Origin of the sequence: Ideonella oryzae, from assembly GCF_024055665.1 — a bacterium.
GTDB lineage: Bacteria > Pseudomonadota > Gammaproteobacteria > Burkholderiales > Burkholderiaceae_C > Ideonella > Ideonella oryzae.
This window is the reverse complement of the sequence record NZ_JAMXMC010000003.1, coordinates 56475-98713: the sequence shown is the minus strand read 5'-3', so window position 1 is coordinate 98713 and position 42239 is coordinate 56475. Positions and strand designations below refer to the sequence as shown.

The 42239-nt window shown below is 67.5% G+C and carries 36 protein-coding genes and 1 tRNA gene (1 of these 37 only partly in view); 16 read left to right on the top strand and 21 right to left on the bottom strand.

Annotated features, from left to right (window positions below):
* The 5 genes from M0L44_RS05495 to M0L44_RS05475 all read left to right on the top strand — a co-directional run.
* The coding region (locus M0L44_RS05495) for an Ig-like domain-containing protein (RefSeq protein ID WP_252768660.1) at positions 1-1907 on the top strand (1907 nt) is incomplete at its 5' end.
* Positions 1908-2239: 332 nt separating this feature from the next.
* Entirely contained in the window at positions 2240-4975 is a 2736-nt protein-coding gene (locus M0L44_RS05490) for a sulfotransferase (protein ID WP_252768659.1), read from the top strand.
* On the top strand, positions 4972-6222 hold the full coding sequence (locus M0L44_RS05485) for a TolC family protein (RefSeq protein ID WP_252768658.1): 1251 nt from the start codon (positions 4972-4974) through the stop codon (positions 6220-6222). Before M0L44_RS05490 ends, M0L44_RS05485 begins: the two co-directional genes overlap by 4 nt.
* The gene (locus tag M0L44_RS05480; RefSeq protein ID WP_252768657.1) at positions 6219-8381 is read left to right on the top strand and encodes an ATP-binding cassette domain-containing protein; all 2163 of its coding nucleotides are present in this window, start codon (positions 6219-6221) and stop codon (positions 8379-8381) included. The genes M0L44_RS05485 and M0L44_RS05480 overlap by 4 nt, the downstream gene beginning before the upstream one ends.
* A complete protein-coding gene (locus tag M0L44_RS05475; protein ID WP_252768656.1) occupies positions 8371-9585 on the top strand; it encodes a beta-barrel domain-containing protein in 1215 nt (404 codons plus the stop codon). The genes M0L44_RS05480 and M0L44_RS05475 overlap by 11 nt, the downstream gene beginning before the upstream one ends.
* 20 nt (positions 9586-9605) lie before the next feature.
* Here the strand turns inward: M0L44_RS05475 and M0L44_RS05470 are convergent, their stop codons facing one another.
* From M0L44_RS05470 to M0L44_RS05460, 3 genes are read right to left on the bottom strand one after another with little or no spacing between them, the layout of a single operon-like run.
* Positions 9606-10499 carry a DMT family transporter gene (locus M0L44_RS05470; RefSeq protein ID WP_252768655.1) on the bottom strand — a complete coding sequence of 298 codons (894 nt, stop codon included), beginning with the start codon at positions 10497-10499 and terminating at the stop codon, positions 9606-9608.
* Positions 10496-11029, bottom strand: coding sequence for a methylated-DNA--[protein]-cysteine S-methyltransferase (locus M0L44_RS05465; protein WP_252768654.1), 534 nt, complete (start codon positions 11027-11029; stop codon positions 10496-10498). Before M0L44_RS05465 ends, M0L44_RS05470 begins: the two co-directional genes overlap by 4 nt.
* Positions 11007-12545 (bottom strand): Ada metal-binding domain-containing protein, encoded by a 1539-nt coding sequence (locus tag M0L44_RS05460; protein WP_252768653.1) that lies wholly within the window; start codon positions 12543-12545, stop codon positions 11007-11009. Before M0L44_RS05460 ends, M0L44_RS05465 begins: the two co-directional genes overlap by 23 nt.
* 168 nt (positions 12546-12713) lie before the next feature.
* Here M0L44_RS05460 and M0L44_RS05455 point away from each other — a divergent pair, with 168 nt between their 5' ends.
* Together M0L44_RS05455 and M0L44_RS05450 are read left to right on the top strand one after the other, a co-directional pair.
* The gene (locus tag M0L44_RS05455; RefSeq protein WP_252768652.1) at positions 12714-14102 is read left to right on the top strand and encodes a phosphomannomutase/phosphoglucomutase; all 1389 of its coding nucleotides are present in this window, start codon (positions 12714-12716) and stop codon (positions 14100-14102) included.
* 25 nt (positions 14103-14127) lie between these two features.
* Positions 14128-15447: a 3-deoxy-D-manno-octulosonic acid transferase gene (locus tag M0L44_RS05450; RefSeq protein ID WP_252768651.1), complete on the top strand. Its 1320-nt coding sequence runs from the start codon at positions 14128-14130 to the stop codon at positions 15445-15447.
* A gap of 5 nt (positions 15448-15452) precedes the next feature.
* On the opposite strand, the gene M0L44_RS05445 is transcribed toward M0L44_RS05450, so the two are convergent.
* The 4 genes from M0L44_RS05445 to M0L44_RS05430 are packed head-to-tail and all read right to left on the bottom strand — an operon-like array spanning position 15453 to position 18562.
* The gene (locus tag M0L44_RS05445) at positions 15453-16805 is read right to left on the bottom strand and encodes a TolC family outer membrane protein (protein WP_252768650.1); all 1353 of its coding nucleotides are present in this window, start codon (positions 16803-16805) and stop codon (positions 15453-15455) included.
* Between the two features lie 56 nt (positions 16806-16861).
* Positions 16862-17191, bottom strand: coding sequence for a rhodanese-like domain-containing protein (locus M0L44_RS05440; RefSeq protein ID WP_252768649.1), 330 nt, complete (start codon positions 17189-17191; stop codon positions 16862-16864).
* Positions 17191-17844, bottom strand: a complete 654-nt coding sequence (locus M0L44_RS05435) for a protein-L-isoaspartate O-methyltransferase family protein (RefSeq protein WP_252768648.1) — start codon at positions 17842-17844, stop codon at positions 17191-17193. Before M0L44_RS05435 ends, M0L44_RS05440 begins: the two co-directional genes overlap by 1 nt.
* A gap of 52 nt (positions 17845-17896) precedes the next feature.
* Positions 17897-18562 (bottom strand): TetR/AcrR family transcriptional regulator, encoded by a 666-nt coding sequence (locus tag M0L44_RS05430; protein WP_252768647.1) that lies wholly within the window; start codon positions 18560-18562, stop codon positions 17897-17899.
* A 188-nt stretch (positions 18563-18750) separates the two neighbouring features.
* Here M0L44_RS05430 and M0L44_RS05425 point away from each other — a divergent pair, with 188 nt between their 5' ends.
* The 7 genes from M0L44_RS05425 (at position 18751) to M0L44_RS05395 (ending at position 25305) form a co-directional block, all read left to right on the top strand.
* Positions 18751-19572: an undecaprenyl-diphosphate phosphatase gene (locus M0L44_RS05425; RefSeq protein WP_252768646.1), complete on the top strand. Its 822-nt coding sequence runs from the start codon at positions 18751-18753 to the stop codon at positions 19570-19572.
* A gap of 58 nt (positions 19573-19630) precedes the next feature.
* Positions 19631-20386, top strand: coding sequence for a tRNA (guanosine(46)-N7)-methyltransferase TrmB (gene trmB / locus M0L44_RS05420; RefSeq protein ID WP_252768645.1), 756 nt, complete (start codon positions 19631-19633; stop codon positions 20384-20386).
* A gap of 16 nt (positions 20387-20402) precedes the next feature.
* Positions 20403-20476: transfer RNA gene (locus M0L44_RS05415), tRNA-Gly, on the top strand.
* Positions 20477-20617: 141 nt separating this feature from the next.
* On the top strand, positions 20618-21883 hold the full coding sequence (locus tag M0L44_RS05410) for a hypothetical protein (protein WP_252768644.1): 1266 nt from the start codon (positions 20618-20620) through the stop codon (positions 21881-21883).
* 202 nt (positions 21884-22085) lie between these two features.
* On the top strand, positions 22086-23516 hold the full coding sequence (locus tag M0L44_RS05405) for an alpha/beta hydrolase family protein (protein ID WP_252768643.1): 1431 nt from the start codon (positions 22086-22088) through the stop codon (positions 23514-23516).
* Between the two features lie 25 nt (positions 23517-23541).
* Positions 23542-24297, top strand: a complete 756-nt coding sequence (locus M0L44_RS05400; protein WP_252768642.1) for an OmpW/AlkL family protein — start codon at positions 23542-23544, stop codon at positions 24295-24297.
* Between the two features lie 102 nt (positions 24298-24399).
* Positions 24400-25305 carry a GGDEF domain-containing protein gene (locus M0L44_RS05395; protein WP_252768641.1) on the top strand — a complete coding sequence of 302 codons (906 nt, stop codon included), beginning with the start codon at positions 24400-24402 and terminating at the stop codon, positions 25303-25305.
* A gap of 8 nt (positions 25306-25313) precedes the next feature.
* Here M0L44_RS05395 and M0L44_RS05390 read toward each other — a convergent pair whose 3' ends face one another.
* The 7 genes from M0L44_RS05390 to gabT all read right to left on the bottom strand — a co-directional run bounded on the left by M0L44_RS05390 (position 25314) and on the right by gabT (position 33593).
* Complete coding sequence (locus M0L44_RS05390; protein WP_252768640.1) at positions 25314-26792, bottom strand: NAD-dependent succinate-semialdehyde dehydrogenase; 1479 nt, start codon at positions 26790-26792, stop codon at positions 25314-25316.
* A 76-nt stretch (positions 26793-26868) separates the two neighbouring features.
* Positions 26869-27822 (bottom strand): agmatinase, encoded by a 954-nt coding sequence (gene speB / locus M0L44_RS05385; protein ID WP_252768639.1) that lies wholly within the window; start codon positions 27820-27822, stop codon positions 26869-26871.
* Positions 27823-27829: 7 nt separating this feature from the next.
* Positions 27830-28660: an ABC transporter permease gene (locus M0L44_RS05380; protein ID WP_252768638.1), complete on the bottom strand. Its 831-nt coding sequence runs from the start codon at positions 28658-28660 to the stop codon at positions 27830-27832.
* Between the two features lie 4 nt (positions 28661-28664).
* Positions 28665-29927: an ABC transporter permease gene (locus tag M0L44_RS05375; protein ID WP_252768637.1), complete on the bottom strand. Its 1263-nt coding sequence runs from the start codon at positions 29925-29927 to the stop codon at positions 28665-28667.
* A 23-nt stretch (positions 29928-29950) separates the two neighbouring features.
* Positions 29951-30982, bottom strand: coding sequence for an ABC transporter substrate-binding protein (locus M0L44_RS05370; protein WP_252768636.1), 1032 nt, complete (start codon positions 30980-30982; stop codon positions 29951-29953).
* Between the two features lie 94 nt (positions 30983-31076).
* Positions 31077-32159, bottom strand: coding sequence for an ABC transporter ATP-binding protein (locus M0L44_RS05365; protein WP_252768635.1), 1083 nt, complete (start codon positions 32157-32159; stop codon positions 31077-31079).
* A gap of 123 nt (positions 32160-32282) precedes the next feature.
* Positions 32283-33593 carry a 4-aminobutyrate--2-oxoglutarate transaminase gene (gene gabT / locus M0L44_RS05360; RefSeq protein WP_252768634.1) on the bottom strand — a complete coding sequence of 437 codons (1311 nt, stop codon included), beginning with the start codon at positions 33591-33593 and terminating at the stop codon, positions 32283-32285.
* Positions 33594-33742: 149 nt separating this feature from the next.
* Between gabT and M0L44_RS05355 the strand changes: the two genes are divergently transcribed.
* Together M0L44_RS05355 and M0L44_RS05350 are read left to right on the top strand one after the other, a co-directional pair.
* Positions 33743-35146: an aminotransferase-like domain-containing protein gene (locus tag M0L44_RS05355; RefSeq protein ID WP_435526392.1), complete on the top strand. Its 1404-nt coding sequence runs from the start codon at positions 33743-33745 to the stop codon at positions 35144-35146.
* Positions 35147-35297: 151 nt separating this feature from the next.
* Positions 35298-35546, top strand: a complete 249-nt coding sequence (locus M0L44_RS05350; protein ID WP_252768632.1) for a hypothetical protein — start codon at positions 35298-35300, stop codon at positions 35544-35546.
* Here M0L44_RS05350 and M0L44_RS05345 read toward each other — a convergent pair.
* The 7 genes from M0L44_RS05345 to M0L44_RS05315 all read right to left on the bottom strand — a co-directional run.
* Positions 35530-36021: a nucleoside 2-deoxyribosyltransferase gene (locus M0L44_RS05345; RefSeq protein WP_252768631.1), complete on the bottom strand. Its 492-nt coding sequence runs from the start codon at positions 36019-36021 to the stop codon at positions 35530-35532. The genes M0L44_RS05350 and M0L44_RS05345 overlap by 17 nt on opposite strands.
* Before the next feature lie 34 nt (positions 36022-36055).
* Positions 36056-37183, bottom strand: a complete 1128-nt coding sequence (locus tag M0L44_RS05340) for an AgmX/PglI C-terminal domain-containing protein (protein WP_252768630.1) — start codon at positions 37181-37183, stop codon at positions 36056-36058.
* Positions 37180-37683 (bottom strand): ExbD/TolR family protein, encoded by a 504-nt coding sequence (locus M0L44_RS05335; protein ID WP_252768629.1) that lies wholly within the window; start codon positions 37681-37683, stop codon positions 37180-37182. Before M0L44_RS05335 ends, M0L44_RS05340 begins: the two co-directional genes overlap by 4 nt.
* A gap of 1 nt (position 37684) precedes the next feature.
* Positions 37685-38197 carry an ExbD/TolR family protein gene (locus M0L44_RS05330; protein WP_252768628.1) on the bottom strand — a complete coding sequence of 171 codons (513 nt, stop codon included), beginning with the start codon at positions 38195-38197 and terminating at the stop codon, positions 37685-37687.
* A 25-nt stretch (positions 38198-38222) separates the two neighbouring features.
* Positions 38223-38873, bottom strand: coding sequence for a MotA/TolQ/ExbB proton channel family protein (locus M0L44_RS05325; protein WP_022979401.1), 651 nt, complete (start codon positions 38871-38873; stop codon positions 38223-38225).
* Between the two features lie 61 nt (positions 38874-38934).
* The gene (locus M0L44_RS05320) at positions 38935-39243 is read right to left on the bottom strand and encodes a hypothetical protein (protein WP_252768627.1); all 309 of its coding nucleotides are present in this window, start codon (positions 39241-39243) and stop codon (positions 38935-38937) included.
* Positions 39240-42239 carry the 3' portion of a tetratricopeptide repeat protein gene (locus M0L44_RS05315; protein ID WP_252768626.1) on the bottom strand. 195 nt of this gene lie beyond the right edge of the window, so the window shows 3000 of its 3195 coding nt (coding positions 196-3195); its start codon lies off the right edge, out of view — the gene reads right to left on this strand; the stop codon is at positions 39240-39242. Before M0L44_RS05315 ends, M0L44_RS05320 begins: the two co-directional genes overlap by 4 nt.

Genomic DNA, 42239 nt, shown 5'->3' with positions numbered 1-42239 from the left:
GCTTCACGCCGGTCGAAGGCAGCAACACCGTGTACGTGCGCCAGACGGATGCGGCGGGCAATGTCTCGGCGGTCAGCACCGCCTACACCTTCACGCTGGACACTGCCGCGCCCACGCAGGCGGTCAGTGGTTTGGACATCAGCGCCGACACCGGCGCGAGTGCGACCGATTTCATCACCAAGACGGCCAGCCAGACCATCACGGGCACGCTGAGTGGTGCGCTGGCCTCGGGCGAGGTCCTGTACGGCTCGGTGGACAACGGTGCCCACTGGACCGACATCACCAGCAAGGTCAGTGGCACCGCCATCAGCTGGGACGGCGCCGCTCTCTCGGGCAGCAGCACCATCCTGTTCAAGATATCTGACGCGGCCGGCAACGACAGCGCCACCAGCGGCAACCAGGCCTATGTGCTGGACACGGCCGCCCCGGTCCAGACGGTGAGCGGCGTGGACATCAGCGCAGACACCGGCGCCAGTGCCACTGACTTCATCACCAAGACGGCCAGCCAGACCATCACAGGCACGCTGAGTGGCGCCTTGGCTGTGGGCGACATTCTGTACGGCTCGGTGGACAATGGCGCCCACTGGACCGACATCACCAGCAAGCTCAGTGGCACCGCCATCCACTGGGATGGCGCCACCCTCTCGGGTAGCAGCGCCATCCTGTTCAAGATCACCGACGCGGCAGGCAACGACAGCGCCACCACCGGCAGCCAGGCCTACACGCTGGATACCACCGCGCCTTCAGTCCCTTCTGCGCCAGACCTGGTGAGCGCCAGTGACAGCGGCATTTCGACGACCGACAACCTCACCAACGACACCACCCCGACCTTGGGTGGCACGGCCGAAGCGAACAGCACCGTTCACGTTTTTGATGGTGCGACGGAACTGGGTGCCGTGACGGCGGATGGTTCGGGAAACTGGAGCTTTACGACCGGGACCCTGGCAGGGGGCACGCACAGCTTCACGGCCACGGCCACCGACGCCGCCGGCAACGACAGCGCAGCGTCTTCAGCGCTGTCGGTGAGCATCGACACGACCGCGCCGACGCTCTCGTCCTCTTCCCCAGCCGACAACGCCACAGGCGTCAGCGCATCGGGCAACATCACGCTCAACTTCAGCGAAGCCGTCGATCAGGGCACGGGCAACTTCGTGCTGCACGACATCACTGCCAACAGCGACACGACCATTAGTGTCGGCTCCAGCGAGGTGACGGGCTGGGGGACATCGACACTCACCATCAACCCGACAAGCGACCTGACTGGAGGTCATTCGTATGCCGTGCATGTCGACAACACGGCCGTCACGGATGCTGCGGGCAATGCTTACGCCGGAATCAACGACAACACCACGGTCAATTTCGACGTCGCCAGTAGCGTCAATACGTCCATCGTCGTGTTCGATTTGTACTCGGGCGTCTCGTCGAGTCACTCGAATCGCACCTTTCAAGCTGGCGTGTCTTACACCATCTACATCCGGGTCGACAGTAATTCGGCCACTCTATTGACCGATGGCAGTGCAAATAATGAGCATGGCGAGACAGGGACCTGGGGGAACTGGCGCGGCGGGCAAAACCTGGGATCTGACGACAAGATCGTTTTGGTCGGCAGCGGTTCTCCTGTCTTGTATGCCGTCGGCAGAAGTGTTAATCATTTCAGCCTAACCTCTGGACCCTCCGGTTACATGCTCAACTGGAAGAATGCGAATAGTGCAGCCGCAAGCCTGCGTATTTCTACAAATATTGTAATGTTGCATCGAGAGACTCACGGGGGGCACTTCGCCAACGTCACAAATCTTTGGTCACAACCTAATCACCCAGCATCCCATATCAACAATGGTGCAGCGTTGTCCGCGGTATACCTGACGAAAATGCCAACTAACGTCCTGCATACTCAAGGCCTTGCCTGAGCTGGCAGCTGGGCGGGATGGAAGCCCCCGAACGCAAGCTCGGCATGCACGGGATCTTTACTGCCCCACGATGCCGCAGCGCGGAAGGGCCCAGCGAACCCAGGAGTGGGCGGGCTGCGCCAGAAGCCGGAGACGCCTGCGACCGACGTTCTCCGGGGCCCGTGTGGCGATCCCGCACAAGCCCCTCCTGTGGATCGAATTGATACCCCGACCAAGCGAAGCCATTTGCCCCCGGTGGATGCAAGAAGCGGTTGGCGCAGTCTCGTTCCGGAGCCAGTCAGCCACGACGCTTCACGGTTGACGGCATCCCTCCCATTCAACGCTTCGCATTCGTGAGCTATCTGAGCATCCTGCGCCAGCTTGCAGATCAGCAACAGTTCGAGCTGCTGCGTGGCAACGCCGAGGCTTTCCTGGCCGAAACGGGTGAAGTCAATGCGTTGCCCTTGCTGGCCCTGGCTTGCGCCCAACGGAATGATCGAGCCGCCGCCGAAGCGGCGCTGCGGCGACTCAATCAGGTGCAAGCGAGCCTGGGCGATGCGCTCGATCTGGACGCGCGGGTGGACCTCGCGGCCGCACACATCCTCACCGGTCGCTTGCCACTGGCCATTTCCGCCCTCGAAGCCGCCGTTGCTGAACGGCCTGGGCATGACCTGGCGCTGGCGCGGCTCGCCTTCTGCCGGATGCAGACCGGGGACCTGGACGAGGCGCGCGCGCTATACCGACGCTCGGTTGAGCTCGCCCCCCATCGCCTGCCGGCGTGGAGTGCGCTGGCGCGCCTCGATCTCGAAGCCGGTAACGTCGCTGCCGCCGAGGCCGCGCTCGCGGTCGCGCGGGTCCGCCTGGCGGAACAGGACGGGACGCTGTCGCCCACGGCCTGCTTGATTTTCCGTGCCCAGCTCGATGGCCTGCAGCTGGAGGTCTGGGGGGCCAGCGGGCGCTTGGCCGCCGCCGAGGCGTGGCTGGAAGCGCAGCGCGCCGCGCTCGTCGAGGACGAGTGGGTCGGCTACCTCATCGGCTACGCCAACGTGCTGGCTGGCCACGACCGCCACGCCGAGGCCGAGACCGCGCTGCGCGAGGCTTTGCAGCACACCCCGGAGAACTTTCCCCTCATGGGCCAGCTGGCCGAACTGGCGCTGGTTCAGGGCCGCAGCCTACAGGCCATCCAGATTCTCCGCAGCGCGTTGGCACTGGCCAGACGCAAGGATGAACCCGTCCCCCGCCAGATCTGGTTGTGGGTAAGACTAACCGATGCCTGCCTGCGCGGCCTTACCGGCGAGGCGCGCGCTGCCGCCGAAGAAGCCGTGGCGCTGGCCGAGCAGCTGGGGATCGGGGAAGGCCTTTCGGACGCACAGGTCCGCGCCCTGCGTTGGCAGGCCAAAAGCGCACTGGCTCAGGTGGAGTGTGACGAGCGGCATTTCGACCGGGCAGAAACGCTGTTCAACGAAATCCTCGCCGACAACCCTTGGTTCCTGCCCGCCTTGCAGGGCCTGGGCCAGCAGCAGATGCAGCGCGGCCGCCTCGATGAGGCGGTGGCCTTGTTCGAGCGCGTCCAGCAGATCGACCCGGCCAAGGGCATCTCCTCCCTGATCAACGCCCGCCAGATCCCGGACGACAGCGAGACGCTGGAGCGCCTGGAAAGATTGGCCCGCCAACCCAGCCTGGAAGGCTCGGCCCGCTCCGGCCTGTTGTTCCAGCTGGCCGCAGCCTGGGAAAAGAAGAAGGATGACGCGCGAGCTTTCGGCCTGGCGCAAGAGGCCAACGAGGCCAGTCGCAAGCATCTGCGCTATGACCCGAGGGCGCATCGCCAGCGCTGCGCCCGCATCCGCCACGCATTCACCAAGGCCTTGTTCGAGCACCGCCAGGACTGTGGCTACCGTGGCCAGGACGAATCGCTGCCGGTGTTCGTGCTGGGCATGCCGCGCTCAGGCACCACGCTGGTGGAGCAGATCCTTGCTGGCCACAGCCAGATTTCCGGCGCCGGTGAGCTCGGGGTGATTCCCAGCCGCATCCAGGGGCTGAACCGCTGGGAGCGCCGCGTGGGCTCGGGACGGGAATATCCGGACTGCGTGGATGACCTCAATCCCCATGCGACCCGGGGCATTGCCGAAGGTGTGCTCAAGGAGCTCAAGGAGCTGGCCGCCGAGGCCAAGCCACAGGCGCGATTCGTCATCGACAAGCTACCGCACAATTTCGAGAACATCGGCTTCATCAAATTTCTCTTTCCCCAGGCGAGGATCATCTCGGTGCGCCGGGACCCGCGCGATATTGCGATCAGCAATTACTTCATCGACTATGCGGCCAAGCACGGGGGCATGGGTTTCGCCTACGACCTCGGCTGGATCGGCGAGCAACTGGCTGACCACAATCTGCTGATGCGCCATTGGCATCAGACGTTCCCCGGCGAGATTCTCGAAATCAACTACGAAGATGTCGTTGAGGATACCGAGGGCATGGCGCGGCGGATGCTCGACTACATCGGTGTGCCCTGGGAGCCGCAGGTGCTGGCTTTCGATGCGCTGGACCGGCCGGTGAAGACGGCCAGCGTGTGGCAGGTGCGTCAACCCATCTACAAGACCAGCAAGGCGAAGTGGGAGCGCTACCAAGCGCAGCTTGCGCCTTTGATTGCCGGCACCAACGCAAGAGTCACATGGGAACCCATTGAGATGCCGCGCTTTCCGACGCCGGGCATGTTCACCGATGGGGTGGCGCTGTATCGGGCGGAACAACTCGATGCCGCTGAATACGAATTCAAGAAGGTGCTGCACCATTTCCCCGAGCATGCCGCCGCCCATTTCATGGTGGGACTGATCTACGTGCACAAGGGGCATGTGCAGGAAGGTATCGCTCACATGGAGCGGGGACTGGAGAAGTGCCCGTGGAACCGGAACTGGCGCCAGGATCTGATCCAGGCCTGCGAAATGGCGGGAGACACCGGGAAAGCAGAAGGGCTCAGGATCCCCAAACGGTGGGCCGCGCACGCAGACGAAGCTGGAGGCCCCGCCGAGGAAGCGCACGTGGCCTTGGAATGGCCAGTCACCACGACCGGGCAGAATGGAATCGCCGGATGAAAAAGAACCACGCCCGTTTGTTCGGCTTGCTGCTGGTGTTTGCGGCCGGACCGGGCCTCGCCGCCACCACAGGCCTGGAGGCCGCGCTGCGTGCCGCCTTGAGCCAGCACCCGGCCTTGGCTGGGAAACGCGGGGAGGTCGCGGCCAAGGGCTACGCGGTCGACACGGCAAAGGCTCAGCGCTATCCCACGCTGAGCGGGCAGGCGACCAATCGGGATGACACCACCAATGCCAACACCAATCCAGTCACCCTGCGCGGGCGCTTGCCTGTGTGGGCCTTCGGGCGCATTGACAGTGGCATTGCCTACGCCAATGCGGACTTGACGGCGGATCAGGCCGACCTGTTCCGGATCCAGCGACAGCTGCTGGATCAGACCTCCGTGGCCTATGTTCAGGTGCAAGGGACCCACCAGCGGCTCGTGATCGCCCAGGAGAACGTCGCCAGCCTGACAAAGCTGTACGAGCAGATTCAGCGCCGCGAGCGGGGGGAGCTGGCCTCTGTGGCCGATGTCCGTTTGGCCCTGGCACGCCTGACCCAGGCCAGGGCCTTGCAGCAGCGATACGAAGGTGAGCTCGCGGTGGCCAAGACCGAGTTGCGGGCCTTGACCCAGACCGTTGTCGAGGCCGACGAGCCGGTGCCGGAGGCCCTCACCCGGTTGCCCGATGCCGCTACGCTGGAGGCCTTGGCGTGGGAGCAAAGTGCCGACCTGCGCCTCAAGCAGCGTCAGGTCGAGCTGGCCCAGGCCGATGTGGAGCGTGAGCGGACCGCGGCCATGCCCACCGTCTATGTGCAGGCGGATCGTTATTTCAATCAGCCTTACTATGGTCAAAACGTCCGGATGAGCGTGGTGCTGGAGGGAAGTCTGGAAGGGATGGGTTTTGCCGCCGCCGGGCGCAGCAAGGCGGCCGTCTCCCGCCAGCGGGCCGCCGAAGAGGACCTGAACGCCACGCGCGTTGATCTGGAGCGCACGGTGCAGAGTCTGGAGACGAACCGACGCGTCCAGAAAGTTCTGCTCGAAAGCCAGGGGGTTTCGGTCAGCGAGCTCGCTGGGATTCTCGCCTCCTATCAACGCCAATATGAGGCAGGAAGCAAGAGTTGGCTGGATCTTCTCAACATGCAACGAGAACTGTCCGACGAGCGTTTTCAGCAGGCCCAGGCTCAAACCGACTGGTTGGTCTATTCCCTGAAACTGGCTGCGCTGACTGGTCAGCTGGATGCCCTGGTCTTCTCGGAGAATGACCGATGATTCCCCACCAGCTTGTCCACCGACTCCTGCAACAGCTGGGTGTCGTTTGCGCTCCCGAGGTGCTTGAGGAGGCCAGCACAAAGGCAACGGAACACCTGCCATCGGCAGTGCAGCCGGTCGAAGCGCTGCGCCAGACGCTCATGCTTGCCCAGGTGAAGGGTGTCCAGCCCATCCAGCTCGCTTGGCGGCGCTTCGATCCGCGCCGCTTGCCGGCCCTGGTCCGCCACGCAGGTGAATGGTTCGTGGCTGAGCGGAGCGACGCCGGGGGGATCACGCTCAGTGACCCTGCGGATATGAGCCGGCGCATCGCGGAATCAGAGCTGCAGGACGCGCTGGTGTTGTGGCTGCGTCCGCCCGCCCAGCGTTCGAAGTCCCTGAGTCCGGGGTTGGTCGGCAACCGGGCCGCGAAGCTGGTGTGGCGCGAGCTGTTCCGTGAACCCGGGTGGGTGCCCAAGGTGCTCGTGGCCACCCTCCTCATCAACTTGATCGCCGTTGCCACGTCGCTTTTTGCGATGCAGGTCTACGACCGGGTCGTGCCGACCCTGGCCTACGCCACGCTGACCACCCTGGTGACGGGGATGGTGCTGGTGGTGGCCCTGGACTGGGTATTGAAGACCTTGCGCGCGCGCATCCTCGACAGCGTTTCCGTCGCCGTGGACAAGCGGGTCTCGCAACAGGTTTTCGACCATCTGTTGCATCTGCGGCTGGACCTCCAACCGAGAAGTCTCGGGACCCTGGCGGCCCAGGTGGGCGGACTGGAATCGGTGCGCCAGTTCTTCTCCTCGGGGGTGGTCTTCAGCCTGGTGGACTTGCCCTTCGCGTTGCTCTTCATCGTCTTCATTGCCGCCATCGGCGGCAAGGTCGGGTGGGTGTATGCGGCCTTGTTTCCCGTCGCGCTGCTGTTGGGGCTGGTGTCCCAATATCGCCTGCGCGACTTGCTGCACAAGCAACTCCTGCGCAGCAACGAGCGTCAGGGGGTGCTGGTGGATGCGATCCGCGGCGCCGAGTCGATCCGCGCCGGCAACGCGACTTGGCGCTTCTCCCAGGAATGGCAGGAGATCACCGCGAGCATCGACGCCTACAACATCCAGCAGAAGGCGATCAGCAACTTCACCACGGTCACCGCAGGCAGTCTTGCCACCTTGGCCTATGTGTCGGCGGTGGTTGTGGGGGTGTGGCAGATCGAAGCGGGGCTGCTCACGATGGGCGGGCTCATTGCCTGCGGCATCCTCGGGGGGCGCGTCATCTCTCCGGTGGCCCAGGGGGTGCAATACCTGACCCAGTGGCAGAACGTCAGTCAGTCCCTTGCGATGGTCAATCGGGTCATGAGCCTGGAACTGGAGCGTCGTGCCGGGCAGCAACTGCTCCTCCCGGAGTCGCCCCCCGAGGCCATCGAACTGGAGAAGGTGCGCTTTGCCTATCCCGAATCGCCGGTCCAGCAGGTCAACATCGACAAACTCACGTTCCGAAGCGGCGAACGCGTGCTGCTGGTCGGGCCGGTCGGTGGTGGCAAGTCGACGCTGCTCAAGGTGATGGCCGGCCTGTATCCGCCTAACGAGGGGCGGGTGCGGCTGGGCGATGCCGACCTGTGGGAGATCGACCCCCAGGTGGTGGCCAGCCAGATGGGCTATTTGCCTCAGAGCGTGCACCTCTTCAAGGGCACGCTGCGCAGCAACCTGGCGCTCTCGGGAACAGCCAGCGATTCGCGTCTGCTGAAGGTGACCCGCGAGCTTGGGGTCGATGCGATCGCATCGAGCAGCCCCCTTGGCATGGATCTGCCGATCAGCGAAGGCGGGGAAGGGCTGTCGGGCGGACAGCGGCAACTGGTGGCGCTGGCCCGTGTGGTCATCAACCAGCCACGCATCTGGCTGCTGGATGAACCCACGGCGTCGCTCGACGCCGAGAGCGAAGTGCGCGTCTGGCAGGCGCTGCAAGCGCATGTTCAGTCCGAGGACATACTGATCGTGTCCACCCATCGGCCCATGCAGGCGATGAAGTTGGCCAGTCGGGTGATCGTGATGCAGCACGGTGAGGTGGTGAAGGACGGTCGGCCGGAGATCGTGCTGCCGCAGCTGATGGCGAGGGTGGGGGGGCGTCCCCTGGCGATGCCCGGCGTGGCCACCCCTGGCGTGATGGGAGGATTGCGCGATGTGGTTTGAGCGCCATGAGCACGATGATGCCGGGGCCAGCGCCCGCATCGAACGTCTGGAAAACTTTCACCGCCGCAAGCTCGGTTGGGTGCTGGGTCCACTGGCGATTGGTTTCGCGGCGTTCGTGATCTGGGCGATGAGCTTTCGCATCGACGAGGTGGCCCGCGCCCACGGCGAAGTGATTGCCAGCAGCCGGGTCCAGGTCATCCAGGCCGTGGATGGAGGCGTGCTTTCCGAACTCAGGGTCAAAGAGGGCGACCGTGTCAAAGCCGGCGAGATCCTGGCACGCCTGGACCTCACCCGCGTCAGCACCACGGTGGGTGAAACAGAGGCCCGGTTGTTCGCACTTCGGGCCAAGTCGGCCAGGCTTCGAGCCGAGGTGACTGCAGCGGCGACACCGGATTTTCCGCGTGTCCCGAGCATGTCCCTGCAGGATCAGGTCGAGGTGGAGCGGGCTCTGTTTCGGCAACGCAAGGAAGGCTTGAAGGAAGAGTTGCGCACGCTGCAGGTCGCTCTCGATCTGGCGCGCAAGAAATTGGAGCTGGTGGAGCAGTTGAAGGCATCGGGCGACACCAGTGGCTCGGAGGTATTGAGCGCCAAGAACGCGGTGAATGATGCCGAGGCGCGGCTGATCAGCCGCCGCAACAAGTTCTATGAGGACGCTCGGGTCGAACTGACCCGCGCCGAGGACGAGATCTCCCAGAACGAGCAGGTGCTGGAGCGACATGAGCAGGAGCGCAAGGATGCTGTCTTCCGCTCGAAGGTGAACGGCATCGTCAAGAACATCCGGGTGACCACAGTGGGTGGGGTGCTGCGCCAGGGCGAGGAGATCATGCAGATCGTGCCGGTGGATGACGAGCTCATCGTCGAAGTCAAGGTGAGCCCTGCCGACATCGCCAGGGTGCGCCCGGGGCTGGAGGCGAACATCCGCTTCGACCCTTTTGACTACACGGTTTTCGGCACTGTGGCGGCCAAAGTGACCTATGTGAGCGCGGATACCCTCAAAGAGCAGACCAACCGCGGAGAGGACATCTACTACCGGGCCCATCTTGCGCCGGGGCGCACCCCCGTCACCACGAACACCGGCAAGACCCTGGACATCCTGCCCGGCATGACCGCCCAGGTAGACATCCGAACTGGCGACCGAACTCTGATGGACTATTTGCTCAAACCCTTGCGCAAGACCTTGATGGATTCCTTCAGAGAGCGCTGAGGTTCGGTGGCTTCTTGTTTTCAGGCCGACTGTCGGCGTGGCCAGGGCCAGAGGCCGGTTACCAGCGCCGTGCCAGCCAGGATGACACCGCAGGCGCTGACCATGGTCAGGCTGATCGACTCGCCCAGAAACAGCGCGCCCCATAGCACAGCGAAAGCCGGAATCAGGAAGGTCACCGTCATGGCGTTGGACGCGCCGACGCGGCTGATCAGCCGGAAGTACAGCACATAGGCCAAGCCAGTGCACAGCACCGCCAGCAGACTTGCCGCCACCCAGGCCAGCCCGGACGGTGGGACCTGGGGCCAATGGGTGACCATCAGTGGAACAAGCAGCATTCCGGCGCCCGCCTGGCTGCCGGCGGCCAAAGCCATGGAGGGCACGCCGACCAGATGGCGCCGCGTGAAATTGGCCGAGAAGCCATACATCAGCGTGGCACACAGACAGGCTGCCACCGCCAGGGCGGGGCTCACACCGTGTTCGCCGGGATGAAAGCTGGCACGGTCCCAGGCCAGCCACAGCACGCCGGCAAACCCCAGGGCCAGGCCCAATCCCTTGCGTCCACCGGGACGCTCCCCCATCCAACCCCAGGCGATCAGGGCGCCCCAGAGCGGGGTGGTGGCGTTGAAGATGGCCGACAGGCCCCCGGTGATGGCCAGTGCGGCCACACCGAAGCAGATAAAGGGCAGGGCGGAGTTGGTGATGCCCACCAGCAGGATGGGCCGCCAGTGCTGTCGCAGGGCGGCAACCTCTCCGCGCCAGACGAGCAGCGGGAGCAGACAGGCCACCGCACCCACCACGCGCAGCCCCGCCAGGGCCAGCGGGCCGAAGGCGGCTGCGCCCAGGCGGATGAACAGGAAAGAGGCGCCCCAGATGGCGGCGAGCAGGGCCAGTTCGGCCAGGTCCTTGGGTTTCATGGGGTGGACGCAAAAAGGTCGGCGGCCAGGGCTGCGCCTTCGTTCCGCAGCAGGGTGCGCTTGCGCGTGAGCCCGCCAGCGTAGCCTGTCAGCGATCCGTCGGAGCCCAGGACCCGGTGGCAAGGGATGAAGAGGCTCAGCGGGTTGCGGCCCACGGCCGCCCCCACGGCACGCACGGCCTGGGGGCGTTGAAGGCGCAAGGCGAGCGCGCCATAACTGCAGGTCTGCCCAGGCAGCAACTCCCGCAGGACAGCCCAGACGGCTTGCTGGAAGGCGGTGCCGGCAGGGTCCAGCGGTGTCGCAAAGCGAGTTTGGCGGGGCGCTTGCCAGTAGGCCTGCAACTCATCACGCGCCTGGGCCAGGGTGGGGTGGTCTGCCCATTCGGGGGCGTCCAGCGGGCCCGGGTGGTGCTTCTGGTCCTCGAACCAGGCGCCGCCCAGGCCTTGCGCACTGGCGGCCAGGCGCAGGGCTCCCAGCGGGGTGTCGACGAGGGTCTGGGCGACCCATTCACGGTGCAGCGAGAGGCTCATGGTCGGGGTGTCCGGAAGGAAGTTCGCTGGGGGCTGGGGACGCCAGGCCGTGCCACAGTTGCAGCACGGCGTAGGCCCGCCAGGGGCGCCAGGCGTCGGCCAGCGCCTGGGCCCGCCGGGGCATGCGCGTGCCCAGGGCACGCAGCACGGCCGCATCGCTGGCCGGAAAGGCATCAGGCCAGGCCAGCACCCGCAGTGCCACCAGCTGGCAGGTCCAGTCGCCGATGCCTGGCAAGGCGCGCAGGGCGGCGAGCGTGTCGTCCACCGAGGCGCCGGGAGAGAGGTCCAGCTTGCCGTCCAGCACCGCAGCGGCCAGGGCCTGCAGGGCATCGATGCGACTGCGGATGATGCCCAACTGCCCCAGGGTGTCCACCGAAGTGTTCCTCAAGGCTTGCGGCGTAGGGAACAGATGGGTCAGTCCCGGCACCGGCGTGGCGCAGGGGTCGCCCAGCCGGGCCACGAGCCGGGCTGCCAGCGTGCAGCCGGCCGCTACCGTGACCTGCTGACCGAGGATGATGCGCACCGTGGTTTCGAAGCCATCCATGCAACCGGGCACGCGCAGGCCCGGGCGCGCCCGCGGCATGCCGCGCAAGGCCTCGTGGATGTCCTGGGGCTGCGCGTCCAGGTCTAGCAGGTGGCGCACCCGTCGCATCACCTGTGGCAGTGCCGGCACCAGCCCGGGAGAGGCCGTGAGTTCCACCCCTTCGCGTCGGGCGTCGAAGCGCAGGCCCAGCCAGCCCTGACATGGGCCCTGGCGACCGGGCAGCGACAGGGTGCGCCACCAGGCGCCATCGTGCAGGGCTTCCACCCCCAGCAGAGGGCGTCCGCCCAGAAAGTCCAGCATCGCCTGGGTGTCATAGGGCGGTCGCCAGCCCAGGTGCAGTCGCACGCCCTCGGGGGCCAGGGTCTCCTGCCCGGGCTGCTGCTTGCGCAGCGATGTGGGCGTGAGCCGGTAGCGCTCCTGGAACAGCGCGTTGAAGCGGCGCAGGCTGCCGAAGCCGGCGGTCTCGGCCACCTGGGTGATGGGTAAGGCGGTGTCGGTGAGCAGGCGCTTGGCCAGCAGCAGCCGGCGCGTGGTGATCCATTGGATCGGGCTGACGCCGTGCTCGGCCTGGAAGATGCGGCGAAGGTGCCGTTCGGTCACACCCAGTCGCACGGCCACGGCCGGCAATGCAATGTCCTCCGAGGTTTCCAGCAGGCGCTCCAGCAGCACCGCGGCGCTCCGGGCCAGACTGCGGGACGAGTCCACCAGGGCCAGGCCGGGGGCCAGTTCAGGCCGACAGCGCAGGCACGGCCGGAAGCCCGCCGCTTCGGCCTGGGCCGCCTCCGGGAAGAAGCGACAGTTTTGCTGGCGCGGCAGGCGCACGCGGCAGACAGGCCGGCAGTAGATGCCAGTGGAGGTGACCCCCACGAAGAGGCGCCCATCAAAGCGCGAGTCGTGCGTCTGCAGTGCCAGATAGGCTGCGCCGTCGTCCAGCGGTGGCGTGGGTGGGTTGGCGGCGTCCGAGGCGGGCATGGGGTCATGATACGGAGTCCCGGTGGCCCGTCTCGCCGTTTTCGGACACATGCCTGAGACCTGCAACCCATCTTCACACAGCGATCGGGCGGTGCGCATCGGCGTCTCTACAATGGGCTCGCAGTTGTCGGTGTTTCCCCCTCTTCAACAGACATCCGAAAAGCCCCCATGAAAGTTGATGCATCCATCTTCAAGGCCTATGACATCCGCGGCATCGTCGGCAAGACCCTCGACGAGACCCTGGCCGAGCACCTCGGCAAGGCCTTTGGCACCGAGGCCCTGAAGGCCGGTCAGAAGGCCGTGGTGGTGGGACGCGATGGCCGCCTCTCCGGCCCGGGGCTGGTGGATGCGCTCAAGCGGGGCCTGGCCTCGACCGGCCTGGATGTGGTGGACCTCGGCGCGGTGACGACCCCGATGGTCTATTACGTGGCGGCCACGCGCGGCCGGCATGGCTGCAACAGTGGCATCCAGGTGACCGGCAGCCACAACCCCAAGGACTACAACGGCTTCAAGATGGTGCTGGCGGGCCGGGCCATCTATGGCGAGGAGATCCAGGGCCTGAAGCGCCGCATGGAGACCGAGGACTACACCCAGGGCCGGGGTCGCATCGGCGCGATGGACATCCTGCCCGAGTACACCCACCGCATCGTCAATGACTGCAAGCTCGCGCGCCCGATGAAGATCGTGGTCGACTCGGGCAACGGCATCCCCGGGGCCAGTGCGCCAGGCATTCTGAAGGCGCTGGGCTGCGAGGTCATCGACCTGTACTCCAAGGTCGATGGCGACTTTCCCAACCACCACCCCGATCCATCCAAGCCGGCCAACCTGGCCGACCTGATCAAGGTGGTGCATGCCACTGACGCTGAACTGGGCCTGGCCTTCGATGGCGACGGCGACCGCCTGGGCGTGGTGACCAAGGATGGCCAGATCATCTACCCGGACCGGCAACTGATCCTCTTCGCGCGCGACATCCTGACCCGGGTGAAGGGCGGCACCATCATCTACGACGTCAAGTGCACCCAGCGCCTGGCCCCCGAGATCAAGGCCGCCGGTGGCGTGCCGTTGATGTGGAAAACCGGCCACTCGCTGGTCAAGGCCAAGCTCAAGGAAACCGGCGCCCCGATCGCGGGCGAGATGAGCGGCCACATCTTCTTCTCGGAGCGCTGGTACGGCTTCGATGACGCGATGTACACGGCCGGGCGGCTGCTGGAGATTCTCTCGCGCACGGATGACCCCAGTGCAGTGCTGAACGCCTTGCCCACCAGCTTCAACACCCCCGAGCTGAACGTGCCCTGCGCCGAAGGCGAGCCGGCCCAGGTCATTGCCAAGCTGCTGGAGACCGCGAAGTTCCCGGGCGCCGAGGTCATCACCACCGACGGCCTGCGCGCCGAGTATCCGGACGGCTTCGGTCTGGTGCGGGCGTCCAACACCACGCCGGTGCTGGTGATGCGCTTCGAGGGGCACACGCCGGAGGCCATGCACCGCATCGAGCATGACTTCATGGCCGCCCTGCGCGCCGTCAAGCCTGACGCCGAGATCGGCGCTTCGGCCCACTGAGCGCTTGAACCGGACACAGTCGGTCTTGCCCGATACCGGAGCCTCCCTGTCTGTCATCCTGGCGCGGCAGGCCTATTCCTGGGCCTTGCGGCTGGGCACGCCGGCCTACCTGGCCAAGCTCTGGCAGCGGGGCGCGCGCGAGCCTCTGTACCGCCAGGCCATCGGCGAGCGCTTCGGCTTGCATCTGCCGCCCATGGCGCCGGGCGCGCTGTGGCTGCACGCGGTGTCACTGGGTGAGACCCGTGCGGCTGCCGCGCTGGTGGCCGCCCTGCGTGCACAGCGGCCTGGCTTGCGCCTGTTGCTCACCCATGGCACGGCCACGGGACGCGAGGCGGGGCAGGCGCTGCTGCGCGAGGGGGACCAGCAGCTGTGGCTGCCCTTCGACACACCAGGGGCGGTGCACCGTTTTCTGCGCCATGCCCAGCCCGCCCTGGGCGTGCTGATGGAAACGGAGATCTGGCCCAACCTGCTGCACGCCGCGGCGGCCCGGCGCCTGCCCATGGTGCTGGCCAATGCGCGTTTGAGTGACAAGAGCGCGCGCCGCGGCCAGCGCCTGTCCCTGCTGATGCGACCTGCAGCCGATGCTTTGAATCTGGTGCTGGCTCAGACCGAGGCCGATGCGCAACGTCTGCGCGCAGCCGGCGCGGCCGACGTGCGCGTGTGCGGCAATCTGAAGTACGACCTGCAGCCCGATGGGGATCAGCTGGCCCAGGGCCGCGCATGGCGGGCGGCCTTGTCGGGTTCGGTGGTGGCCGCGGTGAACACCCGCGAAGGCGAGGAGGAGGCCCTGCTGGCCCGCTGGGCGACCTGGCCCAGTCCTCGTCCGCAACTGCTGCTGGTGCCGCGCCATCCGCAGCGCTTTGACGCTGTGGCGGACCTGGTGCGCCAGCAGGGGTTCAGCGTGTCACGGCGTTCGCAATGGGGCGGAGCGTCTCCTGCCGAGGCGGCGGGTGGGGCGGATGTCTGGCTGGGCGACAGCCTGGGCGAGATGGCGCTGTACTACGGTCTGTCCGACCTGGCCCTGCTAGGCGGCAGCTTTGCCCCGCTGGGCGGTCACAACCTCATCGAATCGGCGGCCTGCGGCTGTCCGATCATCCTCGGGCCCTCGACCTTCAACTTTGCGCAGGCCGCGGAGGGCGCGCTGGCTGCAGGCGCCGCCTGGCGGGCGACCGGCTGGGACGACGCGCTGGACCAGGCGGGGCAACTGCTCGCGGCACCGCAGCGGCTGCAAGAGGCCGCCGAGCATGCCACGGCATTTGCCTCTGCTCACCGCGGGGCGGCCACGCGCATGGCATCGGCCATCCTCAGCCTGTTGCCGGCGGCGGCCACGCCGCCGCGTGGCTGAAGGCCTCAGCGGGCCAGCAGGCCGTTGACGCGCTGGATGTCGGATTCGTTCAGCTGACCCGTGACTTGGCGCAGCTTCAGGTCGCCCATGATCACGTCGTAGCGGGCTTTGGAGAGCTGCTGTTCGGTGTTGAACAACTGGGTCTGGGCGGTCAGCACGTCCAGGTTGACCCGCACGCCCACCTTGTAGCCCAGCTGGGTGGCCTCCAGAGACAGCTTGTTGGAGGCTTCGGCGGCCTCGTAGGCCTTGACCTGCGCCAAGCCGCTCTGCACGCCCAGGAATGCCGAGCGGGTGCTCTGGGCAATGCTGCGACGGGCACCTTCAAGGTCGTTGGTGGCCTTGTCTTCGAGCTTCAGCGTTTCCTGGATGCGGTTCTGGGTGGCAAAGCCGCTGAACAGGGGCAGCGACAGGGTCACACCGATGGCCTTGTTCGTGTTGCTGCCCGACAGGTGTGCGCTGGGATCGGTGTCGATGTCGACGTGGCCCTTGGTGTAGCTCCCGGTGAGGGCCACCGTGGGCAGGTGGCCGGCACGCGCCTTCTCGGTCTCCAGCTTGGCGATGTCCAGCGCCAGGCGGGCCTGGGCGATGCTCGGGCTGCGATCCTCTGCCGTTCCCAGCCAGGTATTCAGGTCGGCCGGCAGCAGGGGCGGCAGCGCCACTGGCTGGGCCAGCGTCCAGGGCTTGATGCCGGTGCGGCCCACCAACTGCTCGAGCGCCAGCTGTTTGACGTGCAGGTCGTTGTCCGCCGCCAGCTCCTGGGCCACCACCAGGTCGTAGCTGGCCTGGGCTTCGCGGGTGTCGGTGATGGTGGCCGTGCCAACCTCGAAGTTGCGCTTGGCGGAGGCCAATTGCTCCGAGATGGCCTTCTTGTTGGCCTGCACCGTAGCCAGCGTGTCAGCGGCCGCCAGCACGTCGAAATAGGTCTGGGACAGGCGCACGATCAGGTCCTGCTCGGCCGCCTGCAACTGCGACTTGGCCACTTCGACGGTCTTGTCCGCCTGGTCGATGGTCAGACTGTTGGGACGGTTGAACAGGCTTTGCTGTGCCGACACCGTGACCGGGGTCGTGGTGCTGCTGGTGCGGGTGGTGCTCGGGCTGTACGGGGTCTCGTCGATGTTGCGGTTGGCCGACGCGGTCAGTCCGACGCTGGGGCGCTGCAGCGCGTAGGTCTGTGCAGCTTGGTACTCCGCTGCTTCGGACTGGGCGCGGGCGGCCAGATAGGTGGCATCGTAGGACCGTGCCGCCTCGTAGAGCTCCTGCAGGCTCTGGGCGCGAGCGGTTCCTCCGAGGCAGAGTGCAGCCAGCGCCAGAGGGGCGAGGCGGGCACTCGGACGGAACAGGGAGCGCGGAGTCGGCATGGTGTTTTCCTCTGGGTCGAAAAAGGGGGGGCGCCCGCAGCGGATGGCGGCAGGCTTCAGTAGCGTGGCATCGCCGGGTCGACCTGGCGGGCCCAGGCGTCGGTGCCACCCTCCAGGTTGTACACAGCTGAATGGCCTTGATGCATCAGGAATGCGACGACCTGCGCGCTGCGCATCCCGTGATGGCAAAAACAGACGACAGGCTGCTGAGTCGCCAGTTCGGTGCAACGGGCGGGCACCTCACCCATGGGCATGGCCACCGTCCTGACGCCTTCCAGCGCCAGAGGGGCCAGCGCCACCTCCCACGGCTCACGCACGTCCAGCAGCACCACGCCCGCATGGGCCTGGGTGAAGGGGATCAGTTCCTGGACGTGCAGCCGGTTCATCAGAAGTGGAAGCGGGTGGGTTCGGCAAAGCCGTCGAGCCGCTGGGCCACGGTGTCGAACAGCTCGACCTTGGACAGGGCCTTGTCGGATTGGCGGGTGTAGAGCACGGCGCGCATGACCGGCTCGGCGCCTTCGATGGTGATCAGCCGCCCGCCGACCTTGAGCTGGTCGAGCAAGCTTTGCGGCACCTGGGCCACGGAGCCCGAGAGCACGATCACGTCAAAGGGGCCTTCGGCGGCCAGTCCGTCGCGGCCATCGGCTTCACGCACGGAGACGTTGGACAGGCCGGCACGACGCAGGTTCTCGCTGGCCATCCGGGCCAGTTCAGGGCGGTTTTCCAGCGTGATGACGCGTTGGGCGCGATGGCCCAGCAGGGCGGCCATGAAGCCCGATCCGGCGCCGACCTCCAGCACGGTTTCGTGGCGCTGCACCTTGGCTTCCTGCAGCAGGCGGGCCTCGACCCGCGGGGCCAGCATGCACTGGCCACCGGGCAGCGGGACCTCGGTGTCCACGAAGGCCAGAGCGCGGTAGGCGGCGGGGACAAAGTCCTCGCGCTTGACCGCGGCCAGGAGCGAGAGCACGGCAGGATCCAGCACATCCCAGGGGCGGATCTGCTGTTCGATCATGTTGAAGCGGGCTTGTTCGATGTTCATCACGGCGTCCTCGAAAAGGTCCGGCGGCGTCTGGGCCGGTCAACCTTTCATTCTAGGTGGCTTTATTGCCTGCAACATGTCCGCCGCCGGGCGGCAAGAGTCCCTGGAAGCCGCTGAGCAGCAACTGCATGTGCGCCCGCATGAAGACCTCGGGCTGTATGTCCTTGAAGCCGCAGGCACCCAGCGAATGCTTGTGCACGCACATCATCACGAAAGGCATGGCGATGGAGTGCACGGCCATCTCAACGTCCATGGGGCGGAACTCCCCGCGTTCCACGCCCTGCAGCAGCAGCCGTGCCATCACCCCCATCCCCGGTTCGAGCACTTCCTGGGCATAGAACTCGGCCAGCTCGGGAAAGTTGCACATCTCGGTCAGCAGGAGCTTGAACACGCCGGATGCAGGGCTGTTGTAGACACGGATCCACCAATCCACCAGGGGGCCCAGCAGGGCTTCCGTGGCGGTGCCCTGGTGCTCGTCCAGCAGGCGCGCTCCCTCGGCCACCTCCACCGCCAGCGTCGACTGCACCACGGCCTTGAGCAGCTCTTCCTTGCTGGGGTAGTAGAGATAGAGGGTGCCCTTGGACACGCCCGCCCGTTGCGCCACTTCCTCGGAGCGGGTGGCGGCAAAGCCCTTCTCGACGAACAGGGCGAGCGCCGCCTCCAGCAATTCCTGGGGGCGGGCATCCTTGCGGCGCTGGCGTGAACTGTGAACCGTCATCAGATTAATGACCCATTGGTCATTAATCCTAGCAGCCGGCGTGGCGAACTCAATACCCATTGGGGTATTTTGACGGAAAGCCCGCAGTCAGGGAAGGGGGCGCGTTCGGGTGTTCCGGTTGCCGGGCTGGTGAAAACCCGCGGGTATGATCCCGCCCTCGCATTGCCTCACGTCAAGGAGCACCCGTCTTGGACTTCCTGCTGCTCAAGGCCGCCATCATGGGGGTGGTTGAAGGTCTCACCGAATTCCTGCCCATCTCGTCCACCGGCCATCTGATCTTGGCGGGATCGCTGCTGGGCTTCACGGATGCAAAGGCCAAGGTCTTCGAGATCGCGATTCAGTCGGGGGCCATCCTGGCGGTGGTGCTGGTGTACTGGCAGCGTCTGCGCGACGCCGTGACCGGTCTGGCCACACAGGCCTCGGCACGGCGTTTTGTGCTCAATGTGCTGGTCGGCTTTCTGCCGGCCGCGGTGTTGGGCCTGCTGGTCTACAAGATCATCAAGGGCTATCTGTTCAATGCGCCGGTGGTGGCGGCCTCGTTCATCGTTGGCGGTCTGATCATCCTGTGGGCCGAGCGGCGTGCTTCGCCTCAGGTTCGCATCCAGTCGGTCGACGAAATGACCTGGGTCGATGCCTTGAAGGTCGGACTGGTGCAGTGCCTGGGCATGATCCCGGGCACCAGCCGCTCGGGTTCGACCATCATCGGCGGCATGCTGCTGGGGCTGTCGCGGCAGGCGGCGACCGATTTCAGCTTCTTCCTGGCCATTCCCACTCTGATCGGCGCGGGGGGCTACAGCCTTTGGAAGGAGCGGGCGCTGCTGAGCATGGCCGACATGCCGCTCTTTGGGGTGGGCTTCTTCGTGTCCTTCCTCAGTGCCTGGGTCTGCGTACGCTGGCTGCTGCGCTACGTGGCCAGCCACACCTTCATCCCCTTCGCCTGGTACCGGATCGCCTTCGGTCTGCTGGTGTTGGTCACGGCCTGGACGGGCTGGGTGGTGTGGGCAGACTGAGCCCCGTTGGCCGGTGGTGCTTCAGGCAAAATGCCGCGCCTTGCCTTTTGCCGCCACCATGATCGACGACACCGTTCTTCCCGACGAGCCGCCCGCGGGCGATGAACTGCCTGCCCAAACGGGCGACGCCGCAGAGGCCCCCCATCGCCGCATCCGCAGCTTTGTGCTGCGCGCGGGGCGCATGGGCACGGGGCAGCAGCGGGCGCTTGAGGAGTTGGGGCCGAGATACCTGGTGCCCTATGTGGCCGAGCCACTTGACGCCGCTGCCCTGTTCGGTCGCGACGCCCCCCTGATCGTCGAGATCGGCTTCGGCATGGGCCACGCCACCGCGCAGATCGCCGCCGCGCGCCGCGACACCGACTTCCTGGGCATCGAGGTCCACACGCCGGGTGTGGGCGCCTTGCTCAAGCGCATCGGTGAAGAGGGACTGGGCAATCTGCGCATCATCCAGCACGACGCCGTCGAGGTGCTGGAGCACATGATCGCCCCCGACTCTCTGGCCGGGGTGCATGTGTTTTTTCCGGATCCTTGGCACAAGAAGAAGCACAACAAGCGCCGGCTGATTCAGCCCGCCTTCGTCGCGCTGCTCGCTTCACGCCTGAAACCGGGCGGCATTCTTCACTGTGCCACCGACTGGCAGCCCTACGCCGAGCAGATGCTGGAGGTGCTGGAGGGGGAGCCTCGGCTGCACAACACTGCGCCGGGGTATGCGCCTCGTCCGGACTATCGGCCACTTACCAAGTTCGAGAACCGCGGCATCCGTCTGGGCCACGGCGTGTGGGATCTGGTCTTCGAACGTCAAACAATCGCGTAAACTACGCGCTTGCGCTGCGGGTGTAGTTCAATGGTAGAACGGCAGCTTCCCAAGCTTCATACGAGGGTTCGATTCCCTTCACCCGCTCCAACTGACACACGACTGGCCCCATCCGGGGCCAGTTGTACATTCAGCGCCGTCTGAGGTTGATCGCCATCCATCCTTGGGGGTGGCCAGGTGGCACAGGTCCTGCGAGCATGCAGGGGGCTAGTCGACTTTCCGGATCCCGCCATGAGCTCTTTCGAACGCATTGCCGTCGGTGTTGTTGCGCTGGCCGCGCTGGGCCTGCCCTGGAAGGCTGAGGCTGCTGTTCAGGTGACCCAGACCGACATCGTCAGCACGGCCACCCGGCTGGTGTCCTACCGCCACCAGCGGCACATGTTCGTCACCTCCGACGGTCGCACCCACGCGCTGATGAACCTGGGCACCGCAGCGGGCACGAGCGGGTCGCTCTACCTGCATTCGACCGATGATGGTGCGCAATGGGCTCGCCAATTGGTGCTGCCCAATACCGATGCCAACAGCGTGTCCGATGGCGTGCTGACGGGCGACTCCCTGACCGTGGTCTACCAATGCAGCGACGGGATCGCGCGCACGTCCACGCTCAACTACAGCGCCGCGACCCGCACCTGGTCACTGGCGAGCACCAGCAAGCTGCCGCGTGCCTCGACCACCATCGCCGCGGTCAACCCCAGCTTTGCCGTGGATGCGAACGGCAACACCTGGCTGGCCTATGTGCAGGAGGACAGCAGCAGCGGCTACGTGATGATCGCGCTGTATGTGAAGCCTGCGGGCAGCAGCACCTGGTCCCGCAGCAGCCAGTCTTATGGCTACAGCAACGGCGTCACCTTTGGCAGCGACAAGCGCAGCGCCCGTCTGGTGAGCCTGCCTGGCGGCGTCGGCCTGATGTACTCCGTCGGCCCCAACATCTACTGGGCCGAGCGGCCTCTGACGGGCACGCTGACGTCCACCTGGAATTCGTCCGTGCTAATGCTGTCTGGCACGGCCGACAACGATCCGATGTCCAGCCACTTCAGCACCGTGGTGGACGGGCAGGGCAATGTCTATGCGGCCTACACCGATGCCAATGTGCTCTACCTGCGCATCCGCAACGCAAGCTCCCGTCAGTGGACGGCCCAGACGCGCATCACGGGCAACAGCACCACCTATCCCTCGGCCAATCCGACCTATGCCCAACTGGCCTGGCTGGGCGGGGCCAAGGTGGCGCTCATCAGCAATTTCGGCGCCGGGATCAACGTCTACCAAAGTGCCAACAGTGGCTCGACGTGGACTTGCACCACGCGCGCGGTCCATACCGGGATGTCTGGCTATTTCAACGACGCGCGGGTGGAGATGCCCGCTTTCCCGGGCGCAGGCACCGTCCAGGCGCTCCAGCAATACCAGGCCTTTCAGCCGCCAGGCGATGGCACGGTGCCGCCGCAGTATGCGGTGTCGTTCCGGTTCGCGCCGTCCACCACCGCAGGTGGATGTCAGTGAACTCGTGAGCCGCTCGCGCGGCAGCCACAGTCCCTTCATCTGGATCAAGACCGGGCTCGTTGAGCCCGGTCTTTTTGTATCCATTCCCCTCCGACGCGGGTTAGTCCCAAGACGGAAAAGGGATCTCCCCAGCTTAAAGTTTCTTATCCAGAAGCGAACGACCGTTCACTTTTGAAACGCGATGAAATTGAAGGAGTCCTGGATGCGTTTCCTGCGCCCATTGTCTTTGCTGCCGCTGACTGCGGCACTTGTGTTGGCCGGTTGTGGTGGTGGCAGCGAGGATGCCCCGCCGGCTCGGGGGACCATCATGTCGGCGCTGGCGGATGCCCAGCTCAACCCCGACCAGACCTGGCCGATCCCCGCGGCCCAGATCGATGCTGGAACGTCCGCGTCTGGCGTGCAGGCCCTGACCGGCGCCGCCGCTTGCGATGTTCACCTCGCGCATGTGCTGTACATGACGCGTGACCCCAAGGGTGAGGCTGTGACCGCTTCCACCGCGGTGTTCGTGCCCTCCGGCACCAATGCTGCCTGCACGGGCTCTCGGCCCGTGGTGCTGTACGCCCATGGCACCACGACCGAGAAGGCCTTCAACATGGTCGATATCGCGAACAATGAAGAGGGTAGCCTGGTAGCCGCCATGTTCGCGGCGCAGGGCTACATCGTCGTCGCGCCGAATTACCTGGGCTACGACCTGTCCAGCCTGAGCTACCACCCTTACCTGAATGCCGAAGCGGAAGCCGTGGACATGGTGGACGGCCTGCGCGCGGCCAACAGCTACCTGAAGGCATCCGGTCTGGGGACGCCTTCGGCCAAGCTGTTCGTGACCGGTTACTCGGAAGGGGGTCATGTCGCCATGGCCACCCAGAAGGTGCTCGAGCGTGATTACGCCAGCGAGTTCACTGTGACGGCCGCGGCCCCGATGTCCGGCCCCTACAACCTGAGCCGCTTCGTCACGCAGATCCTGGCTAGCCCGGACTACTGCACCAGCCTGGGTTCCTCGGACCCCAACTGCGCGGTGAACGCCGGCGCCACGCTGTTCACCCCGCTGCTGTTGACCAGCTGGCAGAAGTCGTATGGCGATGTCTATGGCACGCCTGCGGATGCCTATCAGCCGGCTTATGCGGGCTTCATGGAAACGCTGCTGCCCAGCAGCAGTTCGGTGACCGATCTGATCATGGCGGGCAAGCTTCCCAATGACAGCACCTTCCGCAAGCTGTACGGCACGGGCGGCATGATCAACGACAGCTTCCGCACCGCTGCGCTGGCCAATCCGAACGCCGGCATGCTGGGCGCTGCGGCCACCAACAGCCTGCTGAACTGGACGCCCAAGGCCCCGATGGCCATGTGCTACAGCGCTGCGGATCCGACCGTGTTTGCCTACAACACGACCGATGCCCAGACCTACTTTGGCGGCAAGGGCGTGGCTGTGCCGGCGCTGGACCTGCGGGGCAACCCGGCTTCCATCGCCGGTACCCTGGGGACTGCGGCGGCCACCTTGGCCGGCGGCTTCCAGGCCACCTATCCGGCGGCATCCAGCGCGGTCGGCACACCGGGCACGGAGCAGGACCATGCCGACGCCGCACCGTTCTGCGCGGCCTTCGTCCGCGGCTACTTCGCGAACTTCGCCCAGTGATCGGCCTTCAGCAAGGATGTTTTTCATGAAGCACATCGATAAGAAAACCTCCCAAGCCCTGCGTCTGTTGGCGGTGGCCGCCACCCTGGGTCTGGCGGGCCTGACCGTCCATGCCGAAGAGGAATCCCCGCTCAAGGGCTGGAGCGTCTACATGGGCGGCGCTTACATCCACGTGAATGTGGCGCCCAACCACTTCTCCAATGCAGGCACGCCCCTCGACCAGGCTCAGGCCGCACATGGCACCACGGCCGGCCTGGCTGTCGATGACAAGGCCACCGTCGGTTTCGGCATCGTCTACCGCTTCAATCCGAAGTGGAGCGCCGAGTTGGCCCTGGGCATTCCGCCCGAGCACAGCGTGACCGGCACGGACGCCATCCAGTCCTTCGGTCAGGTGGCCCTGGTCAAGCAGGCACCGCCCACGGCCTTCCTGAACTACCACTTCGATGAAGTGCTGCCGGGCTTCTCACCCTTCGTGGGGCTGGGGGTGAACTACACCAAGTTCATCCGCACCCGCAGCACCCAAGCTGGCGACGCGGCAGCGGGTGGTCCCACCAAGATCAAGCTCTCGCCCTCCTGGGGTCTGGGGGGCCACGTGGGTGGCACCTACCAGATCGACGATCACTGGTCGGTGGTGGGCACGGTGGCCTATGTGGACGTGAAGAGCACGGTGACCAACACCACCGAGTCCAACACCGGCGATGGCCCGGTGACCGTGGTGCGCAAGGACAAGCTGAACTTCCGTCCGTTGACCTACACCCTGTCGGTCGGCTACGCCTTCTGACCGTTTGACCGGCCGTGCCGAGGGTGGGCCTGGCCCATCGTCGGCAGGCATGGTCACAGGGCGTGCCATGCGGCATCATGTCGGGACGACACGAAGAGCCCCATGAGCACGCCCTACCAAGTCCTTCTCCTCAGCCCGGGCTCGCCGGATCTGGCAACCTCCCCCTTCGGACCCTTCGTGCTGCACGCATGCCGCACGCTGGACGAGGCGAGCGAGGCGCTGCTGGCTCAAACCTACGACGCGGTGCTGCTGGACCTCCCGTCCCCGGGCGGTGCCGCGGCCCTGCTGGCCTGGCCAGGTCTGGCCCGTGCGGTGCTGGACAGCGCGGTGCTGGCGGTGCTGCAAGACCCCACGCCCGCCCATTGCCTGAAGCTGGTGCAGCGTGGCGTGCGCGACATCCTCTCGCCCGCCGACCTCCAACCCGAGTTGCTGGGACGCTGCCTGCGCCTGGCCATTGAGCGCAAGCAGCTGGATGACACCGCACGTCGGGCCTACAGCATCGACCTGTCCACCGGCCTGCCCAACCGCCAGCAACTGCAGGAGCACATGACGCACTTGCTGGCGCTGCGCGAGCGCGAACCGGCCGCCATGGCGCTCATCGCGCTGCAGTTGGAGGGCATGCCAGCCGTGGAAGCCTCTCTGGGCGCCGAAGCGGCCAATGTGTTGCGGCGCAAGCTGGCGGTGCGCCTGCGGGCGTCGCTGCGTGCCAGCGACGTGGTGGCCTCGCTGGGGGGCGACCTCTTTTGCGTGTTGCTGGCCTGGATCGATGCCCAGGAGGATGCTGAGCGGGTGGCCCGCAAGCTCCTGCAGACAGTCAGTCAGCCCTACCTGGTGGCGGGGCAGACCTTGCCCCTGTCTGCGCGCCTGGGGGTGGCGCAGTACCCGGCCCATGGAAAAGAGGCCCGGGCTCTGCTGAGCCGGGCCCTGGGGCAGGTCTCGGGCGACGGCATCAGCCGCCAGCTCCGGGGTGCGGCGGCCAACGACGAAGTGCCGTCGGCCGACGACTGATCAGCGCATCACTTCTGGATGTCGCCCAGGCAGAGGTACTTGACCTCCACATAGTCTTCCATGCCCTGGTGGGCGCCTTCGCGGCCCAGGCCGGACTGCTTGATGCCGCCAAACGGCACCTCGGCGGTGGAGATCAGGCCGGTGTTGATGCCCACCATGCCGTACTCCAGCGCCTCGCCCACACGGAAGATGCGGCCGATGTCGCGGCTGTAGAAGTAGCTGGCCAGACCGAATTCGGTCGCATTGGCCAGTTCCACCACCTCGGCCTCGTCCTTGAAGCGGAAGATCGGCGCCACCGGGCCGAAGGTCTCTTCCTTGGCGCACAGCATCTCGCCGGTCACATTGGCCAGCACGGTCGGGGTGTAGAAGCGGTCGCCCAGGCGCTCGCCACCGGCCACCAGCGTGGCCCCCTTGTCCAGCGCGTCGGCCACATGGCGTTCCACCTTGGCCACCGCGGCATCGTCGATCAACGGGCCCTGGGTCACACCGGCCTCGAAGCCACTGCCGGTCTTCATCGCGCGGGCCTTCTCGGCCAGCTTCTCGACGAAGGTGTCGTACACGGCTTCCTGCACATAGAAGCGGTTGGCGCAGACGCAGGTCTGGCCGGCGTTGCGGTACTTGCTGACCATCGCACCTTCGACCGCGCTGTCCAGGTCGGCGTCGTCGAACACGATGAAGGGCGCATTGCCGCCCAGTTCCAGCGAGACCTTCTTGACCGTCGAGGCGCACTGGGCTGCCAGGATGCGGCCGACCTCGGTCGAGCCGGTGAAGGACAGGTGGCGCACCACGTCGGAGCTGCACAGCACCTTGCCGATCTCGATCGAGTTGGCACCGTCGGCGGTCAGGATGTTCAGCACGCCCGCGGGCATGCCGGCACGCTGGGCCAGTTCGGCCACCGCCAGGGCGGACAGCGGGGTCTGCTCGGCCGGCTTGATCACCACCGGGCAGCCGGCCGCCAGGGCCGGGGCCACCTTGCGGGTGATCATCGCGATCGGGAAGTTCCAGGGCGTGATGGCCGCGCAGACGCCGATGGGCTGCTTGATGACCAGGTAGCGCTTGTTGTTGTCGGTGGTCGGGATGGTCTCGCCGTAGACGCGCTTGCCTTCCTCGGCAAACCATTCCAGGAAGCTGGCGCCATAGCCCACTTCGCCCTTGGCCTCGGCCAGCGGCTTGCCCTGCTCGGCGGTCATCAGCCGGGCCAGGTCATCGGCGTTGGCCTGCAGCAGCTGGAACCACTTCATCAGGATCGTGGCGCGCTCCTTGGCGGTCTTGGCGCGCCAGATCGGCCAGGCCTTGTTGGCGGCCACGATGGCGTGGTGGGCCGATTCCGGTCCGTGGTTGGCCACGTCGGCCAGCTTCTGCCCGGTGGCCGGGTCGGTGACCTCGAAGCGGCTGTTGGCGCCGACCCATTCGCCGTTGATCAGCGCGTCGGTCTTCAGCAGGCTGGGGTCCTTCAACAGGGCCAGCGGGGAGGTGGACGAATCCATGACAGTCTCCTGAACAGAGCTCCCGCAAACGCGGGAGCGGTTGAAACCACACTCTATCGCGGGGCGGACGCCCCCTTCAGCGGCAGGCCACGCCGGGCAGCACGCACAGCATCTCGTACAGCAGGTTGGCGCCCAGCAGGGCGGTGTTGCCGGTCGGGTCGTAGGGCGGGGCGACCTCGACCAGGTCGGCACCCACCAGATTCAGGCCGCGGCAGCCCCGGATGATCTCCAGCGCCTGCGGCACGCTCAGGCCGCCGATCTCCGGCGTGCCGGTGCCGCCGGCATAGGCCGGGTCGATGCCGTCGATGTCGAAACTGAGGTAGCAGGGGGCGTCGCCGATGGCCGCGCGCACGCGGGCCATCAGCGGCGCGAGCGACTGGTACCAGACCTCGTGCGCCGGCACCACGGTGAAGCCCTGTTGGCGCGGCCAGTCGAAGTCGTCGGCCGCGTAGCCGGTGCCCCGCAGGCCGATCTGCCAGACCTTGTCGCCCTGCAGCAGGCCTTCCTCCACCGCACGGCGAAAGGGTGTGCCATGGGCGATGCGCTCGCCGAACATGGTGTCGTTGACATCGGCATGGGCATCCACATGGACCAGGGCCACCGGGCCGTGGCGCTCGGCCACGGCGCGCAGGATGGGCAGGGCGATCGTGTGGTCGCCGCCCAGCGTCAGCGGCACGCAGCCGGCGGCCAGCACCGGGCGGTAGAAGCCGGTGATGAGCTCGACCGACTTCTCCAGCGAGTAGGTGTTGACCGGCACGTCGCCCAGGTCGGCCACCTGCAGGGTGTCGAAGGGTGCCGCGCCGGTGGCCATGTTGTAGGGCCGCAGCAGGGCCGATTCGGCACGGATCTGCCGCGGGCCCATGCGGGCGCCCGACCGGTTGGAGGTGCCAATGTCCAGCGGCACGCCGATGAAGGCGGCGTCCAGGCCCGCCGGGCTGTCCACCACCGGCAGACGCATCATGCTGGCCAGACCGCCAAAGCGCGGCATCGCGTTGCCACCCAGGGGCTGGTGAAGGACGCGGTCGCTCATGGGTGCTTCAGCGGCGGCGGCCCCGGATCCACTCCAGCACCAGCATCAGTGCGGTGGTGAAGAGGATCAGCAGCGTGGCCACTGCGGCAATCGTCGGGTTGATGTTCTCGCGGATGCCGGTGAACATCTGACGCGGCAGCGTCACCTGGTCCGGCCCGGCGATGAACAGCGTCACCACCACCTCGTCGAAGGACGTGGCAAAGGCGAACAGCGCGCCGGAGATGACGCCAGGCGCGATCACCGGCAGCGTCACGCGGAAGAAGGTCTGCACCGGGCCCGCGCCCAGGCTCAGCGAGGCACGCACCAGGTTGTGGTTGAAGCCCTGCAGCGTGGCCAGCACGGTGGTCACCACGAAGGGCGCTCCCAGGGCCGCGTGCACCACGATCAGACCGGTGTAGGTGTCGGCCAGGCCCAGGCGGGCGAAGAAGAGGTAGCAGGCCACGCCCACCACCACGATGGGCACCACCATCGGCGCGATCAGCACGCTCATCAGCAGGCCCTTGCCGGGGAAGTTCACCCGGGCCAGGCCCACGGCCGTCAGCGTGCCCAGCGTGGTCGCCAGCAGCGTGGCGGCCGGGGCGACGATGAAGGAGTTCTTCGTCGCGCGGCCCCATTCTTCCGAGGTGAAGAGGTTCTGGTACCACTGCAGCGACCAGCCCGGCATGGGGTAGGCCAGGAAGGAGCTGGCCGAGAAGGACAGCGGCATGATGACCAGGATGGGCAGCAGCAGGTACAGCAGCACGCCCAGGCTGAACAGGCGCAGCAGCCACCAGCCCGCCTTGTCGGCCGGCGTGGCATAGGCCGGGAACTGGGGGCGCAGGAAGGAGAAGAAGCTCATCGGATCACCCCAGGCTCAGTTCGGACTTCACCACACGGCGGTAGAGGCCGTAGAGCAGCAGCGTGGCCGCCAGCAGGATGGCGCCCAGGGCGCAGGCCATGCCCCAGTTGATGTCGACGTTGGTGTACTGGGCGATGTAGTAGCTCAGCATCTGATCATCGGCACCGCCCAGCAGGGCGGGCGTCACGTAGTAGCCGATGGACAGGATGAACACCAGCAGGCCGCCCGCGCCCACGCCAGGCCAGGTCTGAGGCACGTACACGCGGAAGAAGGCCGCCAGCGGCGAGCTGCCCAGCGACACCGCGGCGCGCAGGTAGGTGCCTGGCACCGACTTCATCACGCTGTACAGCGGCAGGATCATGAAGGGCAGCAGGATGTGCACCATGGCGATGATCACGCCGGTGCGGTTGAACAGCAGGGCCAGGGGCTCGTTGATCGCGCCGATGCCCATCAGCGCACTGTTGACCAGGCCCTCGCGCTGCAGCAGCACGATCCAGGCGGCCACGCGCACCAGGATGGAGGTCCAGAAGGGCACCAGCACCAGGATCATCAGCACATTGGCCTGGCGCGCCGTCAGCGTGGAGAGCCAGTAGGCCAGCGGGTAGCCCAGCAGCAGGCACCAGACGGTGACCACGGCGCTGATCTCGAAGGTGCGCAGCAGGATGCTGAAGAAGACGCGCTGGTCGGGTTCAACCCGCTCGATGCCGCCTTCGGGCTTGCGGTGCAGGTCCACCGAGGTCAGCAGGTAGTCGGGGGTCCAGCGCGAGGCGTTCTTCGCAATCGCCTGCCAGTAGGGCAGTTCGCCCCAGCGCGGGTCCAGGGCCAGCATGCGCTCCTTCACCGCGTCCGGCGCCAGGTGATCACCCAGCGGCAGGGCACGGTAGGTGCTCATGATCAGCGAGCGGGAGCCCGGCAGCTCGGTGTTCAGGCGGCGGGCCAGGGCGCCGGCGTCCGAGCCATCGCTGAGCTGGCCCAGGTCGTCGGCTAGGGCCGCGTAGGCGCTGGCCGGCGGCGTGCTGTGGCGGTCCCAGCCGGACAGGGCCTGGCTGGTGCGCGGCAGCACGTCGGCCACCTCGGGGTTCTCGATGGCGCGCACCAGCAGGGCCCCGATGGGCACGAGCAGGGTCACCAGCAGGAAGATCAGCAGTGGCAGGGTGAGCGCGATGGCCGTCATGCGGCGACGTCGCTCCGAGCGGGCCAGGGCGCGTGTCAACGCGTTCGAGCCCCCGGCGGACGCCGGGGCGGGGGTCGTGGCAGTGACGGTCATCGTGGACTCACCTCAGCACCGGTTTATTGCGCCGCCCAGGAGGCGAAGCGCTTCTCCAGGGCCTCGCCCTGGTCGGCCCAGAAGGCGATGTCGAACTTCAGCGAGTCCTTGGCGTTGGCCGGCGAGGTGGGCAGTTGGGCCAGCACCTTGGCGTCCAGCTTGGCCAGGGCCTTGTTGTTGGTCGGGCCGTAGGAGATGTGGCGGGCGTATTCGGCCTGGGCGTCCGGCGAGGCGGCCAGGGCGATGTACTTCATCGCCAGGTCCTTGTTGGGCGTGCCCTTGGGGATGACCCAGTAGTCCAGGTCGTAGATGCCGCCGGTCCAGGTGATCTTCAGGTTCTTGCCTTCGCGCTGGGCGGCGTCGATGCGGCCGTTGAAGGCCGTGGCCATGACCACGTCACCCGCGACCAGGAACTGCGGCGGCTGGGCACCGGCTTCCCACCACTGGATGTTCGCCTTGAGCTCGCTCATCTTCTTGAAGGCGCGATCGGCACCTTCCTTGGTCGCCAGCACCTTGTAGACGTCGGCGGGCTTCACGCCATCGGCCATCAGTGCGAATTCCAGGTTGTAGCGCGCCCCCTTGCGCATGGCGCGCTTGCCGGGGAACTTCTTGACGTCCCAGAAATCGGCCCAGGTCTTGGGCGCGGTCTTGAGCTTGTCGCCGTCATAGGCCATCACGGTGGACCACACGAAGGCGCCCACGGCGCACTCGCTCACCGCGGCGGGGTTGAAGTCAGCCTTGTTGCCGACCTTGCTCCAGTCCATCTTCTCGAACAGGCCTTCGTCGCAGCCGCGTGCGGCGTCCGGGCTCTCCACCTCGACCACGTCCCAGCTGACCTTCTTGGTTTCCACCATGGCCTTGATCTTGGCCTGCTCGCCGTTGTATTCGACCGAGACGATCTTCGTGCCCGTGGTCTTCTCGAAGGGCTCGACATAGGCCTTCTTCTGGGCCGCACCATTGGCGCCGCCAAAGTTCACCACGGTGAGCTGGCTTTCGGCCATGGCCGGCAGGGCGGCGAGGAGGGCGGCCGCAAGGGCCACAGAAGTCTTCAACATACGCATGTCTCCTGGCAGGAGGGTTGGGGAACTCAGGGAAGGTGGAGCGGAGAGTTCGCTTTTTTGTGTTTTTGTATTTTCTGGACCGGCGCGTTCAGGCGTAGACGCGCAGGTACGGCGTGGCAATGTGCAGCCACACCGCCTGGCCGGCCACCGGCTGCTCGCCACTGGACAGCGGCAGCTTGACGGTGGCCAGCGCCTGGCCTGCGATGGCGCATCGCAGGCGCAGGTGGTCACCGAAGTAGATGACATCGGTGATCGCGGCCTTGATCGTGTTGCCCTCGTTCTCCGGGGGCGTGAACCAGGCCTCGATGCGTTCGGGGCGGAGGGAAGCCACCACCGAGGTGCCCGGGGGCACGTGATTGACGTTGATGCCGCTCAGGCGCTCGCCCGAAGGCAGCACGATTTCGCAGGCATCGTGGTTGGCGCTGGCCGTGGTGGCGGTCAGCAGGGTGCTGTCACCCACGAAGCCGGCCACGAAGCGGTTGTTGGGCGTCTCGTACAGGCGCTCGACGGCGTCGATCTGCTGGATCTCGCCGTCGTTGAACACTGCCACGCGGTCGCTCATCGTCAGGGCCTCGCCCTGGTCGTGCGTGACGTAGACGAAGGTGATGCCGAGCTGGCGATGCAGTTCCTTGAGCTCGATCTGCATGTGCTCGCGCAGCTGCTTGTCCAGCGCGCCCAGGGGCTCGTCCATCAGCACCAGCTGGGGCTGGAAGACCAGGGCGCGGGCCAGGGCCACGCGCTGTTGCTGGCCCCCCGAGAGCTGGGCGGGGTAGCGGTCACCCTTGCCGCCGAGCTGCACCATGTCCAGGGCTTTGGCCACGCGCTGGGCGATCTCGGCCTTGGGCAGCTTGCGCACCGTCAGCGGATAGCCCACGTTGTCCGCCACCGTCAGGTGGGGGAACAGCGCGTAGTTCTGGAACACCATGCCGAAGTTGCGCTTGTGCGGCGGTGTCTTCGTGATGGGCGAGCCGTCCAGCAGGATCTCGCCGGCCGTCGGGGATTCAAACCCCGCCAGCATCATCAGCGTGGTGGTCTTGCCCGAGCCGGAGGGGCCCAGCAGCGACAGGAATTCGCCACGCTGGATCTCCAGATCGAGCGAACGGACCACCAGGCTCAGACCGTCGTAGGTCTTCTGAACACCGGTGAAGCGAACCAGGGGGGGCGAACTCATGGCGTGGGGGGCCCTCGGACAATGACTTTGTAGGCGTGGGCACCGCGCCGGGTGGCCGGTGCCAGGAAAGAGGCAGCCGGCCGGCGCTGCCTCCCGCAGCCCGCGCCGGCTTCAGGGCAGGCTTCAGGCCTGGCTGGCGGCCACCAGCGATTCTTCCAGCAGCTTCAGGCCTTCCTGCAGCAGGGCGTCCGAGGCGGTCAGCGGCACCAGCACGCGGATCACATTGGCATACACGCCGCAGGACAGCAGCACCAGGCCGCGCTCGATGGCTTCGGAGCAGACGCGCTTGGTCAGCTCGGCGTCGGGCTGGTGCGGGTCGCCGTTCTTGCACAGCTCGATGGCCAGCATGGCGCCCATGCCGCGCACGTCGGCGATGCACTTGTGGCGCTGGGCCATGGCCTTGAAGCCGGTGGTCAGCAGCTCGCCGATGGCCTTGGAGCGGTCCAGCAGCTTCTCTTCCTCGAACACGTCCAGCACGGCCAGCGCCGCGGCGCAGGCGATGGGGCTGCCGGCGTAGGTGCCGCCCAGGCCACCCGGCTGCGGCTTGTCCATGATCTCGGCCTTGCCGATGACCGCGGAGATGGGGAAGCCGCCGCCGATGGACTTGGCCATGGTGATCAGGTCCGGCGCCACCGGCCACTGCTCGCAGGCCAGCCAGGTGCCGGTGCGGCCGGCGCCGGCCTGCACTTCGTCGGCGATCATCACGATGCCGTGCTTGTCGCACAGCTCGCGCACCGCCTTCACGAACTCGGGCGGGGCCACGTAGAAGCCGCCTTCACCCTGCACCGGCTCCAGAATGATGGCCGCCACGCGCTCGGCCTCGACGTCGTACTTGAAGATGGCCTCGATCGAGGCGATGGCATCGGCCACGCTCACGCCATGCATGGCGTTGGGGTACTTGGCGTGGTAGATCTCGGCCGGGAACGGACCGAAGCCGGCCTTGTACGGGGCGACCTTGCCGGTCAGGCCCATGGTCAGCAGCGTGCGGCCATGGAAACCGCCGCCGAAGGCGATCACGGCCTGGCGCTTGGTGGCCGAGCGGGCGATCTTGATCGCGTTCTCGACGGCCTCGGCGCCGGTGGTCAGCAGGAAGGCCTTCTTGGCGAAGTGGCCCGGGGCCAGCGCCACCAGGCGCTCGCACAGTTCCACATAGGGCTCATAGGCCAGCACCTGGAAGCAGGTGTGGTGGACCTTGTCGAGCTGGGCCTTGACGGCGGCGATCACCTTGGGGTGCTGGTGGCCGGTGTTCAGCACGGCGATGCCGCCCGAGAAATCAACGTAGCGCTTGCCTTCCACGTCCCAGACTTCGGAGTTGACCGCACGGTCAACAAAGACGTTGTAGGTCTGTCCGACGCCGGTGGGCAGGATGGCGCGGCGGCGCGCGATCAGCTCGGCGTTGTTCTGGGAAGATGGCTTGGACGAGTCGCGGGGCATGGGGAGTCTCTCCTGATCGGGCGGCGGGCACGGTGTCGGCCGCTGAGCGCCGATTCTGGGAGCCATGGCGTCGGCGCTACCATGTACAGATCGCGGAAAAACACTTCTGCACTGTACAGGCCGATAAACCGGTACAGCGGCCGTCCATGTTGTTGCAGCTCAAGCCCTCATCCACCATTCCCCTCGTCACGCAGATCGTCGAAGGCGTGCGCGCCCTGATCGTCGAGGGGGGGCTGAGGGCGGGCACCAAGATGCCGTCCATCCGCCAGTTTGCCCAGGCGCACGGGGTGAGTGTGTTCACTGTCGTCGAAGCCTATGACCGTTTGGTGGCGATCGGCCTGCTGGTGTCGCGTCCGCACACCGGCTTCTTTGTGCGCCAGCGCCACGACCGGGACGAGGACAGCAGTCTGGTCGCCAGCGTGGCAGGGGCGGATTTCGATGCCAAGTGGTATTTGAGCCGTATTTTCGAGCACCGCCACCTGAGCATGAAGGTCGGCTGCGGCTGGCTGCCCGGGGACTGGCTGTTCGAGGAGGGGCTGCGCAAGGCGCTGCGGGCCATGGCGGCCGAAGAGGGCGAGCTGGGCGGCTATGGCGACCCCAAGGGCTTCCGTCCGCTGCGCCAGCTCATCGGCGAATCGATGGCCGAGCGCCAGGTGCAGGTGCGCCCCGAGCATGTGCTGCTGACCCAGGGCTCCAGCCAGGGCCTGGACCTGGCGCTGCGGCGCCTGGTGCGCGCGGGCGACCCGGTGCTGGTGGACGACCCGGGCTACTCCAACCTGCTGTTCTCGCTGCGCTACCAGGGTGCGCGGCTGCTGGGCGTGCCGCGCACGCCGCGTGGCTACGACCTGGTCACGCTGGAGCGCCTGATCGTCGAGCACAAGCCCAAGGTCTTCTTCACCCAGCCGCGGCTGCACAGCCCCACCGGCTCGGTCGCGCCGCTGGCCCACCTGCACCGGGTGCTGCAGCTGGCCGAGGCCCACGAGCTCACCATCGTCGAGAACGACATCTACGCCGACCTGGACCCGGAGCCCCGTCCCTCGCTGGCCAGCCTGGACGAGCTGCATCGCGTCATCACCATCGGCAGCTACTCCAAGACCATCTCGCCGAACCTGCGGGTGGGCTACCTGATGGCCCATCCGGACATGGTGGAGGACCTGGCCCAGCTGAAGATGGTCTCCGGCCTCACCAGCTCGGAGCTGAGCGAGCGGCTGACCCTTGGCGCCCTGACCGAAGGGCGCTGGCGCAAGCACCTCAAGAGCCTGCGCGAGCGCCTGGCCGCCGCCCACGAGCACACCGGCAACCGCCTGACGGCCCTGGGCTTCGAGCTGTTCGCCGAGCCGAAGGCGGGGATGTTCCTGTGGGCCCGCCACCCGGCCCTGGCCGACACCGTGGCCCTGTCCAACCTGGCCGCCGAGCGGGACATCATGCTGGGCCCGGGCCACCTGTTCAGCTGCGACCTGGCCCCCAGCCCCTGGCTGCGCTTCAACGTGGCCTTCAGCCAGGAGCCCGCGCTGTACGACTTCCTCCAGCAGGCCCTGCACAATGCGCCCTGAACGCGCACCCTGAACGGTGCAGCGTCTACACCAAAAGACGCAGTGGCGCCAGCCGCTGGTGCAATGTCCCGCATAGCCGAGCACTGCATTCAGCGCGAAGTTTGCGCAAGATCACGCACGCCACCACTTCCTTTCTGACAGGAGAGCCACCATGCGTGAACAAGTCTTGCAGCAAGTCCGGTCCGACGTCGCCACCCTGCTGGCGCAACCCACCGAGGCGCTGGATGCCGATCAGCTCCTCGGCCTGATCCAGCAGAACATCGCCCAGGAACACCAGGCCCGGGCCCAGGCCGCCGGCGGCGCCTGCACGCTCACCCTCAACGGCCTGCTCAATGCCGAGATGAGCCTGCGCACCGGGGTGTTCGGCCAGAAGCGGCCGGAGATCAAGGCCGATTTCTGAACCTGCGGCTCAGGGCCTGCAGCGCGGCCTGCGCATCGCCTACCACCAGGTGGGCGGTGCAGGCCAGCATCAGGTTGCGCGGCAGCCCGAAATCCTCGACCGTGAGCCCGTCGGCATCCAGGGCGCCGCCCAGCTGCTCCCGCAGCGTGCGGCCATCGTCCAGATAGCCCACCACCGGCTTGCCCAGCGCCACCGCAAAGCCCACCTCGAAGGCGGTGCCCGAGTCGGGCTCCGCCCCGCGGAAGTTGTTCAGGTTGGCCAGCACCGCATCCGCGCGCCGGATCAAGGCCAGGTTGGCCTCGCAGATCCAGCGCGCCGCCGTCAGGCCCTGCAGGCCCTCGGGCAGGGCGTTGTCCAGCGGGTACAGGCCCTGCCAGCCCTGGGCGGCGCAGCAGGCCTTCAGGCCTTCGCCCTGGGCCACCGCATCCGGGCGGAAGACATCGAAGCCGGCGAGGTAGACGGTGGGGGCGTGCATGCCGGCATTGTCCGCGCTGCCGGCCTGCAGCCCGTCAGGAGGGCAGGAAGTCCAATGGCCACTTGACCACCATCTCGTCCACATCCTTGGCGCCGAAGTCGAACTGGCGGATGCGGGCGAGCAGCTTCTGCTCCAGCTCGGGCGTCTTCAGCTCGCTGGACACCAGGGTGCAGCCGGTGACCTGACCGGACGGGGCGATGCGCAGCTCCACCACCACCTTGCCTTGCAGCGAAGGGTCCTCGCGCAGGGCGCGGTTGTAGATGGCGTAGATGGCGCCCTTGTTGCGCTCGAAGACCAGGCGGATCTCTTCCAGCGAGCGGGCGGCCTTGCCGCTGTGGCCGCGCTGCACGGTTCCCCCGGCGCCCGTGCCGTTGCCTCCCGTGCCCGTGCCCCCGGCGCCATTCCCGCCGGTGCCACCCTTGCCGCCGCCACCGCCGGGGCCACCGCCACCACCGGCCACCCCCGCCACCAGCGTGGTGGATCGGCCGGCCAGGCCGCCGCCGCCGGTGTCCTTGCTCAGGCCCGCGGTGTTGATGCCGCCGCTGCCGCCGGTGGCGGTCGAGGTGATGAGCGCCCGGTCGGGCAGGCCGGGCTGGGTGCCGGCCCCCACGCCCACGCCCTTGTTCGTGCCCACACCGGGGCCGGGTGTCACTTCCTTGAGCTGCACCGCCGCGGGCGCGCCCTGCAGCGCGGCCAACTGGTCCTTCATGGCCAGCAGGCCGACGCCCGAGGCGCGGCGGCGGGCCTCACCAATCTCGCCCGGCGGCTTGCCTTCGACCGGCTGGCGCGCTTCGGGCACCGGGGCGGCGTTCTTCTTGCCGGCGGGCGCTGGTGCCGGGCGGGCGGTCTCTTTCGGCGGCGTGGCCTCCGGGGTCTCCTTGACCGGCTCCTTGCGGGCCTGCTCGGCCGGCGTGGGTGCCAGCGGCTTGGGCGGGGGCGCAGCGGCCTTGTCCTTGTCCAGCAGCAGCTGGGCCATCGGTGCGGGCAGGGCCTGGGCCTCGTCCGGCTGTCGCTCGGGCAGGGTCACGAAGTGCGTGACCAGCCCCAGCAGAAGGCACAGCACGGCCACCTGGACGAAGATGCGGCGAAAGCGCGTCTCGTCGTCCGGGGCATTGGCCCAGGCCAGCACCGGCTGGCGAAAGCTCACGGCAGCGGCGCTCATGTCTTCTCCACCTTCTGGCGCACGGCAAAGCGCACGTCGCTGAAGCCGGCCTGGGCACAGCTGGTCATCACCTTGCGCAGCAGCTGGTAGGGAATGCTCTGGTCACCCATGATGGTGACGACCTGGCTGAGCGGGGCGTTCTCGGCCCGCACCGCGCGGCGGGTCGCCTGCTGCTGTTGCAGGGCCGCGGTCAGCGGGGCGATCAGGTCGGTGGGGGCGGCCTGCACGTCGGCCACGCGGGCCACGGTCTTTCCGTCCACGATGATCTCCTCGGGGCTGACCACCACCACCAGGGTGTCCTGGGGCGCCACCTCGGCGGTGGATTCGGGCAGGCGCACGCTCTTCGTGCTGGGCAGGATGTCCACCTCGGACGAGTTGGACAGCAGGAAGAAGATGAGGATGGTGAACACGTCGATCAGGGACACCAGGTTCATGTCCAGATCGGTGTGGTTGCGGGCTTTGCGGGCGGCCCGCTTCTGCAGGGGCGTGAGGGTGGGCACGTCAGCCTCCGTGGGCCGCGGCGGGGGTGCCGCGCGGCGCGTCGCCGATGGAGAGGGCCGGGAACAGCTCGGCCTTGACGACCTGGCCGTCCTCGCGGGCGGTGCGGCCCTCGCGGGTGGCGTCCATCACCTTGACCAGCAGTTCATAGGGCGTGTCGGGCTGGGCCAGGATGGTGGCGTCCTTCTGTTCGGGGTACTTGGCCTTGACCTGCATGACCAGCGCGTTGAGCGCCTTCAGGTCGGGGCCCTGGGCCGTGTGCGGGATGTGCTGGATCAGCCCACCCACGCGGTCGCCCACGTCCAGGGCGTCCGGGCGGATGACCACCTCGAGCTGCAGGTGGTCGACCTTGAGCTGCTCCACCCCGGCGGATTTCGCCGGCAGCGACAGCTCCAGCACCGCCAGCCGGGTGAACACCGCGGTGGACAGCAGGAAGGGCACGAGCACCACGATCAGGTTGATGAAGGCCGTGACCTCCAGCGCCGCCGGTGTCTTGCGCAGGCGTCGGACTCGCATGGTTGCGCTTTCTCGGGCCGGCGGCTCAGCGGCTGCCGGCTTCGGGGGCCAGGCGCTGCACCAGGTTCAGGAAGCTGATCTTGGCGGCTTCCAGGCCGTCGACGATCTCGCCGGTGCGGGCCTGCAGGAAGGCGTGGATCAGCAGGAAGGGGATGGCCACGCCCAGCGCGAAGGCGGTGTTGTTCATGGCGATGGAGATGGAGCCCGACAGCAGCTCGGCCTTCTCGGCCGGGTTCACCTGGGCCACCGCCGTGAAGGCCTTGATCAGGCCCGAGATGGTGCCCAGCAGGCCCACCAGCGTGATGACGTTGGCGAAGGTGGCGATGTAGTGGGTGCGCTTCTCCAGGCGCGGCACGATCTCCATCATGCCTTCCTCCATCGAGGCGTCGATGTCCTCGCGCTTGCGCGAGCTCTGCAGGCGCTGCAGGCCGTTGCTCACCAGCTTGCCCAGCGCTGCGTCGCTCTTGCTGGCCACGCTGTAGACCTCTTTCCACTGGGCCTGCTGCAGCATGGGTTGCACTTGGGCCCACAGGGCGCTGTTCTCGCGCCGGGCGCGGCGCAGGAAGATGAAGCGCTCGATCGCGATGCTCAGCCCGATGGCCATGATGGTCAGGCTGGGGATGATGAACAGGCCGCAGTCCTGGAAGAACTTGACGATGGATTCAAAGGTGGTCATGGCGGGGAACTCCGGGGGCGCGATGCGTGGGGAAAGGGTCGAAGAGGAAACGGGGACGGGTTCAGGGCGCGGGGGCCGAGGCGGCGGTGGCCGCAGCCGTGAAGCGCTCGTTGCGACGGAAGACCTCGCGGTCGATCGGCGAGAGCACCTCGTCGAGCACGCTGGCCGGGGGCTTGCCGGCCAGCGGATCGGTCAGTGGCTTCTTCCAGGGCACGAAGTACAGGACCTTGGGCAGCTCACGGTTGCCGATGATCTTGCTGGGCGCCACCTCGGCCTGGTCCTGGGCCCGGGCGGCGCCGGGAACGGTCAGCGCCAGGGGCAGCAGCCAACCGAGGCCGAGGGCCAGCGTGAGTGAGGGATGCGAGGTCATGGGGTAGTCTCCTTGGCGGGCGCGGAGGCAGCGTTCGGGGCGGCTTCCGGAGCGGCGGGCTTGGGCAGGCGGCGCTGCACCTCGGTGATCCATTTGCCGACCTGGGCGTCGGCGCCCAGGCCCTGTGCGGCGGCCAGCGTCTGGTACTGCTGGTACCAGCGCAGGGCCTCTTCGGGCGAGCCCAGGTAGAGGTCGTTGAGCACGCCCAGGTTCAGGGCCGCGGCGGCGCAGGCGGCGTCGGTTTTCAGGGCCTGGGCCCAGGCCTGCCCCGCGGCCACGAAGTTGCCGTCCTGCCGGGCGGCCAGGCCCTGGCGGGTCAGGGCCGCGCCAGCCCCGCAGGGCGCCTCGCGCTCGGCCTTGGCCCAGCGGGCCGGGCGCAGCGTGCGCAGGGCGTCGAAGCTCTGGCGCACCCAGCGGTCGTACAGGCCCTGCGGCGCCCGGGCGGCGTTGGCCTCGTGCAGGCCGATGGCCTTTTCCTCGAAGGGATAGGCCTGCTCCTCCAGCATCACGTCGTACTGCTCGCGCTCGAGCTTGCTGAGCTTGCGCGGGCGCTCGGAGTCCATCAGCGCGCGGCCGAAGTCCTGGTACAGCGCGGCGGTGCGGAAGGTGGCGGCGGTGACCGCTTCGGCCGTGCCGTAGTCGGCCACGCGGCCATAGGCCTGCAGGGCCGTTTCCAGCCGGGCCTTCTTGCTGGCCAGGCTCTTTTGCAGCGGCTCCTTGAGCGCCACGGCGCGGAAGGCCTCGCCATCCTCGTCCGCCAGGGCCAGCGCGGCCTGGGCCGCCAGGCTGCGGCTGCGCTCGGTGCGGGCGGTGCCGCCCGCCGCCTCGGCCTGCACCAGGGTGCGCTGCCATTGGCGTTCGCGCGGGGTCTGTCCGTCCGCATGGGCCAGCAACACCAGGTGGTTCAGGGCCTCGATGGCCTCGGGCAGGGGCTGCGGGTGGGCGCGCCAGTAGGCCTCCCAGCTGCGGGCGGCCTCGGCGCGGGCACGGGGTGCGGCGCCAGGGGCGGCCTGGGCCTGGTCGTACCACTGGGCGGCTTGCCAGCGGGCGGCCCGGGCGCGCTCGGGGTCCGTCTCGCTCTGCGCGATGCGCTCGGCCTCGGCCGCGGCGGCGGCCCAGCGGCCCTGCTCGCTGTAGGCCAGGGCCAGCTTGGGCGGCACCTGGGCCTGCAGCGCCTCGCGCGGGAAGCGCTGGCGGAAGTCCTCCAGCAGCTGGCTGGCACCGGCCCAGTCCTTCAGCGCCAGGCGCTGGGTGGCGGCGTCGAACTGCGCGGCCACCCGGGCGCTGGCCTCGGGGGTCTCGGTGGTGACGCGGCCGAACAGCTCGGCGGCGCGCCGGGTGTCGCCGGCCGTGCGGGCCTGCTCGCCCTGCTTGTAGAGCGAGGCGGCCAGGCGTTCGGTCAGGTCGCGCCGGCTGGCGTCGGCGGCCGGGGTCAGGGCCAGGGCCTCGCGGGTGTAGCGCTCGGCTTCGTCGAAGGCGCCGGCCTCGAAGCGGGTGTGGGCCAGCACGTTCAGCGCCGTGCGGCGCTGGGCCTCGGGGGCGGCGGGCTGGCGTTGCAGCAGGGCCAGCGCGGCGGCATTGGCACCGGCGGCGTCGCCCAGGCGGTACAGCGTCTCGGCGGCGTGGGCCTGCACGGCCGGGGCGCGGCTGTCGGCGGGGAAGGCCTGGGCAAAGCGCAGCTCGCTGGCCACCTGGTCCCGCTCCAGCGCCGGGCGGCTCGCCTGCGGGGCGGCCTTCACCAGCTCGGCGCGGGCCAGCACGGCGGCGTAGCCGGCCTCGGTGCGCCGGGCGGGGGCACTGCGGGCCATGCCTTCCTGTGCCGGGTAGGCCGTCTGTTCGTAGGCCAGGGCGGCCTCGTCGAAGCGGCGCGCCTCGAACAGCAGCTCGGCCATCAGGAAGCGGTTCTCGGCCGCTTCCGGGTGGTCCGGGAAGTCGGTCAGCAGGGTGCGGTACCACTGCACGGCCTGGGCCACGTCGGCGGGGGCGTGGCTTTGCTGCGCCTGGGCGTGGGCCTGGCGGGCCAGTTCGGCCAGGTGCTCGCGCACCTGGGGCTGGGCGTCCTGCCAGGCTTCGGGGTTGACCTGGCGGTAGGCCCCCTGGGCGCCGTAGCGGGTCACGAAGTCCACCTTGACCTGCTGGGCCTGCTGGGCAAAGCCGGCCTGGGCGTAGATGCCGATCACCTCGTCCTGCAGGGCGGGCGCCTGGGCGTCCTCCGGCCGCAGCCGGGTGAAGGCCAGCAGGGTGTCGGCCGCGTCCTTGGGGCGGTCCTGCTGCAGGTAGAGCGCCGCCAACCGCCGGTACAGGCGCACCTGGTAGTGCTGGCGGGCCGGGCTGGCGGTGACCGGCGGGATGCTGGCCGCGCCCTGCAGGTTCTCCAGCGTCAGGCTGACGACGCGGAAGCTGTCGTCCAGCAGTTCGCGGTCGGCCCGGCTCAGGCTGTCGAGTTGTTCCAGCGGCACGGCCGGGTCCTGGTCGGCCAGCTTGCCGTCGAGCACCCGCAGAAAGGCCTCGAGCGCGCCGTCGAGCTGGCCCTGCTTGAAGCGCGACCAGCCCTGCATGTAGAGCGCCCGGTCGTGGAAGACGGTGGGCTCGGCACGCGCCAGCACGGCGCTGTAGGCCTGCTCGGCCGCCGGGTACTGGCGGGCGGTGAACAGCAGCTCGCCGCGCCGGAACTGGGCTTCGTCCAGATAACGGGTGGTCGGGTAGCTGGCCACCAGGCGGTCCAGCGTGGCCAGCGCGGCCTCGGGTTCGCCATCCAGTTCGTGGGCCCGGGCGAGCTGGTAGAGCACGCGGTCGTTGTCCGGGGCCTGGGGGTAGGACTTCAGGTAGGCCTGGTAGCTGGCGATGGCTTCGCGGTGGCTGGCCTGTGGCGCCGAGGCGCCGGTGTCGGCGGCCAGCGCGCTGTCGCTGCGGTCCATCTCCAGGTCGCCCAGTCGGCGCAGGGCCTGGGCGCGCTGGCGGGGATCGGGCTGCGCCGCCAGCAGGGCGCGCCAGGC

Bases quoted from the DNA above. Each gene is read 5' to 3' on its own strand.
- M0L44_RS05485 (WP_252768658.1), top strand. From the start codon at position 4,972: ATGAAAAAGAACCACGCCCGTTTGTTCGGCTTGCTGCTGGTGTTTGCG.
- M0L44_RS05480 (WP_252768657.1), top strand. From the start codon at position 6,219: ATGATTCCCCACCAGCTTGTCCACCGACTCCTGCAACAGCTGGGTGTC.
- M0L44_RS05475 (WP_252768656.1), top strand. From the start codon at position 8,371: ATGTGGTTTGAGCGCCATGAGCACGATGATGCCGGGGCCAGCGCCCGC.
- M0L44_RS05470 (WP_252768655.1), bottom strand. From the start codon at position 10,499: ATGAAACCCAAGGACCTGGCCGAACTGGCCCTGCTCGCCGCCATCTGG.
- M0L44_RS05465 (WP_252768654.1), bottom strand. From the start codon at position 11,029: ATGAGCCTCTCGCTGCACCGTGAATGGGTCGCCCAGACCCTCGTCGAC.
- M0L44_RS05460 (WP_252768653.1), bottom strand. From the start codon at position 12,545: ATGCCCGCCTCGGACGCCGCCAACCCACCCACGCCACCGCTGGACGAC.
- M0L44_RS05455 (WP_252768652.1), top strand. From the start codon at position 12,714: ATGAAAGTTGATGCATCCATCTTCAAGGCCTATGACATCCGCGGCATC.
- M0L44_RS05445 (WP_252768650.1), bottom strand. From the start codon at position 16,805: ATGCCGACTCCGCGCTCCCTGTTCCGTCCGAGTGCCCGCCTCGCCCCT.
- M0L44_RS05440 (WP_252768649.1), bottom strand. From the start codon at position 17,191: ATGAACCGGCTGCACGTCCAGGAACTGATCCCCTTCACCCAGGCCCAT.
- M0L44_RS05435 (WP_252768648.1), bottom strand. From the start codon at position 17,844: ATGAACATCGAACAAGCCCGCTTCAACATGATCGAACAGCAGATCCGC.
- M0L44_RS05430 (WP_252768647.1), bottom strand. From the start codon at position 18,562: ATGACGGTTCACAGTTCACGCCAGCGCCGCAAGGATGCCCGCCCCCAG.
- trmB (WP_252768645.1), top strand. From the start codon at position 19,631: ATGATCGACGACACCGTTCTTCCCGACGAGCCGCCCGCGGGCGATGAA.
- M0L44_RS05410 (WP_252768644.1), top strand. From the start codon at position 20,618: ATGAGCTCTTTCGAACGCATTGCCGTCGGTGTTGTTGCGCTGGCCGCG.
- M0L44_RS05405 (WP_252768643.1), top strand. From the start codon at position 22,086: ATGCGTTTCCTGCGCCCATTGTCTTTGCTGCCGCTGACTGCGGCACTT.
- M0L44_RS05400 (WP_252768642.1), top strand. From the start codon at position 23,542: ATGAAGCACATCGATAAGAAAACCTCCCAAGCCCTGCGTCTGTTGGCG.
- M0L44_RS05395 (WP_252768641.1), top strand. From the start codon at position 24,400: ATGAGCACGCCCTACCAAGTCCTTCTCCTCAGCCCGGGCTCGCCGGAT.
- M0L44_RS05390 (WP_252768640.1), bottom strand. From the start codon at position 26,792: ATGGATTCGTCCACCTCCCCGCTGGCCCTGTTGAAGGACCCCAGCCTG.
- speB (WP_252768639.1), bottom strand. From the start codon at position 27,822: ATGAGCGACCGCGTCCTTCACCAGCCCCTGGGTGGCAACGCGATGCCG.
- M0L44_RS05380 (WP_252768638.1), bottom strand. From the start codon at position 28,660: ATGAGCTTCTTCTCCTTCCTGCGCCCCCAGTTCCCGGCCTATGCCACG.
- M0L44_RS05375 (WP_252768637.1), bottom strand. From the start codon at position 29,927: ATGACCGTCACTGCCACGACCCCCGCCCCGGCGTCCGCCGGGGGCTCG.
- M0L44_RS05370 (WP_252768636.1), bottom strand. From the start codon at position 30,982: ATGTTGAAGACTTCTGTGGCCCTTGCGGCCGCCCTCCTCGCCGCCCTG.
- M0L44_RS05365 (WP_252768635.1), bottom strand. From the start codon at position 32,159: ATGAGTTCGCCCCCCCTGGTTCGCTTCACCGGTGTTCAGAAGACCTAC.
- gabT (WP_252768634.1), bottom strand. From the start codon at position 33,593: ATGCCCCGCGACTCGTCCAAGCCATCTTCCCAGAACAACGCCGAGCTG.
- M0L44_RS05350 (WP_252768632.1), top strand. From the start codon at position 35,298: ATGCGTGAACAAGTCTTGCAGCAAGTCCGGTCCGACGTCGCCACCCTG.
- M0L44_RS05345 (WP_252768631.1), bottom strand. From the start codon at position 36,021: ATGCACGCCCCCACCGTCTACCTCGCCGGCTTCGATGTCTTCCGCCCG.
- M0L44_RS05340 (WP_252768630.1), bottom strand. From the start codon at position 37,183: ATGAGCGCCGCTGCCGTGAGCTTTCGCCAGCCGGTGCTGGCCTGGGCC.
- M0L44_RS05330 (WP_252768628.1), bottom strand. From the start codon at position 38,197: ATGCGAGTCCGACGCCTGCGCAAGACACCGGCGGCGCTGGAGGTCACG.
- M0L44_RS05325 (WP_022979401.1), bottom strand. From the start codon at position 38,873: ATGACCACCTTTGAATCCATCGTCAAGTTCTTCCAGGACTGCGGCCTG.
- M0L44_RS05320 (WP_252768627.1), bottom strand. From the start codon at position 39,243: ATGACCTCGCATCCCTCACTCACGCTGGCCCTCGGCCTCGGTTGGCTG.